Source organism: Paraburkholderia sp. BR10882 (assembly GCF_040948855.1).
In the GTDB taxonomy this organism is placed as follows: Bacteria; Pseudomonadota; Gammaproteobacteria; order Burkholderiales; family Burkholderiaceae; genus Paraburkholderia; species Paraburkholderia nodosa_A.
Genome location: NZ_JBFPKP010000004.1, coordinates 1 through 57,287, shown reverse-complemented (window position 1 = coordinate 57,287; position 57,287 = coordinate 1). Strand labels below are relative to the sequence as shown.

At 65.2% G+C, this 57,287-nt stretch carries 50 protein-coding genes and 2 pseudogenes (1 of these 52 running past the window's edge); 22 read left to right on the top strand and 30 right to left on the bottom strand.

Annotation, left to right across the window (positions count from 1 at the left end):
• The 7 genes in view from AB3X99_RS12500 to AB3X99_RS12470 are tightly spaced (at most 43 nt apart) and all read right to left on the bottom strand, a layout consistent with a single transcriptional unit that may run on beyond the window.
• Positions 1-883, bottom strand: the 5' portion of a protein-coding gene (locus tag AB3X99_RS12500; RefSeq protein ID WP_069266741.1) for a protocatechuate 3,4-dioxygenase. The gene continues 116 nt to the left of window position 1, outside the view; 883 of the gene's 999 nt are visible here — the first part of the coding sequence; its start codon is at positions 881-883; its stop codon lies off the left edge, out of view.
• 43 nt (positions 884-926) lie between these two features.
• On the bottom strand, positions 927-2,165 hold the full coding sequence (locus AB3X99_RS12495; RefSeq protein ID WP_368617082.1) for a CaiB/BaiF CoA transferase family protein: 1,239 nt from the start codon (positions 2,163-2,165) through the stop codon (positions 927-929).
• Positions 2,166-2,177: 12 nt separating this feature from the next.
• Positions 2,178-2,621 carry a Zn-ribbon domain-containing OB-fold protein gene (locus AB3X99_RS12490; RefSeq protein ID WP_368617081.1) on the bottom strand — a complete coding sequence of 148 codons (444 nt, stop codon included), beginning with the start codon at positions 2,619-2,621 and terminating at the stop codon, positions 2,178-2,180.
• A 2-nt stretch (positions 2,622-2,623) separates the two neighbouring features.
• On the bottom strand, positions 2,624-3,787 hold the full coding sequence (locus tag AB3X99_RS12485; RefSeq protein WP_368617080.1) for a thiolase domain-containing protein: 1,164 nt from the start codon (positions 3,785-3,787) through the stop codon (positions 2,624-2,626).
• Positions 3,784-4,929: an acyl-CoA dehydrogenase family protein gene (locus AB3X99_RS12480; RefSeq protein ID WP_368617079.1), complete on the bottom strand. Its 1,146-nt coding sequence runs from the start codon at positions 4,927-4,929 to the stop codon at positions 3,784-3,786. Before AB3X99_RS12480 ends, AB3X99_RS12485 begins: the two co-directional genes overlap by 4 nt.
• 18 nt (positions 4,930-4,947) lie before the next feature.
• Positions 4,948-6,141: an acyl-CoA dehydrogenase family protein gene (locus AB3X99_RS12475; protein ID WP_368617078.1), complete on the bottom strand. Its 1,194-nt coding sequence runs from the start codon at positions 6,139-6,141 to the stop codon at positions 4,948-4,950.
• 16 nt (positions 6,142-6,157) lie between these two features.
• Positions 6,158-8,317, bottom strand: coding sequence for an acetate--CoA ligase family protein (locus tag AB3X99_RS12470; RefSeq protein WP_368617077.1), 2,160 nt, complete (start codon positions 8,315-8,317; stop codon positions 6,158-6,160).
• Positions 8,318-8,627: 310 nt separating this feature from the next.
• Here AB3X99_RS12470 and AB3X99_RS12465 point away from each other — a divergent pair, with 310 nt between their 5' ends.
• The 7 genes from AB3X99_RS12465 (at position 8,628) to AB3X99_RS12435 (ending at position 15,359) form a co-directional block, all read left to right on the top strand.
• Positions 8,628-9,371: a GntR family transcriptional regulator gene (locus tag AB3X99_RS12465; protein WP_256094894.1), complete on the top strand. Its 744-nt coding sequence runs from the start codon at positions 8,628-8,630 to the stop codon at positions 9,369-9,371.
• Between the two features lie 38 nt (positions 9,372-9,409).
• A complete protein-coding gene (locus tag AB3X99_RS12460; RefSeq protein WP_069266747.1) occupies positions 9,410-9,787 on the top strand; it encodes a RidA family protein in 378 nt (125 codons plus the stop codon).
• A gap of 69 nt (positions 9,788-9,856) precedes the next feature.
• On the top strand, positions 9,857-10,861 hold the full coding sequence (locus AB3X99_RS12455) for an amidohydrolase family protein (RefSeq protein WP_368617076.1): 1,005 nt from the start codon (positions 9,857-9,859) through the stop codon (positions 10,859-10,861).
• Between the two features lie 2 nt (positions 10,862-10,863).
• Complete coding sequence (locus AB3X99_RS12450; RefSeq protein WP_368617075.1) at positions 10,864-12,111, top strand: Rieske 2Fe-2S domain-containing protein; 1,248 nt, start codon at positions 10,864-10,866, stop codon at positions 12,109-12,111.
• A 67-nt stretch (positions 12,112-12,178) separates the two neighbouring features.
• Positions 12,179-13,165, top strand: a complete 987-nt coding sequence (locus AB3X99_RS12445; protein WP_368617074.1) for a 2Fe-2S iron-sulfur cluster-binding protein — start codon at positions 12,179-12,181, stop codon at positions 13,163-13,165.
• 31 nt (positions 13,166-13,196) lie between these two features.
• Positions 13,197-14,000 carry a crotonase/enoyl-CoA hydratase family protein gene (locus AB3X99_RS12440; RefSeq protein WP_368617073.1) on the top strand — a complete coding sequence of 268 codons (804 nt, stop codon included), beginning with the start codon at positions 13,197-13,199 and terminating at the stop codon, positions 13,998-14,000.
• 24 nt (positions 14,001-14,024) lie between these two features.
• Positions 14,025-15,359 carry a 3-hydroxyacyl-CoA dehydrogenase NAD-binding domain-containing protein gene (locus tag AB3X99_RS12435; protein WP_368617072.1) on the top strand — a complete coding sequence of 445 codons (1,335 nt, stop codon included), beginning with the start codon at positions 14,025-14,027 and terminating at the stop codon, positions 15,357-15,359.
• A 76-nt stretch (positions 15,360-15,435) separates the two neighbouring features.
• Here AB3X99_RS12435 and AB3X99_RS12430 read toward each other — a convergent pair whose 3' ends face one another.
• The 6 genes from AB3X99_RS12430 to AB3X99_RS12405 form a co-directional block, all read right to left on the bottom strand.
• Positions 15,436-16,182 (bottom strand): GntR family transcriptional regulator, encoded by a 747-nt coding sequence (locus tag AB3X99_RS12430; protein ID WP_368617071.1) that lies wholly within the window; start codon positions 16,180-16,182, stop codon positions 15,436-15,438.
• A gap of 370 nt (positions 16,183-16,552) precedes the next feature.
• Positions 16,553-17,695, bottom strand: coding sequence for a porin (locus tag AB3X99_RS12425; RefSeq protein WP_342947213.1), 1,143 nt, complete (start codon positions 17,693-17,695; stop codon positions 16,553-16,555).
• An 80-nt stretch (positions 17,696-17,775) separates the two neighbouring features.
• A complete protein-coding gene (locus tag AB3X99_RS12420; RefSeq protein ID WP_368617070.1) occupies positions 17,776-19,170 on the bottom strand; it encodes a spinster family MFS transporter in 1,395 nt (464 codons plus the stop codon).
• Positions 19,171-19,614: 444 nt separating this feature from the next.
• Complete coding sequence (gene ubiM / locus AB3X99_RS12415; protein ID WP_368617333.1) at positions 19,615-20,823, bottom strand: 5-demethoxyubiquinol-8 5-hydroxylase UbiM; 1,209 nt, start codon at positions 20,821-20,823, stop codon at positions 19,615-19,617.
• A 20-nt stretch (positions 20,824-20,843) separates the two neighbouring features.
• The gene (locus AB3X99_RS12410; protein WP_368617069.1) at positions 20,844-21,284 is read right to left on the bottom strand and encodes a hemerythrin domain-containing protein; all 441 of its coding nucleotides are present in this window, start codon (positions 21,282-21,284) and stop codon (positions 20,844-20,846) included.
• A gap of 273 nt (positions 21,285-21,557) precedes the next feature.
• A complete protein-coding gene (locus tag AB3X99_RS12405; RefSeq protein WP_069266757.1) occupies positions 21,558-21,767 on the bottom strand; it encodes a hypothetical protein in 210 nt (69 codons plus the stop codon).
• 219 nt (positions 21,768-21,986) lie between these two features.
• Between AB3X99_RS12405 and AB3X99_RS12400 the strand changes: the two genes are divergently transcribed.
• The 3 genes from AB3X99_RS12400 to AB3X99_RS12390 all read left to right on the top strand — a co-directional run bounded on the left by AB3X99_RS12400 (position 21,987) and on the right by AB3X99_RS12390 (position 24,572).
• Positions 21,987-23,030 carry a D-cysteine desulfhydrase family protein gene (locus AB3X99_RS12400; protein WP_069266758.1) on the top strand — a complete coding sequence of 348 codons (1,044 nt, stop codon included), beginning with the start codon at positions 21,987-21,989 and terminating at the stop codon, positions 23,028-23,030.
• Positions 23,031-23,084: 54 nt separating this feature from the next.
• Positions 23,085-23,471 carry an SgcJ/EcaC family oxidoreductase gene (locus AB3X99_RS12395; protein ID WP_069266759.1) on the top strand — a complete coding sequence of 129 codons (387 nt, stop codon included), beginning with the start codon at positions 23,085-23,087 and terminating at the stop codon, positions 23,469-23,471.
• 246 nt (positions 23,472-23,717) lie between these two features.
• A complete protein-coding gene (locus AB3X99_RS12390) occupies positions 23,718-24,572 on the top strand; it encodes an alpha/beta hydrolase (RefSeq protein WP_342947209.1) in 855 nt (284 codons plus the stop codon).
• Between the two features lie 4 nt (positions 24,573-24,576).
• Here AB3X99_RS12390 and AB3X99_RS12385 read toward each other — a convergent pair whose 3' ends face one another.
• The 7 genes from AB3X99_RS12385 to AB3X99_RS12355 all read right to left on the bottom strand — a co-directional run bounded on the left by AB3X99_RS12385 (position 24,577) and on the right by AB3X99_RS12355 (position 33,873).
• Complete coding sequence (locus tag AB3X99_RS12385) at positions 24,577-24,843, bottom strand: hypothetical protein (protein WP_368617068.1); 267 nt, start codon at positions 24,841-24,843, stop codon at positions 24,577-24,579.
• Between the two features lie 22 nt (positions 24,844-24,865).
• Positions 24,866-25,576 carry a YceH family protein gene (locus AB3X99_RS12380; protein WP_342947208.1) on the bottom strand — a complete coding sequence of 237 codons (711 nt, stop codon included), beginning with the start codon at positions 25,574-25,576 and terminating at the stop codon, positions 24,866-24,868.
• A 95-nt stretch (positions 25,577-25,671) separates the two neighbouring features.
• A complete protein-coding gene (locus AB3X99_RS12375) occupies positions 25,672-28,467 on the bottom strand; it encodes an Hsp70 family protein (RefSeq protein WP_368617067.1) in 2,796 nt (931 codons plus the stop codon).
• 5 nt (positions 28,468-28,472) lie between these two features.
• Complete coding sequence (locus AB3X99_RS12370; protein ID WP_368617066.1) at positions 28,473-30,317, bottom strand: Hsp70 family protein; 1,845 nt, start codon at positions 30,315-30,317, stop codon at positions 28,473-28,475.
• A complete protein-coding gene (locus tag AB3X99_RS12365; protein ID WP_321926471.1) occupies positions 30,314-30,904 on the bottom strand; it encodes a DUF2760 domain-containing protein in 591 nt (196 codons plus the stop codon). Before AB3X99_RS12365 ends, AB3X99_RS12370 begins: the two co-directional genes overlap by 4 nt.
• A gap of 389 nt (positions 30,905-31,293) precedes the next feature.
• Positions 31,294-31,803: a DUF1269 domain-containing protein gene (locus tag AB3X99_RS12360; protein ID WP_368617065.1), complete on the bottom strand. Its 510-nt coding sequence runs from the start codon at positions 31,801-31,803 to the stop codon at positions 31,294-31,296.
• 150 nt (positions 31,804-31,953) lie between these two features.
• The gene (locus AB3X99_RS12355) at positions 31,954-33,873 is read right to left on the bottom strand and encodes a potassium transporter Kup (protein WP_368617064.1); all 1,920 of its coding nucleotides are present in this window, start codon (positions 33,871-33,873) and stop codon (positions 31,954-31,956) included.
• Between the two features lie 260 nt (positions 33,874-34,133).
• Between AB3X99_RS12355 and AB3X99_RS12350 the strand changes: the two genes are divergently transcribed.
• From AB3X99_RS12350 to AB3X99_RS12335, 4 genes are all read left to right on the top strand, one after another.
• Positions 34,134-35,243, top strand: a complete 1,110-nt coding sequence (locus tag AB3X99_RS12350; protein ID WP_368617063.1) for a purine nucleoside permease — start codon at positions 34,134-34,136, stop codon at positions 35,241-35,243.
• 376 nt (positions 35,244-35,619) lie between these two features.
• Positions 35,620-36,924 carry an NAD(P)/FAD-dependent oxidoreductase gene (locus AB3X99_RS12345; protein WP_069266885.1) on the top strand — a complete coding sequence of 435 codons (1,305 nt, stop codon included), beginning with the start codon at positions 35,620-35,622 and terminating at the stop codon, positions 36,922-36,924.
• Between the two features lie 314 nt (positions 36,925-37,238).
• Entirely contained in the window at positions 37,239-38,408 is a 1,170-nt protein-coding gene (locus AB3X99_RS12340) for a diguanylate cyclase (protein ID WP_368617332.1), read from the top strand.
• Positions 38,409-38,525: 117 nt separating this feature from the next.
• Positions 38,526-39,557: an SGNH/GDSL hydrolase family protein gene (locus tag AB3X99_RS12335; RefSeq protein ID WP_368617062.1), complete on the top strand. Its 1,032-nt coding sequence runs from the start codon at positions 38,526-38,528 to the stop codon at positions 39,555-39,557.
• A 50-nt stretch (positions 39,558-39,607) separates the two neighbouring features.
• On the opposite strand, the pseudogene AB3X99_RS12330 reads toward AB3X99_RS12335, so the two are convergent.
• A pseudogene (locus AB3X99_RS12330) lies at positions 39,608-39,721 on the bottom strand (GntR family transcriptional regulator); the annotation flags it as partial.
• A 156-nt stretch (positions 39,722-39,877) separates the two neighbouring features.
• Here AB3X99_RS12330 and AB3X99_RS12325 point away from each other — a divergent pair.
• Positions 39,878-40,540 carry a gamma-glutamylcyclotransferase gene (locus AB3X99_RS12325; protein ID WP_368602118.1) on the top strand — a complete coding sequence of 221 codons (663 nt, stop codon included), beginning with the start codon at positions 39,878-39,880 and terminating at the stop codon, positions 40,538-40,540.
• Here the strand turns inward: AB3X99_RS12325 and AB3X99_RS12320 are convergent.
• Positions 40,537-41,187 carry a LysE family translocator gene (locus tag AB3X99_RS12320; RefSeq protein WP_368617061.1) on the bottom strand — a complete coding sequence of 217 codons (651 nt, stop codon included), beginning with the start codon at positions 41,185-41,187 and terminating at the stop codon, positions 40,537-40,539. The two genes, AB3X99_RS12325 and AB3X99_RS12320, sit on opposite strands and share 4 nt — an antisense overlap.
• 115 nt (positions 41,188-41,302) lie before the next feature.
• On the opposite strand from AB3X99_RS12320, the gene AB3X99_RS12315 reads away from it, so the two are divergent.
• Positions 41,303-41,770, top strand: a complete 468-nt coding sequence (locus AB3X99_RS12315) for an Lrp/AsnC family transcriptional regulator (protein WP_368602335.1) — start codon at positions 41,303-41,305, stop codon at positions 41,768-41,770.
• Positions 41,771-41,788: 18 nt separating this feature from the next.
• Here the strand turns inward: AB3X99_RS12315 and AB3X99_RS12310 are convergent, their stop codons facing one another.
• Complete coding sequence (locus AB3X99_RS12310) at positions 41,789-43,090, bottom strand: aspartate aminotransferase family protein (RefSeq protein ID WP_368617060.1); 1,302 nt, start codon at positions 43,088-43,090, stop codon at positions 41,789-41,791.
• A 77-nt stretch (positions 43,091-43,167) separates the two neighbouring features.
• Between AB3X99_RS12310 and AB3X99_RS12305 the strand changes: the two genes are divergently transcribed.
• Both AB3X99_RS12305 and AB3X99_RS12300 read left to right on the top strand, forming a co-directional pair.
• Positions 43,168-44,076 carry a LysR family transcriptional regulator gene (locus AB3X99_RS12305; RefSeq protein ID WP_368617059.1) on the top strand — a complete coding sequence of 303 codons (909 nt, stop codon included), beginning with the start codon at positions 43,168-43,170 and terminating at the stop codon, positions 44,074-44,076.
• Positions 44,077-44,158: 82 nt separating this feature from the next.
• Positions 44,159-44,533 (top strand): hypothetical protein, encoded by a 375-nt coding sequence (locus AB3X99_RS12300; protein WP_256094896.1) that lies wholly within the window; start codon positions 44,159-44,161, stop codon positions 44,531-44,533.
• A 10-nt stretch (positions 44,534-44,543) separates the two neighbouring features.
• Here AB3X99_RS12300 and AB3X99_RS12295 read toward each other — a convergent pair whose 3' ends face one another.
• The 3 genes from AB3X99_RS12295 to AB3X99_RS12285 form a co-directional block, all read right to left on the bottom strand.
• Complete coding sequence (locus AB3X99_RS12295) at positions 44,544-44,888, bottom strand: hypothetical protein (protein WP_069266775.1); 345 nt, start codon at positions 44,886-44,888, stop codon at positions 44,544-44,546.
• A 161-nt stretch (positions 44,889-45,049) separates the two neighbouring features.
• Positions 45,050-46,360, bottom strand: coding sequence for an MFS transporter (locus AB3X99_RS12290; RefSeq protein ID WP_368617058.1), 1,311 nt, complete (start codon positions 46,358-46,360; stop codon positions 45,050-45,052).
• 37 nt (positions 46,361-46,397) lie between these two features.
• The gene (locus AB3X99_RS12285) at positions 46,398-47,444 is read right to left on the bottom strand and encodes an ABC transporter substrate-binding protein (RefSeq protein WP_368617331.1); all 1,047 of its coding nucleotides are present in this window, start codon (positions 47,442-47,444) and stop codon (positions 46,398-46,400) included.
• A gap of 159 nt (positions 47,445-47,603) precedes the next feature.
• Here AB3X99_RS12285 and AB3X99_RS12280 point away from each other — a divergent pair, with 159 nt between their 5' ends.
• The gene (locus AB3X99_RS12280) at positions 47,604-48,269 is read left to right on the top strand and encodes a response regulator transcription factor (RefSeq protein ID WP_069266778.1); all 666 of its coding nucleotides are present in this window, start codon (positions 47,604-47,606) and stop codon (positions 48,267-48,269) included.
• The gene (locus tag AB3X99_RS12275) at positions 48,256-49,683 is read left to right on the top strand and encodes a sensor histidine kinase (protein WP_368617057.1); all 1,428 of its coding nucleotides are present in this window, start codon (positions 48,256-48,258) and stop codon (positions 49,681-49,683) included. Before AB3X99_RS12280 ends, AB3X99_RS12275 begins: the two co-directional genes overlap by 14 nt.
• 49 nt (positions 49,684-49,732) lie before the next feature.
• Here the strand turns inward: AB3X99_RS12275 and AB3X99_RS12270 are convergent.
• Positions 49,733-50,921, bottom strand: a pseudogene (locus AB3X99_RS12270) (sugar transporter).
• 396 nt (positions 50,922-51,317) lie between these two features.
• On the opposite strand from AB3X99_RS12270, the gene AB3X99_RS12265 reads away from it, so the two are divergent.
• Positions 51,318-52,142, top strand: coding sequence for an alpha/beta hydrolase (locus AB3X99_RS12265; RefSeq protein ID WP_342947196.1), 825 nt, complete (start codon positions 51,318-51,320; stop codon positions 52,140-52,142).
• A 24-nt stretch (positions 52,143-52,166) separates the two neighbouring features.
• On the opposite strand, the gene AB3X99_RS12260 is transcribed toward AB3X99_RS12265, so the two are convergent.
• Together AB3X99_RS12260 and AB3X99_RS12255 are read right to left on the bottom strand one after the other, a co-directional pair.
• Positions 52,167-52,415 carry a hypothetical protein gene (locus AB3X99_RS12260; RefSeq protein ID WP_368617056.1) on the bottom strand — a complete coding sequence of 83 codons (249 nt, stop codon included), beginning with the start codon at positions 52,413-52,415 and terminating at the stop codon, positions 52,167-52,169.
• A gap of 61 nt (positions 52,416-52,476) precedes the next feature.
• Complete coding sequence (locus AB3X99_RS12255; RefSeq protein ID WP_069266783.1) at positions 52,477-52,893, bottom strand: MarR family winged helix-turn-helix transcriptional regulator; 417 nt, start codon at positions 52,891-52,893, stop codon at positions 52,477-52,479.
• A 433-nt stretch (positions 52,894-53,326) separates the two neighbouring features.
• Between AB3X99_RS12255 and AB3X99_RS12250 the strand changes: the two genes are divergently transcribed.
• Entirely contained in the window at positions 53,327-55,570 is a 2,244-nt protein-coding gene (locus AB3X99_RS12250) for an NADP-dependent isocitrate dehydrogenase (protein WP_069266784.1), read from the top strand.
• Positions 55,571-55,685: 115 nt separating this feature from the next.
• Here the strand turns inward: AB3X99_RS12250 and AB3X99_RS12245 are convergent, their stop codons facing one another.
• Positions 55,686-56,741, bottom strand: a complete 1,056-nt coding sequence (locus tag AB3X99_RS12245; protein ID WP_368617055.1) for a VirK/YbjX family protein — start codon at positions 56,739-56,741, stop codon at positions 55,686-55,688.
• Positions 56,742-57,287: the final 546 nt, after the last annotated feature.

The following is a 57,287-nucleotide window of genomic DNA, read 5'->3' as shown; positions in this document are numbered from 1 at the left end:
CGATGATCCAGTTGCGGATTTCCGAACTGCCCGCCTGTAGCTGCTTCGGATCGAGCGCGGCAAGCCACGCGCTGTCCTTGCGGTGGATCGCTTCGATAATGCCGTTGTCGAGCGCCTCGTCCACCACGAAGTGCGAGAGGCCGCCCGACGCGAGCACGCCCACCCTCAGGTCTTCGGGGTATGCCTCGATCAGCTCGCGCAGCGCGGCGCCAAGCTGAATGCAGCGGCGCGGCGTGGGCTGGTTCGGCGGATCGAAGGTATTGACGATCACCGGAATGACAGGCAAGTCGAGGCCCTGCAGATAACGGCGGTGAATGAACGAGAACGCGTGGCCCTCGTACTGGCCGCGCTCCAGACCGTCCATCGCCGCCATGTCGAAGTCGCGCTCGCAGAGTTCACGAATCATCCAGCGTGCCATCTCCGACTTGACGGGATAGTGCACGTCGGCATCCGGCTCCTGGCGCATGGTGCGGGCGCGGGCGTACCAACTGTCGTTCGGGCTCGTCTCGCGCTTTGCGTTGCGGATGGTCTCGCCATAGTAGATGGCGAATGCCGGGTTATTCGTGGTACGAAACAACTCGGTCTGATCGTCACCCACCACGATCAGCACATCGAGCCGGGCTGCGCGAATACGCTCACGCAATTCATCCATCGCCGCTTCCGACCGGTCGTAGCGCTCGCCCATGCGCTCGGGCGTGACCATCGCCTCGGCGTCGGCCGGTGCGCGTTCCAGCAGGTCGCCGTACGTAACGTGATTGCCCGCCTTGTCGTAGTAATGCGGATTCTTCGGGTCCACCGCGCGAAAGCCGTGCTGCCAGTCTTCGCGCTGCGACACCAGCATGATGCTGTGCGACGAGCCGAATGCCGCTACCAAACGTGCCATTTCGTCTCCTTCTCCTGTGCGTTATTGCTTTGCCGGCGCGCGCTCAGACCACGAATGCCGCGCGCCATTGTTCGATCTGTTCGTCCGCGTAACCGAGTTCGCGCAAGATGGCCTGCGTATGCTCGCCCTGCTCGGGCGCAAGCCGCGGCGACGCTTCGCGCGGATAGCGCGAGAGCCGGAACGGCTGGCCCACGAAGGCGACCTCGCCTTTGCCCGGCAACTCGACCGGCCACGCCATGCCGAGATGCTTGACCTGCGGGTCCTCGAACACCTCGTCGATGCGGTGAATCGGGCCGCAAGGCACGCCCGATTTAATCAGCACTGCAGTCCATTCTTTCGTCGTCCGAGTCTTGAAGACTTCGCCCACAGCGCGGTTCACGGCGTCGCGGTTGGCCACGCGCGCCGGATCGGAATCGAAGCCCGCGGCGCGCGCCAGATGTTCGAGGCCGAGCGCCTCGCACAACCGTGTCCACATCGTCTGGCCGATGGCAGCGAGATTCAGGTAACCGTCCTTCGTTTCGAACACGCCGGTCGGCACCGTGAGCGGATGCTCGTTGCCTACCTGCTGCGGCACCTTTTTGTCCACGAGCCACTGTGCGGCCTGAAAATCGAGCATTGCGAGCTGTGCCTCCAGCAGCGAGGTTTGCACCCACTGGCCTTCGCCCGACGCGTCACGCTCCAGTAGCGCGGTGAGAATCGCCATCGCGCAGAAGTGGCCCGCGCACAGGTCCGCGATTGGGATGCCCACGCGCATCGGGCCTTCGCCCGGCTTGCCCGTCACGCTCATGAGGCCGCCCATGCCCTGCGCGATCGAATCGAAACCCGGCCAGTTCGCATAGGGACCGTCCTGGCCGAAGCCCGAGATGCTCGCGTAGACGAGGCGCGGATTGATCGCCCGCAGCGCGTCCGGGCCAATGCCGAGGCGGTCCTTCACGTCGGGGCGGAAGTTTTCGATGAACACGTCGGCGCGGCGCACCAGCTCGCGGAGAATCCCGCGGCCCGCGGGGTCCTTCATGTTCAGCGTGAGGCTTTCCTTGTTGCGATGCAGGTTTTCATAATCGGCGCGATTGTGGTCGCGGCCGCCGATCATGTCGTCGCCACCTGGCGCTCCGGGCGGGATTTCGAGCTTGATGACGCGTGCGCCCATGTCCGCGAAAAGACGCATGGCGGTCGGGCCCGCTCGCACCCGCGAGGCGTCGATGATCGTGAAGCGTGACAGCGCGCCTTTACAGGCGGTGGCCGCACCCTGGTCGTGCTGGGTGTCCTTGTTTTCTGCGCTCATGGGCGTTTTTCCTCAGGCCGGAGTGAACATCGGAACCGGATAGCCGCCATCGCTCGGCTCGAACACGACCTGCACGCGCTGGCCGATGGCGAGCGTGGCCGGGTCGCAGTCGACGATATTGCTGAGCATGTGTACGCCTTCGTCGAGCGTCACATAGGCCAGCGTGTAGCGCGCCTCTTCCTTGCCCATCGTGCTGCACGAGTAGATCGCGCCTTTGCCCTTCGACTCGACCCACTCCGTGTTCGCGCTCAGGCAATGCGGGCAGATGTCGCGCGGGTAGTAGTGCGTCTGGCCGCAGTCGGCGCAGCGCTTGACGAGCAGGCGCCCATCCTTCGCCGCTTCCCAGAAAGGCATCGCCTCGGGCAATACGCGCGGCGGCGAAATGCGGCGCCGGCCGGTGGCCGCGGCGGCCTTGGCCGCCTTTTTCGTAGCAGGGTTCTGATTAGTCGTACTCATCGTTAAGCCCGTTCCAAAATGAGCGTTGCGGCCGTATGACGCGAAGCCAGTGCGCCGCCGATTCCGTTCGCCAGTGCGATATCGCAGTTCGGCACCTGCACGGCGGGGTGCGCTTCGCCGCGCAACTGGCGCACGGCCTCGATCACCTTCGTGACACCGCCCCGGTTCGCGGGGTGGTTGTTGCACAGGCCACCGCCATCGGTATTGAAAGGCAGCTTGCCCACGCCCGAAATCAGGCCGCCGTCCTGCACGAACCTGCCGCCCTCGCCCTTCTTGCAGAAGCCGAGGTCTTCGAGCTGCATGAGCACGGTGATCGTGAAGCTGTCGTAGAGCGACGCATACTTGATATCGGCGGGCGTCAAACCTGCTTCGGCGAACGCTGCCGCGCCTGACCACTTCGCCGCCGACCACGTGAGGTCGATCTTGCCGCCGCCAGCGTGCTTGGGCGCTTCGCCCGTACCGCGCACCTTCACGAGCGGGCGCTTCAACTGCTTCGCGATCTCGGGACGCGCCACGATGAGCGCGCCGCCGCCATCGCTCATCACGCAGCAGTCCAGACGATGCAGCGGGTCAGCCACCATCGGCGAGTTCACGACGTCTTCGACGGTCACGACGTTGCGCAGCATCGCGTTGGGGTTGTGCTGCGCGTGGTGGGACGCCGCGACCTTGATCCACGCGAGTTGCTCGCTTGTGGTGCCGTACTCGTACATATGGCGCTTCGCGACCATGCCGTACAGATTCTGTGTGGCCGGGCCGAACGGCAGCTCGAACTGCACTTCGGGCGCGTCCGGGTCCGGCGCCTTGAGCGAAAGCGCTGCGCCCGCCGCACGTGGGCGGCCCGCAAGCGTGATCAGCGCGATATCGCAGCGGCCGGCCGCAATCGCTTGCGCCGCGTGCGCGACGTGCAGGATCGGCGCGGACCCGCCGCATTCGGTCGAATCGACGTGGCGCAGCTTCAGGCCGAGGTATTCGGCAATGGTCGTCGTGCCGAGGCCGGGCGCATCCCCCGCGCAGAAGTAGCCGTCGATGTCGTCTTTCGTCAGGCCCGCGTCTTCCAGCGCGCCCTTCGCGACGTCGGCGTGCAGGCGCGCGACGGAAAGGTCGTCCGCTTTGCGCGTGGGGTGCTCATAGGCGCCGACGATACAGGCTTGTCCGTTCAGACTCATTCGGATTCCTTATCGAGTCGTTGCGCCGTAAAGCGGTTCAGATGCCAGGTGGCGTCACCGTAGGTCATGTTGATCGCGAACATGCGCTTTGCGTAGTGGCCCGCGCGGCACTCTTGCGTCATGCCCATCGCGCCATGCAGCTGAATCGCCCATTCGCCCGCGTTCTTGCACACATCGCCGATAAAGGCCTTGACGGCGGAAACAAAGCGGCCACGGCGCGCCGGGTCGTTTTCATCGACGGCCATGGCCGCCGCGCACGCCATCGACTTGCCCTGTTCGAGCGCGATCAGCATGTCGGCCACGCGGTGTTGCAGCGCCTGAAACTTCGCCAACGGCGCACCGAATTGCGAGCGCGTATTCAGGTGCTCGGCGGTCAGTTCGAGCAGCGCTTCCAGCGCACCGACCGACTCTGCGCACAGCGCCGCGTTCGCGCGGTCGAGCGCGGCTTCGATGAGCGCGTGCGCTTCGCCGGCCTCGCCGATCAGGTCGGCTTTGGTCACGACCACGTTGGCGAAGCTCACGTGGGCCGCTTCGCGTGCGTCGATCGTCGCAAAGCGGCGCAGCGTGATGCCTTGCGCTTTGGCGTCGACGAGGAAAAGCGAGAGGCCATGCATGTCGCCGCGCTCGCCCGAGGTGCGCACGGCTACCACGAATGCGTCGGCGATCGCGCCGTCGAACACGAGTGTCTTGGTGCCGTCGATGCGCCAGCCGTCGCCCGTTTCCTTCGCGCGCACCGCGATGCGCGCAAGCTCGTAGCGCGCATCGGCTTCGCCCACCGCGAGCGCAAGCACCTTCTCGCCGCACGCGGCCGCTTCGAGCCATTGCGAGCGCTGCTGCGCGCTGCCCGCCGCGCCGATCAGCGCAGCCGCCGGCAAGCCGCTCGACAGCCAGCCTGCGCCGCCCAACGCGCGGCCGAGTTGCTGCGCGACGAGCATCGTTTCCACCGCGCCGTAGCCGCTGCCGCCCTGTCCGGCGTCGATGATGAGGCCCGTGATGCCGAGTTCGGCGAAGCCCTGGCGGCGGTGTGCCGCAAGCGCCGCGTCTTCGGTGTCGCCGCGCCGGTGCGCGGGAAACTCGCCGTCGCAGAAGCGGCGTACCGCGTCTTGCAGCGCGACGTGATCTTCAGTCAGAGAAAAGTCCATGTTTATTCGTGTCCCGCTTCAGGCATTGAAGAACGCGCGGCTGATCAGGTTGCGCTGCACTTCGTTCGTGCCGCCGTAGATCGACAGCTTGCGTGCATCGAAGTAGTTGGCCGCGACGGCAACGGTCTCTTCCGGGCTCGGCGGCTCGTGGCCCGCCTGGTCGAGCAGCGCGGCTTCGTCGAACGGAATGCCGTCGGGCCCTGCGACTTCCGCGAGCAGCGCGTAGATCGCCTGGCGCAGCTCGGTGCCGCGCACCTTGAGCATTGACGCCTCTACCGCCGGCACGGGGCTCTGCTGGTTTGCGCTCAGCATGCGCAGGCCCGTGAATTCGAGCGCCATCAACTCGATTTCGAAGCGGCTCACGCGCGCCTCGAATAGCGGATCGCCGGCGAGGCCCTGCTGCTTGCCAAGCTGCTTGACGCGCGCGAGCTGCTGCTTGCAGGAGCCGATGCCCGCAATGCCGGTGCGTTCGTGGCCGAGCAGATACTTGCCGTACGACCAGCCCTTGTTGATCTCGCCGACGAGGTTCTCGACCGGCACGCGCACGTTGTCGAGATAGACCTCGTTGAGGTCGGTGCCGCCTTCGAGCATGCGAATGGGGCGCAGCTCCACGCCCGGCGACTTCATGTCGATCAGCAGGAACGAAATGCCTTCCTGCGGCTTGGCGGTCGGGTCGGTGCGCACCAGCGCGAACATCATCTCGCACCAGTGCGCGTACGAAGTCCAGACCTTGTGGCCATTCACGACGAAGTGATCGCCATCGCAGTCTCTGGAAAGCACGGCGGTGGTGCGCACGCTGGCGAGGTCAGAGCCCGCACCCGGCTCCGAGAAGCCCTGCGCCCACCACGTTTCGCTGCGGCGGATTGCGGGCAGGTAGCGCTCTTTCTGCTCGGGCGTTCCGAACGCATTGAGCACAGGGCCCAGCATGTTGATGCCGCTCGCGATGATGCGCGGCGCGCCGCCAACGAGCGTTTCCTCGTCGAAGATATAGCGTTGCAGCGGCGTCCAGCCAGGGCCACCGGCCTCCTTCGGCCACGACGGCGTGATCCAGCCGCGCTCGTACAGATGCGTGTACCACTCGACATAATCGGCGCGCTCGATGCGCAGGCCCAGTTCGGCCTTGCGCTTGAGTGCGGGCGAAAGGTTCTTCTTGACGAACTCGCGCACCTCGGCGCGAAACGCCTCGTCCTCTGCGGAGAATTCCAGTCTCATTGATTCATTGTCCTTATTAGTGATGTGCGCCGCTGTTTGCGCCCTGCGAACCGCACACGACGAGTGCATCGAGCGCGAGCACACGGTCCGGGTAGGCAACGAGCGGATTCACATCGATCTCGGTGATCTGCGGGTTCGCGCGCATCTGCGCACCGATCGCGTCCACGGCCTTCGCGATGGCGGCCACGTCCACACCTTCGGCGCCGCGCACGCCGTCGAGCAGCGCGGCGGCCTTCAGGCGGCGCAGCTCGACCACGATGTCGGTTTCGGCCATGTCGGCGGGAATCAGGCGCACGTCCTTGAGCGCTTCGATCCAGATGCCGCCCAGGCCGACCAGCACGACGGGGCCCCATTCGGCGTCACGCCTGGCGCCCACCACGAGTTCGAGACCGCGCGGGCCCATCGCTTCGACAAGCGCACCGTCGAGCCGCAGCTCGGGGCGATGCGAAGCCACGCTCGCGTGCAGCTTGTCCCAGCCGGCGCGCAGCGAGGCCGCATCGGCGAGACCGACCACCACGCCGCCCACGTCGCTCTTGTGCGGCAGTTCGCTCGCCTGCGCCTTGAGCACGACCGGATAGCCGATTTCATCCGCAATCTTCTGCGCTTCGTCGATCGTCTTCGCGAGTCGCCCCGGCGGCACCGGCAGACCCGCTGCGGCAAGCCATTGCTTGCCCTGATATTCGGCGTAAATACCGTTCGCCGGCACGGCGCCCGGCAGCGCGATCGCGGCTGGCTGCGCCGTTTGCGCGCGCTGCGCTCGCTGCAGCGATTCGCCGTAGGCCGCCACGCGTGCGCAGGCGCGCAGCGCGCGGTCCGGCGAACGGAAGAACGGCACGCCGCTCGCGGCAATCGCTTCGATGAAGAACGGCTCCAGCACGTTGTTGTCGCCCATTACCGCAAGCACCGCGGGCTTGGTGGCGCGCGCGAGCGCGGGCACGAGGTGGTCGGCCTTGTCGCGCTGCGCGATGGGAGGGCCGCCCATGATCGAGAGGACGAGGCTGCCGATGTTCGGGTCGGCGAGCACCGTGTCGATCAGTTCGCCGATCAGGCCGGGGTTGCGCACGCCGATCGTCGTGTAGTCGAGCGGGTTGTCGGCCACGGCGAAGTCCGGCAGCAGTTCGGTGAGCTTCCCGAGCGTCGGCTCGGTGAGCGGCGGCAGGTTCAGACCGATGTCGTCGGCGAAGTCGAGCGTAATGTTCTTCACCGCGCCCGATGCCGTCATGACCGCCGTACCCGCTGCGGGCGGCACCGGGAAGCGCGCGAGGACCGTCGTGGTGTCGAACAGTTCATCGAGCGAATCGACCACCACCACGCCTTCGCGCGCGAGTAGCACGCTCGCCGTGGCATGGTCGCCTGCGAGCGCGCCGGTGTGCGACTGTGCCGCTTCCCGCGCTCGCGCGCTCTTGCCCGGCATCAGCATCACGATCGGCTTGCCTGCCGCACGCGCTTCGCGCGCCAGCGCGAGGAAAGTCTGCGGGCGGCGCACCTGCTCCGCATACACGGCGATCGCAGTCGTCTGCGGGTCGGCGATGAACCACGCGAGATAGTCCTCGATGCCAAGCACGGCTTCGTTGCCGGTCGAAACGGCCGCCGTGATCGGCTGGCCGCGGCCCATGAAGGCGTCGCGCAGGTTCGCGGCCATCGCGCCGCTTTGCGCAACCACGCCAACGCCCTTGCGACCCGCGCACGGATATGGCGCAAGCGCCTCGAAAGTGACCGGCACGCCGGCCTGGAAATTGGTGAAGCCCATGCAGTTCGGGCCGATCAGCGCGATGCCCGCGGCGTTCGCGGCCTCAGTGAGCGCCTGCTGTTTCGCACGGCCTTCCTCGCCTGCTTCGGCGTAGCCCGAAGCGAAGATCACCGCCGCGCCCGCGCCGCGCGCGCCCAGCGTGCAGACGGCGTCGAGCACACCGGCTTCCGGAATGCACAGCACCGCGAGGTCGATGCCTTCGGGCAGCGCGTCCACGCTCTTCACGCACGGGCGGCCGTTGATTTCCTCGCTGCTGCGCGACACGAGATGGATCGCGCCCGCAAAGCCGAAACGCTCCAGGTTCTGCAGCACGAAGTTGCCGAACGAGCGGGGATCGGCGGAAGCACCGACGATCGCGATCGAGCGCGGCTTGAGCACGCGTTCGACGGACAACACGCCGCCTGCTTCGGAGAGTGACTTACTCATCAGTCATGCCTCTTCTTGATTGCGATCCCGGCACTGGCAAACCAGGATCAGTTCGATTGAGAGTCATTCTGGCATACCACAACCTCTTTCTCAATACACCAGAGGCACATTTACCAGGTTAGTGTTTTCCCCTAACAGCACCCACCCGGGCCACCTATCAAACGGCATCTAATTGATTTTAATGCCTTTTAATTGTCGCTCGACGTACATCCAGCAAACGGCGCGACCGTATAAGAAAAACGCCGCCTTGAATGCCACAACATCATGTTGGTATATTTAAGCCATCCGAACCCCAACGACCGTCCTTTCCATGAAACCTGTAGCCGACCTGACCGCCGAACGCGACGGCGCAGCGCCCGCCCATCCGGCAGCCGCGCCCCGTATGCGAGCGAGTCTCGCGAACGACATTCGCGAGACGCTTCAGGCCGAGATCGAAACTGGCCAGCTCGCGCCGGGCATGCCGATCGACGAGCGTGCGCTCGCTGCGCGCTTCAACGTGTCGCGCACGCCGGTGCGCGAAGCGCTTCAGCATCTCGCGGCGCGCGAGCTCGTGGTGATCTCGCCGCGCCAGGGCATGACCGTGGCGCGGCTGTCGATCGCCAAGGTGCGCTCGATGCTGGAGTACATCGGGGAACTGGAGGCGCTGTGCGCACGCTTTTGCGCAAGGCGCGCGAGCGACACCCTGCGCGAGGCGCTCGACCGCGCGCTGATGGCGTGCCAGCAGGCCGCAGTGGAAGGCGACGCCGGCGAGTACGCACGCGCCAATGCGCTTTTTCACGACACGATCTACGAAGGCAGCCGCAACGAGTGCCTCGCCGACCAGATTCGCGCCGCGCGCCGCCAGTCGGCGCGCTACCGCGTGGCCGACCTGCGCAACCGCAGCCAGATCAGCCGCTCGCTCCAGGAGCACTTCGAGATCGCGCGCGCCATCCAGGCCGGCGACGAAGCGAAAGCCGCCGAGGTGATGCGGCGTCACGTTCCCGCGGGCACGACCGGCTTTTCCGAATTCCTCGCCGCCGTGCCACGCCACTTCTTCGACTTCGGCACCGACTGAGATATCCAGTCATCCTGAATAATCCATACGGAGACACCATGCCCCGCTCCATCGACGTCCCAGGCCTCTCGCATAACGCCCCGATTCCGGTGGGCGCCCGCGTGGCCAACGTGCTGTGCTCGTCGGCGATCGCCGGCAAGGACCCGGCCACCGGCAAGCTCGCCGCCGGCCCCGCCGACCAGGCCCGCCTCGCGTTCGACAACCTCGAGCGCTTTCTCGACGCAGGCGGTGCGACGCTCGCGGACGTCGTGAAACTCACCGTCTATGTGAAAGACGATAGCGTGCGCGAACACATCAACGCGCACTGGCTCGCCTTCTGGCCCGACCCGGCGCAGCGGCCCGCACGCCATATCGTCGTGCACGACCTGCAGCACGGCATGGCTCTTCAGCTCGAAGCAATGGCCGTCGCGCCCTGAACGCGCGGCCTCCACCACCAACGTCAAGCAACGCAGCGCATCCCTCCATTTATTGAAAAAGGTTCCAACGTGATCATCGACTCCCACGCCCACGTCGTCATGCCACCGCAAAGCTTCCGCTACATGGCGGAGCTCGTTGGCGGCCGCGCCAACCCGTCGACCAACCCGAACATCCCGGATGAAGCGGTGCGCAAGCAGGCCGAGGAACTCGTGCGCAGCATGGACGCCGTCGGCACCGACGTTCAGTTCATCTCGCCGCGCCCCTACCTGCAAATGCATTCGGTGAAGCCGGCGCGCGTGACCGAGCTGTGGACGCGTCACTGCAACGACCTGATCAAGCGCTTCGTCGACATGTTCCCGGACCGCTTCCGTGGCGTGGCCGGCCTGCCGCAGTTCATGAACGAATCGCCCGCCGAAAAATGCGTGGCCGAACTGAAGCGCTGCGTGAATGAACTGGGCTTCGTCGGCACGCTGCTGAACCCCGATCCGACCGAAGGCGAGGGCCCCGCGCCGGCCGGCCTCGGCGATCCGTTCTGGTATCCGCTCTATGAAACGATGACGGCGCTCGACGTGCCCGCACTGATCCACTCGGCCGGCAGTTGCAGCCCGCGCGAGTCGTACACGCTGAAGTTCATCAACGAAGAAAACATCGCGGTCATTTCGCTGCTCGAATCGGACGTGTTCCAGAAGTTCCCGAACCTGAAGATCGTGGTGGGCCACGGCGGCGGCGCGATTCCCTACCAGATGGGCCGCTTCCGTTCGTGGGCCGTGCGCCGCAATCATCCACAGACTTTCGACGAACAACTGCGCAAGCTCTACTTCGACACCTGCAACTACTCGAAAGATTCGATCGAGCTGCTGCTCAAGGTGGCCGGCACCGACAACGTGCTGTTCGGAACCGAAAAGCCGGGCACGGGCAGCGCGCGCGACCCGATCTCGGGCTGCGACTACGACGACATGAAGCCGGTGATCGAAAGCATCGAGTGGCTCACCGAGGAACAACGCAGGAACGTGTTCGAGTGCAATTGCCAGCGCGTCTATCCGCGTGCGTTCCGCCACTATCAGGAGGCCTGAACATGGCCATGACCGCTGAAGAAAACGATCTGCTCACGCGCGTCGAAAACGGCGCGCCGATGGGCGAGATGATCCGCCAGCATTACTGGATCCCTGCCGTGCCGTCGGCGAAGCTCGAAGCGGATGGCGCGCCCGTGCTGGTTCGCCTGCTTGGCTCGAACTACGTGGCGTTTCGCGGCACCGACGGCAAGGCCGGCGTGATCGACGAGCTTTGCCCGCACCGCAAGACCTCGATGATGATGGCGCGCAACGAGAATAACGGCTTGCGCTGCATTTTCCACGGCTGGAAGGTGAACGTGGAAGGCCAGGTGGTCGAAGCGCCGAACCAGGTCGGCGACCAGGCGCAGTTCTGCAAGCGCGTGAAGACGAGTCAGTACGGCGTGGAGGAGCGCGGCGGCATCGTCTGGATATGGCTCGGCAAGGGCGGCGAGAACGCCGGGCCGCCGCGCTTCCCCGACCTGCCGTTCACTCAGCTGCCCGCCGGGCAGCGCTCGGTCACCTGCGTCGAAGTGCCGACCAACTGGGTGCAGGGCGTCGAGGCGTCGATGGATTCGTCGCACGTGGGCGTGCTGCACGAATCGACCACGCAGATCACGGCTGGTGGCGGCAACGAACGCATGCACATGACGAAAGCGCTCGCGCCGCGTCTCGAGTTCGAGGACCGGCCATACGGCTATCGCTACGCCGCGCTACGCGATTTGCCCGACGAAAAGGTCTATGCACGCGTCAACAATTTCGTGATGCCGTGGTACGGCATCATCTGCGCGCCGGACTCGAACGGGCCGAGCACGGTGTTCTTCTCCACGCCCGTGGATGACGTCACGCACCGCGCCTGGTTCGTGCACTTCAACCCTACGCGCAAGCTCGGCATGACGGTGATGTCGGCTACGCCGGATGTGTGGAACTTCCCGCCGCTGCCGCCGGGAACGCGCGAAACCGGCTTCGGTCAGAACCGCGACCTCATGAAGCGCGGCCACGCCACCGGCTTTCACCAGCACCTGGGGACCGAAGACTTCGCGATGTTCCTCGGCCAGGGCCCGATTGCGGACCGCACCACCGAGCAACTCTGCTCCGCCGACGGCGCCGTGCTGCGCGTGCGCGGGCTGCTGCTCAAGTCGGCACGCGAGTTCATGGCCGGCAAGACGCCCACGCTCGCCGACAACCCCGAACTCGACTACTCGCGCGCGATCTCGATCGGCGGCGTGCTGCCGGTCGGTTCGGACTGGCGTTCGTTGACCGATGCCACGTAATCGTATGCAATCCTACGTACGCGACCGAATTACACCCGCATAACACCGTATCTCCGGAATGACTTCGATGCTTGCTCCCCTGCTGCTCACGCTGCGCGTCGCGGCGATCGACACCCCGACTTCGCTCATCAAGTCGTATACGCTCGAAGCGGCCGACGGCGCGTTGCTGCCCGGCTTCGAGCCTGGCGCGCACCTTCAGGTCGAGATCCCGTCCCCGACGGGCGGCGTACCGCAGTGGCGTTCGTATTCGCTGATCCATCTCGATCCGTCCGTCGATCCTCGCGGTGGCGTTCCGGCCTACCGGCTCGGCATCCGCCGCGAGGACGAAGGCCGCGGCGGCTCGCGCCACATGCATGCGCTGGAAGTGGGCGCCACGCTCAACGTGCGCGCGCCGGTCAACCACTTCCGGCTCGCCGCGCCGCCGCGCGTGCTGCTCGTCGCGGGCGGCATCGGCATCACGCCGATCGTCTCGATGGCCAGCGCCCTCGCCGCACAGCAACGCGAATTCGAGCTGCATTTCAGCGGCCGCACGCTCGAGGCGCTGCCCTTCGTCGATGAACTCCGCGCGCTCGCGGGCAAAAGGCTCGTGCTGCACGCCGACGACGATCCGGCTACGCGCCTCTCGGTCGACGCGTTGCTCGACGGCGCTCAGGTGAACCAGCCGATCTACGTGTGCGGACCGGCGGGCATGATCGAAGCGGTGCTTTCAGCGGCGCGCCAGCGCGGCTGGCATGAATGTGATCTGCACTACGAGCTGTTTGCCGAGGCCGTGGCGCACGAAGGCGACGCCGCATTCGAAGTCGAACTGAAGTCATCGGGCAAATGCTTCACGGTGCCCGCCGACAACTCTCTGCTCGATACGCTGATCGAAAACGGCGCCGACGTGATGTATGACTGCCGCGCCGGCTACTGCGGACTGTGCACGACCAAAGTGAGCAGCGGCGAGATCGAGCATCGCGACGTCTATCTCTCCGAGGCGGACAAGGCCAGCGGCAAGGTCATGCAGGTTTGCGTGTCGCGTTGCAAGAGCGGCCGCCTCGTGCTCGACCTCTAACACTTTCCACGCAATTCAAGCGGAATCCAGAATGAGCAAAATCCTGGTTACTTATGAACTCGACGGCCCGGTCGCCCTGATCGGCCTGAACCGCCCTGACAAGCGCAACGCGATCAACGAAGACGTGATCGCCCAACTGCGCGCCGCCGTCATGCGCGCGGGCGAAGAAGCCGACGTTGGCGTGCTGTTCGGGCACGGCGGCAATTTCAGCGCGGGTCTTGACCTGCGCGAAGCGCTTGCGCGCGCAACCGGTGAGACCGCGGCCCCGCGCAAGCGCCGCCGCCACTCATGGCACGAAGTGTTCGACATCATTGCGCGCGGACCGATTCCTTTCGTCGCGGCGCTGCACGGCGCCGTGGTGGGTGGCGGCCTCGAGCTCGCGACGGCGGCCCACGTGCGCGTGGGCGACTCGACAGCGTTCTTCGGCCTGCCCGAAGGCCAGCGCGGCATCTTCGTGGGCGGCGGCGGCACGGTGCGCATTCAGCGCGTGATCGGCTACACGGTCATGGCCGACCTCATGCTCACGGGGCGCCTGCTCTCGGCCGAAGAAGGCTTACTCGAGCACGTCATCACGTATCTCACGCCGCCGGGCGAAGCGCTCGCCAAGGCGAAGGAGCTGGCCGCGAAAATCGCCCAGAACGCGCCCGATACGAACTGGCGCATCACCAACCTGCTGCCGCGCGTGAACGATCTTTCGCACGAGGACGGCCTCTTCCTTGAATACATGAGCTCGAATATGGCGCGCTCCCCCGAAACCGCGAAGCGCCTGCAGGCGTTCGTGGATGGCAAGGCGAAGCCGCTCGAGCGCCCCGACACCCGCAAGACCACGGCATAACGACAGCGTGAGGCGCAACGAATCATGAATGCATCAAACGAACTGAATCCGCAGGAAGCGATCGCGCGCGAAGCGGCGCTCGCGCACGTGAAGGCTGCCGAGAAGACAGCCGCGCAAATCCCGGTCGGCGACGCTGCGCCGCGCCCGGTCGCGCAGGCCGCCGTGATCGGCGCAGGCACGATGGGTGGTGGCATTGCGATGGCGCTGGCCGCCGCGGGCATCCCCGTGACGCTGATCGACGCGAACGAGGAAAGCCTCGCGCGCGGCCTCGCCCGCATTCGCGACAACTACGAAAACAGCGTGAAGCGCGGCAAGCTCGACGCCGCCGTGCGCGACGAGCGTCTCGCGCGCATCACGGGCTCCCTCTCGATCGCCGACGTGAAGAACGCCGACATCGTGATCGAGGCCGTATTCGAAGACCTCGCGCTCAAGCAGGGCATCTTCCGCGAGCTGGACGTGCACGCGAAGCCGGGCGCCGTCCTCGCCACCAACACCTCGGGCCTCGACATCGACGAGATCGCCGCCGTTACCAAGCGCCCCGCCGACGTGGTGGGCGCGCACTTCTTCAGCCCCGCGCACGTCATGCGCCTGCTCGAAGTCGTGCGCGCCGCGCAAACCGCCGACGACGTGATCGCCACGCTCATGGATCTGGGCCGCCGCATGGGCAAAGTGTCGGTGCTCTCGCGCATCTATCCGGGCTTTATCGGCAATGCGCTCTTTCGCAACTACAACCGCGAAGCGCACTTTCTTGTCGAAGACGGCGCGCTGCCACACGAAGTGGATGCGGCGCTCAAGGCGTTCGGCTACGCGATGGGCATCTTCGCCGTGCACGACATGGCCGGCAACGACGTGGGCTACCAGACGCGCAAGGCGCAGATGGCGACACGTCCCACCGACCGCCGCTGGAACGATCTCATCATGAAGCTCGTGGAAATGGGCCGGCTCGGCCAGAAAAGCGGCAAGGGCTGGTATCGCTACGAGGCGGGCAGCCGCGAGCCGCAGCGCGACGAAGAACTGGAGCGCTTCATCGTAGAAGAATCGGAACGCATGGGCATTACCCGCCGCCCGATATCCGCCGGGGAAGTCGTCAAGCGCTGCGTGTACGGCATGATCAACGAAGGCGCGAGGCTGCTGGAACAGGGTATCGCGCTGCGTGCGAGCGACATCGACGTAGTTTACGTGACGGGCTACGGCTTTCCCGCGCACCGCGGCGGCCCGATGTACTACGCAGACCAGATCGGCCTGGCGAACGTCTATCGCGACATCCAGCGGCTCCATGAGGAGTATGGCTACTGGTGGAAGCCCGCACCGCTCCTGGAAAAGCTCGCGGCGGAGAACGGCCGCTTCGGCGATCTGTGACGCAACCGCGGTCCCGCAGCCGCCGCGCGTACGCGCACGGCGGCCGTTACGGCGCCCGGCCGAACGGGCGACGCTTTCACTCTTCGCCCTGCTCGGCGTCGAGCGACCCGGCCTCGGCCGAAGCCGTTTCGCGCGCGTGGCTCATCGGCGCGTCGTTGAAGAACTCGGCCGGCAAGGTGGCGAGGAACTCCGAGAAGCCCGCGTCGCCGCCCGGCGAATGCTGCGCCATGACTTCCTCGGCGGTCGCCTCGTCGCCCGAAAGCAGCGCTTGCGCGAGGCGCTGGTGGTCGGCGATCACCTTCTCCCGGCGGCTCGGCGCCAGAAACAGCTTGGGGCGATAGCGTGAAATCAGGCGTCGGATCGCCCGGATCTGCTCGGCCAGGTAGTCGTTGTGGCAGGCCTGACAGATCACCTCATGGAATTCGGCATTGCTGCGCGCAAAACGGCGGGCGTCGCTCTGGTTCAGCGCTTCCACGCCTTCGTCGATCGTGCGCTGCAGTTCCACGCGCTGCTCGTCGTTCATGCGGCGGGCGGCCAGGCGCGCCGAAACGGCTTCCAGCTCGTGCAGCAGTTCAAGCATGTTCCGCAGCTGCGGGACCGTCATCTTTGTCACGAACACGCCCTGGCGCGGCACGATCTGCACATACTGCTGCGCGGCAAGCTGCTGCAGCGCCTCGCGAATGGGCGTGCGCGACACATTGAAGCGCGCGGCGAGCGCGCGCTCGTCGAGCGCGGCGCCCGGCACGAGTTCGCCTCGCTCGATTTCCGATTCCAGGAGCGCCTTGATTTCGGCGGACCGGCTCAGTTTGGGTGGCAGACTCATTGAATGGCTGACAGTGGGTTCGAAGGGCCATATCGGCGGCTTGCAACTGCCGATGGCGTTTAAAATCCATATGATACCGTCAGGTATACCAAACGCCCAACTGTGTGTTACCCCAATGAAAAGGGAATGATCGAGTCGCCGGCGGGCATCCGTGCGCGCGGACAGCAACTCAACCCGCGCAAGAGAGTGGCATTCTCCTTACCCCGGCTTGGCGCCCCCAGGGCTTCGCGCGCGAATGCCCGCCAGGTCCATGAGGTCCTGGCGGGCATGTAGACAAACGGTTTGAACCGGCCGACCTGTCGAGTAGGATTCCTTAAAAAAGCGCCGGCACCCAGAAACTCAATCCAGCTACCGGCGCGTCGCGAAACGATTAGAAAGTGTGTCGAATACCGATCTGCATAGCCAGCTGGTTGGCCGTGGTCGATGCGAGGTTACCGTACAGCGAGCCGCCAGCTCCCGGAACCGAGTACGGCGTCGAAACGAGGAAGCTGTCCGCGAACTTCTGCCCTGCGAACGCATGCTGGAATACGCCGAACATGTAGACGTCGGTGCGTTTCGAAAGGTGATAGTCCACGCCGGCGCTGTAGAGGTCGTACTTGCCAAGGCGGTGCTGGTCTACATAAGTGAACCCGCCGCCCACCGTGAGCATCGGCGAGATCCTGTAGCTCGTGCCGACCTCGTAGGCGTTCACCGTGACGACACCACGCGGGCTCTTCGACGCATTCGTGTACGTGTACAACCCATTGACCGACCACGCATCGTTCAGGTTCACCATGCCGCCAACGGCAACCGTGTAGATCGACTCCGCGTCGAGCGCAACCTGCGCCATCGTGCCGACGCCGCGCGTTGCGTTGCCGCCGTCCGTCTTTGTGATCACGGCAGCCATCGAGTACGGTGCGTTGAACGTGCCGGTCGGGCTGTACTTGATGCCGCCGCTAATCACGCGCGGGTTACCGGTCGGCGTGCCGCCGAAAGCGCCTGCGATATTGCTGAAGCCGTACATCACGCCCGCGCCGAAGCCATGCCAGTTAGGCGTTTCGTAGCGCACCATGTTGCTCACCGGCTCGCCCGCGAGGCGGTCAATGTCGTAGGCGCCGTGGAACGCATACGAAGGCGCGAACTGCGCGACGTTCGTGTAATAGGAGATGTAGTCGTAAATGAAGTCGTAATCGTAGCCCGCGATCAGCGTACCGAACCTGTCGCTCGACAGTCCCACGAAGGCGCGGCGGCCGAACAACGCGCCGCCGTGGCCCGCGGCGCCGGTGTTCAGCGAAAAGCCGTTCTCCAGCGTGAAGATCGCCTTCAGTCCGCCCCCCAGATCCTCCACGCCTTTCAAGCCCCAGCGCGACGCCTGGTTGATGCCGTCATCCATTTTCCAGAGCGAATGACCGCCCGCGTTGCTCACATAGGTGAGGCCATTGTCGATAATCCCGTACAGCGTCACGCTGCTTTGCGCGTGCGCGCCACCCGCCATCACGGCCGCTATCGCGCCCGCCAAAACCTTCTTCTTCACTTGACGATCTCCTGAAATTGCGGGCTTTTGCACCCGCTTTTATTGCTGGTGTATTCCCATCGGCTGGCGCCGGCTTCGAACTACTTGCTGCGAGAGAGGTGGCGCGAGGCCAGGAAGTAATGGACAGCCGACCATCCGAGCGCCACGCTGACCGCCAGCATCGCGTAACGAATGCCGTGAGCCGAAGCATCGTGACAGGCCGACGCGAAGACTCCCTGACCTGCGGCAACTGCGCCATGCAGGCCGTGTGCGCCGCCAGCCGCGCAAACCAGCTTGAACTGGCCTTGCGTGAACAGGCGTGCCGCAAGGTGATCGCTCAGGAATCCTACAGTGGTCGGACCCAAACCCTGACCCACCAGATTCATGAGCAGGAACACACAGGCCGACGCGGTGGCGCGCATGCGCGGTTCGACGATGCCGTGCACGACGGCGAAGGTCGGGCCATTCCACATGCTCAGCATGATCGTGGCGCAGAAGATCAGTGCCACCGCGGCGGGCCATTGCCCGAGGGTGAGGCCGAATGCCACGAGCGGAAAGCCGATCGCCGTGCCGAGCGCGGGCACCCAGGCATACCAGCGCCGATTCTTCACGCCCAGCGAGTCGGCGAGCAGGCCGCCCAGCGGGTTGCCGAGCAAACCGCCCACACCGATCATGAGACCGAAGATCAGCCCGGCCTGCGCGAAGCTCAGGCCGTACACGCGGTTCAGATAGACGGGGATGAACAGGTTGACGCCGTACTGCGCGAACCCGCCGATCACGGTGCCGAGCAGCATGTGCACGAAGGCGCGACTCTTGAACAGAACGGCGAGCACATCGCGCAGCGGCGGCACGGGGGCCGCAGCGTGCGCACCGCCCTCCTCCGCCCCGCCGCGCTTCGGTTCGCGCAGCGTGATCCAGGCAAGCAGACCGAAGATGAGTCCCGGGAGGCCGACCACGAAGAACACCGGGCGCCAGCCCATGTGCTGCACCATCAAGCCGCCGCCTAGCGCGCCGGCAAGCACGCCGATGGGCGGCCCGAACGCATAGATGGAGAGCGCGCTCGCGCGGCGGCGCGGGCCAAACTGGTCGGAAATCAGCGAGTGCGCGGTGGGTGTGCTGCCGGCCTCGCCAATGCCCACCCCAAGTCGGTAGAGCAGCAATTGCCAGTACGCGCCGGCAGTGCCGCACAGCGCCGTCATGACCGACCAGGCACCAATAGAAAGCGCGATCAGCACGACACGGTTGAAACGCTCGGCGAGACGCGCGATCGGCAGACCCAACAGCGAATAGAAGATCGAGAACGCGAGCCCGTTCAGCAGCCCGAGTTGCAGGTCGCTCAGGTTCATCTCGATCTTCATCGACTGGCCGACGACCGCGATGATGATCCGGTCGACAAAACTCGACGCGTAGATCAGAACGAGGAGTAGCAGAAACCAGCTGCGGTACCAGCCGGTTTCGGACCTCGCTCCGATGTTCGGGGCCGTCAGTTCCTTCATTTGGTGTCTCCGAGGTGAACCTTACGTCATGTTTGGCTCGCCGTTTGTATGCCACAAAGCGTCTGTGGGATTTTTTGAGGATTCTGTAGCATAATTTTTAGGTGCGCAAGGCTAACTCGCGTCAAAGGCATCCTCGTTTTCACTAGGACGAATCGTCTAATCAATGCAGTCCCCGGCGACCGGATAAGTCCTGGCAACCCGCAAATGCGCGCTGACCAAGGCGCAGACGGGCGCGAGTCGGCAAACGGCTAACGGATGGAGAGGGTGAGACGCGACAATCAGCGATTTGTTGCGCACGCAACGAACATGATCGAACAGCTTGTCACTAATCCGGCGCCATTTACTGTTTGATGTTTGGCGCCAAAGGTGCTACGAGTGGTGTGGCGAACGCGGTGCCCGCCCTCGAACGCATCGTTGCGGTCGATGGCGCGAGGGGGCGTGAAGTCAGCCGGTCAGAGAAGCCGCGATGGCCTTCCTGAACGGCATCAGTTTCGAAGCCGCGCGCAGCATGAACTCGCGCGCCAGTTTCGCGGGCGCGGTGTTGTTCGTATAGACGTCAGTGATGAACCGGGTCGCGAGATAGAGCGGCTTCGTCGCGCGGCGGTGCTGGGTTTCATAGCGCTGCAAAACCGAGGGAGCCCAGATATCGAAGCCGCTTTTGTGCGCCTCGATGATTCGGTTACCTAATGTTTCCACGCCGAGCAGACCGAAATTGAATCCATGCGCGGTCACCGGATGCATGCCCACCGCGGCGTCGCCCACGGCCGCGAAGCGTCTGCCGACGAAGCGCTCCGGATAAACGGCCACGAGCGGATACACATGCCGCGTGCTCGCCAGCCTCATCGCGCCCAACCTGTGCATGAAGCGATCTTCGATATGCCGCGCGAACGCGACGGGCGCAAGCGCGGCGGTCTCGTTGACCTGTCCCATGGGTAGCGTGAGCACGACCGACGACTGATGCGCGTTCGTCGAGCGCTCCGCGTTCATGGGCAGCAACGCGAGCGTCTGATCGTAGCCGAACCATTCCCACGCGGCGTGCTCGTGAGGCGCTTCGTGCGTCATGCGGCAAACCAGCATAGCCTTGCCGAAATCGTGCATGTTGGCAGCAATGCCCATCATCTTGCGCGTAGGCGAGAAGCGGCTGTCCGCCGCGACGATCAACTTCGCCGAGAGCGTTTCACCGCTCTCCAGTGTCACGTTCGCCAGAGCGTCATCGGCTTTCACAGCGCTGACCTTTTGCGCCGCGAGCAGCGTCACGTCGCCATGCTCCGGCGCGCTTTGCCGCAGCGCCTCGTAGGCGGCCCGGCGAATCAGGTGATTGGAGACCAGCCAGCCCAGTTCCGTGTGGCCGCTCAGGTCGTGCCCGATCTCGAGCGCCCCCGGCGAGGGACCATTGAATACCCTCGCGCTGCGAAGCGGCGCACGCGCGTGCGGGTCGATGAGATCCCAAAGCCCGAACCTGCGCATCGCGCGCACCGACTTCTGGGTCAGCGCGATCTCGCGTCCGTCGAACTGCGGCTCGCTGATGTCGGCGAGGCACTGCTGCTCGACGATGACGATCTTGAGGCCAACACCACTGAGCGAGCGCGCGAGACACAGCCCTACCGGCCCGGCGCCCACGATTACGATATCTGCTTGCATGAGCCGAACGATTGGAATGTGATTCAGACGGGTTAATCGGTTTGATCGGCCTGATCGGCCGTTGCGATGCCGCGTTCGCGCAGGGCTTCGACCATGAGCGCGTCCATCGACTTCACGTGCCAGGCGAACCATTCGCGTAGTTCGCTCACCAGTTGCCGCCCGCTGTCGAAGCGTCCCTCGTCGGCGACTTGCCTGCGCACCTCGCGGGCCACGTTCAGGACGTGCCGATGCTGGCTCCCATGGCAATGGCGCGGACCAAAGTTCATCTCCTCCATCCATGCCTCTTCCTGCGCGAAATGCTGCTTCGTATGCGCCGCCCACGCGTCGAACGCGCCGAGCCAGGTTTCGTCGCTCGCGCACGCGAGCGCGTCGACCAGCGCGACGAATTCGGCATGCATCGTATCGGTCATGGGTTCGCCCAGTTGCAGATCGGGCGCAAGTGTCGGCAAGGTGCGCGGCGCGGGTGAATTCATCAAGGGGGTGACTGCGCTCAGCAACGGTCCGAAAGCCCACTCGGGCAATTTTTCAAGATACCGGGGCGCATGAGATTGCGCGCTGATTTTTAGCAAACGTCGCACGATCGGTCGGTGAGGCCGATGGACGCGGCCCGCCCACATGCAGGCAAAGCGATCAGACGAAAAGAAACATCGATTCCGGCGCAGCGCGGGGAGCGCGGGCCGCAAACGTGGAAGGATGCGAGGAAAGGTGCCGCAGACGTAAAAACACGAAGCCGCGCGGCGCGCGGCTCAAACCAGTTCGGCGAGATTGACGAGGGCGCGGTCGCCGTCGGACTGCGCTTCGTCTTCGGCGCGGAAAGTCTTCTCGCTGTACGCGATGACCTTGAACCCGCCGCCTGCCGAACGCTCTATGGTGATACCCCAGTGCCAGCCGCCTTCCTGTTCAAATACGTGCAGCTTCGGACTCGATGGTTGGCTCGGCGATTGAAAAATATTCATTGAAGCCTCCCGTGGTGGGAATATCGTCTCCGACGATTGCCTGGATAAGAATCAGTCTAAAAACCTCCTTGCTGCGACGCAATACGGAATTACGTGGACGTGAGAACCCTGAGGCGTTGCGCATTATTCGAGAAGTACCCCGGTTACTATTCGACGCCTGGCAAACGCAAATGCCGCCAGCCACGCTCCCATTCCTGAGTGCGAAACAGCGAGAGCCCGATGACTACCGTAACGAATGCCACGACGCATGCCGCGTCCCCCTATCAGCTCGATCTTTCGCGGCATGCTCGCCGCGCACTGCTGGAAGGACCCACGCCGATCCAGCCCTTGCCGCGGCTAAGCCACGAACTGGGGGGCGTCAATGTCTATGTCAAGCGGGACGATCTGACTGGCCTCGGCGGCGGCGGCAACAAGCTGCGCAAGCTGGAGTTCCTGATGGGCGAAGCGCTGGCTGCGGGCGCGGACACCATCATCACTGTGGGCGCGCGCCAGTCGAACCATGCGCGCTTGACGGCGGCTGCGGCGGCGCAAGCGGGCCTGCAGTGCGAACTCGTGCTCACGCGGGCCGTGCCGCGCGCGGATTTCGAGTATCTGGAGAACGGCAACATCCTGCTCGACGACCTGCTCGGCGCACGCGTGCACGACCTGCCCGGCACGGCCAACGCACTGGAGTTCGCCCAGGCCCGCGCCGACGAGCTGCGCGCCCAGGGCCGCAAGGTCTACGTGTGCCCGCTGGGCGGATCGAGCCCGGTCGGATGTCTGGGGTACGCGGCGTGCGCCGCGGAAATCATGACGCAGGCCCATGCACAGGGTTTGAGCTTCGCACGCGTCGTCGTGCCGAACGGCAGCGGCGGCATGCACGCAGGGCTCGCCGCCGGCTTCGCGGCCTTGGGCATCGACCCGAGCCTCGTGCTTGCGTACACCGTGCTGGCGAAGGCCGGGCAGGCCCACGCCGCAACGTTCGAAAAGGCCGGCAAGACGCTCGAGCTGATCGATCAGGCGCGGCGCATCGAGGGCCGCTCGATCGTGATCGACGAAGCCCAGCTCGGCGAAGGCTACGGCATTCCAACCGACGCGATGCGCGAGGCCGTGCGTCTCGTCGCTTCGAAAGAAGGCCTGCTGATCGACCCCGTGTACGGCGGCAAGGCGTTCGCGGGTCTCGTGCACGCCGCGCGATCGGGGCGCCTTGCACGCGGCGAGAACGTCCTCTTCGTCATGACTGGCGGCTTGCCGGGCCTGTTTGCTTATCGCAGTGCATTCTGATGCGTCGCGCGCCGCATTCTAGAATCGTCGAACTGAACGACGAGGGAGTCCACGATGACCGATGACGAACGTGCCATTCGAGAGCTGGTGCAAACCTGGATGGAGGCCAGCCGCGCCGGCGACACGGCCAAAGTCCTGAGCCTGATGACCGACGACGTGGTGTTCACGGTGCCCGGCCAGGAGCCGTTCGGCAAGGCCGAGTTCGCGGCGGCCTCGCAAGCGCAGCAAGACATGCGCATAGAGGGCACGGCTGAGATCGTGGAACTGCAGGTGCTGGGCGATTGGGCCTTTCTGCGCAATCGCATCGACATCGCCATTACGCCGCCGGGCGCGCCCCAGCCCATACGCCGTGCAGGCTACACGCTCACGCTGGTGCGCAAGGACGCGAGCGGACGCTGGCTGCTCGCGCGTGACGCCAATCTCGTGGCGCCGAAGGCGTAAATTCCCCGCCGCGAACGCGGTCGGCGCCGCTACAAACCACGATCCTGCTGCCGCGCTCCAGGCCGCCGGCGGGGCGGGCGCACCCGCTTGCTTTCACCGCTGAAAGAGAACTGCCCCGCGCGACGGGCCTCGCAGCGTTACGTCCCTTTTTCGAATCAGAAAAGCTTATCGATTCCTTCAGTTTATTGAGTTTCCCTTAATCGTTCGGTTGCGGCAAAGTGACGCTCATACGCTCGGAGCCACTCCTTGAACCAACGCATCGATCCCTCCCTACTTGCTGTGCCCGACCTGTCGTACGCGACGTTGCACTCGGGCATTGCCCTGCCGTTCCTGGAGCGCGGCGATGGCGAGCCGCTGCTGTTCGTCCACGGATCGCTCTGCGATTACCGCTACTGGATGCCGCAGCTCAACGGCCTGTCCGAGCATTTTCGCTGCATCGCGCCGAGCCTGAGCCATTACTGGCCCGCGGCCGACGCCTGTATCCAGGGCGATTTCGGCTGGGAGAGCCACGTCACCGAGTTGGCCGATTTCATCGCCGCGCTGGGTCTCGAATCGGTGCACCTCGTGGGACATTCGCGTGGCGGCTGTGTGGCGTGGCATCTGGCGCGCCGCTATCCGCGCCTCGTGCGCACGCTGGTGCTGGCCGACCCGGGCGGCCCGCTCTCGCGCGTGGACGACGACGACGCCGCGCTGCCCCCTGCCACCAATGCACTGCGCACGCGCGCGGCCGACCTCATCCATGCCGGCGAAGTCGAAGCGGGGCTCGAGTTGTTCGTCGACTCCGTGAGCGTGCCGGGCGCGTGGAAGAAAGGCTCGGCGGCGTTTCGCCAGATGGCCATCGCCAACGCCACGACACTGCCCAAGCAGTTGCAGGACCCGCTGCCGCCGTATGCGCCGCGCGCCGCGGGCGAGATCAAGTGCCGCACACTGCTAATCGACGGCCAGCGCAGCCCGCTCATGTTCCGCAACAACGTCGAAGCGCTGGACGAGTGGATCGAGTTCGCGCGCCGCGTCACGATCAAGGGCGCCACGCACGGCATGAACGGCACGCACCCCGACCTCTTCAACACCCACGTCCATACCTTCATCACGCAGGGTTGAGACTTCAGTCACGGCCCGGTTGATAGGTCGCCTGTGGTCGAGGCGACTCAACCGTTGGCCGCAATTCCAGCCGCACCGGCATGCGGTTCGGCACCTTCGCGAACGCCGTGATTTCCTCGATCGTCGAAGGTTCCTCCGCCCACTGTTCGAGCACGCGATGCAGTTTGGGCGCATTCAGCTGATGCAGATTGCCGATGAGCGGCAAGCCGCGCGGGCATGGCAGGTCGCGCACCTGGCGCAGGCGCTGGGCGGAGGATGCGGCGGCGTCCATGGCGCGACGGAGGCGAAGGCGCTCAGTCGAGCGACATGCCCAGCTCGGCGGCCATGCGAGCGACGAGCGTTTGCAGGCGCGCGACTTCATCGGCGAGACGCTGCTGTTCGGCGCGTACTGCTTCGAAGTCCGCGAGCGAAACGCTCTCGCCGGCTTCTTCGCGCGCCCCGGGAGCGATGGTCCCCGCGGCGACGAAATTTGCCGTGTTGACCTCGCCGCACATCAGATGCATCCAGCGGCTTTCGCGCTCGCCCGGCGCGCGCGGCAGCTTCACGACGAGCGGCGGCTCGCGTTCGGCCAATTCTTCGAGGAAGCCTTCGACCGAAGAGACGTCGGCGAACCCGTGCAGGCGCGACGAGTTCAGGCGCAATTCCGCGGCCGTCTGTGCGCCGCGCAGCAGCAGTACTGTCAGGAGCGCAACGGCCTGGCTCGGCACGCCGAGCACGCGGTTCAGGTTGTGCTCGAAGCGCGGCACGCGGCTGCTGCTGCCTTCGAACACCAGGCTCAACAGCTTGAGGTCTTCGATGGCGGCCAGCACTTCGGCTTCGCTCACGTTCATAACCGGCGTGCGCGCGGTCTTCTGGTTGCAGCCGAGCGTGAGTGCGTTGAGCGAGAGCGGATAGGTGTCGGGCACCGTGTGCTGCTTTTCGACCAGCACGCCGACGATACGCGCCTCGATCGGCGAGAGCGCGCGCAATGCGCGCGGCGAGGAAGCATCGGCAGGAGAATTCATGGGCAGATCAGTCCGCTGTGTTTCTGTTGGAATCAGGCGTTCGATCATACGCGCGCCGGGCTTCCTGCAGAAGTCACGCATCGCTCAGTCCGCGCTCAGCCCGCGATCAGCTTCAGCCCCGCCGGCAGCGCCTCGCCGAACACCCGGCCCGTGTCGGCCGTATCGAGCGCGACGACTTCGCGCACCATCGTGACCCACGTGGGCGGCGCGTTCGCCGACTCCATCCGACGCACCACGGTCTCGCGCAGCTCGGGGGGCAGGTCGCGCGAACGGTCGCCCGTCATGCGCGCGATTTGCGCGGCGGCGAACATCGCCGGTTCGATCTTCTTCCAGTCGAGCGCGAGAATCGCATCGAGCCAAAGCGCTGCGGTTGGCGGCGGCACCACGCCGTGCGCGCTGCCGTAGAACGGCTGGCGCGCGCCGATGCGGCCCACGGCCCACCACGTCTGATGATTCTCGGTAGGCTTCTGGAGCCGCTGCAACAGCCGCTCGCCGATCTCGATCTTGCGCTCGGCCGCAATCTGCTCGAGCGAGGCATAGAGCCGGATCATGTCCGGCACGCCCAGCTTCGCGGCGTCGAAGGGCAGCTTGTGGCGCTTCGCGCCGGCCGCCTCTTCGAGGTACGTCATCGCCGCCAGCACCTCGTCCTGCTGCGCCTCGTTCAGGCCGCCCGCCGCGCGCCGCCAGAGCGTCCACCACTCCGACCACACCTGGCCTTCGCCCACGAACTGGATGCCGTCGTCGAAGAGCGACCAGAGTTGCTCGACGCGCCATTCGTCCAGCGGATAGCCGAAACCCGGACGCAGACAGAAGCCGGCGAGATTGAGCCACAGGCGCTCGTGATCGGCGGAGCGCCGCCGCTTGCCCGCGCGTTCCCAGAGCGCGCCGAACAGCTCGCGCAACAGCGGTCCGTCCCAGTTCTGGCGCGGCCCGAGCCGCTCTTCGAGATGCGCGCGCAAGCGCTTCACTTCCTTCGCGTCGACCTTGGCGGAACGCGCGCCGAACACGCGCTCGATCGCCTCGATCGCTTCGTCGAGGCCCGCATGGCGCGACTCGCCGCTTGCCGCGCCTGCACCGCCCTCGTGCTCCGCGCGGCGCAGCGCAAATTCGAGCAGCCAGCGCTGCGAAGCGTCGTCGGTGGCGATGCAGTGCATCTCCAGGGTGCCGACTTCGGTGAGCGCGGTCGTGAGCTTGACGGGGCGCTCGCGCGCCGTCTTCGCATTGCCGCCCGCGGGCACCACGGTTGCGAGCGGCGGCAGGCGCACGAAGTCGGCTGCCGCGAGGTCGGCCAGCTCGCCGGGTTGCCACGCGGTGTCGGCCACCGTCGATGCGAGGTGGAACTGCACCGGCTGGCCCAGTTGCAATGCGAACGTGCGGTCGTCCAGATGCAGCTCGTGGCCTTCCTCCGTGCCGCGTGGCAGGACGCACACGCCACGCGGAGCGGCATCGGCTCCCGCGCCTTCATCGAGAACGAGAAAGTAACTGCGCGGCGAGCCGCCGCCGATACGAGGCGCGTTGCCTGCCCTCGCAAGCGCATAGGCGACCGCGCCGCGCGCAACGGCCACGTCGGGCTGATCGTTCTGCAGCACGTTGAGTGGCTCGCCGCGCCACGTGCCGAGCGTATCGGCCAGGCGCTGCGCAAGCGAGCGGGCGCGGAACACGCCGCCGTTGAGCAGCAGCGCGTCGGGCATGGGCAGCGCGGCTTCCGGTTCACCGGCAGCGCCAGACAAACCCAGCGCCTCGCGCGACTGCGCCGCGAAGCGCTGCAAGAACGCAGCGATATGACGCGTGATGCCGGGATCGGCGGCATAGGGCAAGCCGAACTCGACGATCGCCGCGCGCGAGCGGCGCGGCAGGTCGCCGGCAGTGCCCATGGGGAAGAAGCCGTCCACCACGATCTGCGCGACCTCCTCGCGGCCGAGCTGCGTGGTGCGCGCGCCGCCCACGAGACGCGCGCCGGCACCGAGCAGCGTGATCGGCACGGACTCGGGCGCGCTCGTGTCGAGCAACTGCTCCTTCGCGACGCGGCAGCGTTCCACAAGCTGCGAAAGGCTCGCCGCGCTCAACCGCGTTTGCGCGTTCGCGAGCCGGCTTTCGGCCAGATGCGCGAGCGCGAGATCCATGTTGTCGCCGCCGAGCATCAGATGATTGCCCACGCCAATGCGTGTGAGCTGCGGCTCGCCGGCGTCGAACTGCACCTTGATGAGTGTGAGGTCGGTCGTGCCGCCGCCCACGTCGCACACGAGCACGAGGCGCGACGCGCCCAGCTCCGCATCGAGCGTCGCGCGATGGTGATACAGCCAGTCGTAGAACGCGGCCTGCGGTTCTTCGAGCAGACGCAGCGCGGGCAATTGCGCCATGCGCGCCGCTTCGAGCGTGAGCGCACGCGCGCCGTCGTCGAACGAGGCGGGCACGGTGAGCACCACGTCCTGATCTTCGAGCGGCGCATGCGGGAAACGATGGTTCCACGCGGCGCGCACGTGCGCGAGATAGCTCGCGCTCGCGGTCACCGGCGAAACCTTGGCGACGTCGTCGGGCGCGCCCCACGGCAGGATCGGCGCGAGGCGATCCACCGCTGCATGCGAGAGCCAGCTTTTCGCACTCGCCACGAGCCGGCCCGGCACCTGCGCGCCGAGCGTGCGCGCGAGGCGGCCGATGACGGCGTCGTCGCCGGGCGTCGGTGCGCGCCACGGCAAACGCAGATCGCCTGCCGCAAGCTCGCCTGCCGCCGGGTGATAGCGCGCGGAAGGCAGCATCTTTTCCGCGCCCACTTCCCCGAGGCCGGTGAGCTGCTCGACGTCGAACACGCGGATGGCGTCGCCGCCCGCCTCCACGTACGCCACGACGGTATTGCTCGTCCCCAGGTCGATGCCGACGACGTATTGCTTCATCGTGCTCAGTCGCCCGCTCCGCCACGCACGTCGAACTCGACCTTCCAGCGCTCGTTCGTGCCGCTCGGCATGGCTTCGAGCTCCAGCGTGCCCGCCTCCGTCACGCGCGCGTGCAGCTTCACGGGCACGACTTCGCCGGGCGTGCGGCCTTCGGTCGGCAGCGTGGCCTGGATTTCCTCCAGCTCCTGCAATTCTTCGGGCGACCAGTAGTCGAGCATCGTACCGACCTGATCCAGGCGCCGCACCGACGAGCCGAAGAAACGGAAGTGCACCGGCTCGCCCACGACGAGGCCGAACTCCTGCGGCGGCAGCGCGGCCTCGGTGCCCTCTTCCATGCCGAACGGCGCGACGCAGAGCGCCGACACCGGCGGCTCGAGCCCCGGCACCGCCGGCATGGCCGATTCGACGGCGACGTAGTACGCGCGCGCCGTGCCGCCGCGAATGCGCACGCCCTTGCCACGCTTCACGTAGCCGTAATAGGCCGCGCCGCGCGCCACCGCGAGGTCGAGATCGGCACCGCCGAGCAGACGCGCGGGGGCAGCCCCCTCGGCCGCGAGCCAGCCGTTGAGGATATCGAGCACGCGTTGCGAGAGCAGCGCCGACTTGAACACGCCGCCATTGAACAGGACCGCCGTGGGATGCAGGAAGGTCGCGCCTGTGGGCGGCGCGCCAAAGCCGTCGAGTTCCGCGAGCGCCTGCACCTGGCGGCCGAGGAAGGCCGCGAGATGGCGCGTGACGCCCGCGTCCTGCGCATACGGCAGGCCAAGCTGCGTGAGACCCACGCGCGTGCGCACGGCGGGACGCGCGGCGGCGTCCACCTGCGGGAAGAAGCCTTCGAGAATGATCTGCGTGAGTTCGGTGCGCGTGAGTTCCGTGCGGATCGAACCGCCGATCAGCTTCGAACCGCGGCTCGGCACGACGATCGGTACCGTATCGACGGAGGCGTCGCTCAGCAGCGTTTCCTTGGCCGAGCGGCACGCATAGGTCAGCGCGCGCAGTTGCCACGGATCGGCCTGCGTGCCCTGGGTCGCGAGCTTGCGCGCGACGACGTGCGCGAGTGCGAGGTCCATGTTGTCGCCGCCGAGCAGAATGTGCTCGCCCACGGCCACGCGGTGCAGTTCGAGATTGCCTTCGCGCTCGACCACGGCGATCAGCGAAAGGTCGGTCGTGCCGCCGCCCACGTCCACGACGAGGATGATGTCGCCGACCTTCACCTCCTTGCGCCACGCGCCGCCGCTTTTCTGGATCCAGCTATAGAGCGCCGCCTGGGGCTCTTCCAGCAGCGTCATGTTGGCGTAGCCCGCCGCTTGCGCCGCCTCGGCCGTCAGCTCGCGCGCGGCAGGGTCGAACGAGGCGGGAATCGTGACAGTGATCTCCTGCTCGCCGAACGGCGCCTCCGGATGTGCGTGATCCCAGGCCTCGCGCAGGTGCGTGAGATAGCGCACCGAGCTTTCGAGCGGCGACACGCGCGTGACTTCGGGCGGCGCGTCGTTGGGCAGAATGGCCGCGCGGCGATCCACGCCGGGGTGGCACAACCAGCTCTTCGCGCTCGACACGAGGCGGATCGGCGTGCCCGCGCCACGGCTGCGCGCGAGCTCGCCCACGGCGTACTCGCGCGTAGTGGTCCACGGCAGCGTGAGGTCGCCCGGCGTCAGCTCGCCCGCATGCGGCAAGTAGAGAAACGAAGGCAGCAGGTCGGGCGATTCCAGCGTGCCCGGCGCCGTCAGCTGGGTCACGTTCAGCACGCCCTGCTGGGTCTTTTCGCCATCGCTGGCGCTGAGGTCGACGTAGGACAGCGCGCAATGCGTTGTGCCCAGGTCGACGCCAATCGAATAACGCGGATCGCTCACAGCTCCACCTCCGCCGGCGCGATGATGCGCGCGTCATGCGTCTTGACGAGTTGCGGCAGCTTGACCTCCTCGACGCGCCAGCCGCGATGCGTGAGGCTGCCGCTGAACGGCGCCTCCCCCACCACGTTACCGGTGAGCCGCACGGCGGCGGCGTCGAAGCCGGCCGGCAGCGTCACTCGCGAGCCTTCGGACTCGCTGCGCACCGGGCGGATCGAAAAGTGGTCGCGCAGCGTGGCGCGGCAGCCTTCGTGGACGATGCGGGCGGCGGCGCCGATATCCGCATCGGCATAACCGGCAATGTCTTCCTCGACGAAATCGACGAAGCGTGCGTTGCGCTGGAGCAGGCCGAGCAACTGGAGCGCGGCGTCGGGCGTAGCTTCCTTGATGACGGTGGGTGCAGGTGCGGGCGCGGGGGCCGGCTTCGCGACCGGAGCCGCGGCAGGCGCAGGCGCAGCGGCGGCGGGCGCGAACCCGCCTTCGCGCAGACGGCGCACGTTGGCGGCGAGCTCACCATCGCCAAGGATCGCGAAGAACGATCCCAGCGCGACCGAAAGGCGGCCGAAGAAAGACAGATTCGATTCGGGCATGTAGACGACTCCAATATCGCTTGAGGGCTCGCAGACAAGGCGAGCCGACCTGCCGGGCTCGCAACGAGGCCCGATCGATGCCTTGGAAGGAGGCGGCCGGCAGGGGAAACTCGAGCCCGGCGCGGGCTCAAAACCCGTATTTTGCCTTGTCGCGGGCGTAAGCCGGTCAAAATGCGGATTTGGCGAGGGAATGGCGGGCCCGGCGGCGGGCGCCGGGCGTGGGCGTCGCGCGGGCGGCGCGGCTCAACCTGGGCGGTCAGCGGTTCAGCGCTACGGCCCTAAAAAGGCACGACTAGGCAGATGGAATGGGGCGCGATTGGACGACAAGCGGCGGGGCAAACGCTCACGCCTGCCCCGTTGCCGTGATTCGCACTCAAGCCCCGGCGCTTTCAGGGGAAGATGGGCGTCGTCGCTTCCGCGCCTTCCACATCGGCGCGCGGAACGTGCTGCGCGATGTTCGCCTCGATCTCCGCTTCGCGCGAGCCGGGCACATCGGCCATGACCAGCAGTTGGCCGTCCTCGATCGGCCTATTAAAACGCGCGAGCCGGGTATTCGGTTCGTCCACGCCGATCATGCCGGCCACCCACGCGCCGAATATCATTCCCGCGAGGGTCAGCGCGACGACGACCCCGCCCGTGATATCGAAATTCGCGGGCGGAAACATCAGCGCGACGAGACCGACGACGGCGCCGGTCGCCGCGCCGAACATCACGCCGCGCTCCAGCGCATGCACGACGTCGCTGCGCTGCAGCAGCGAGGCCTCGGGCAAGCGCTCGAGCCCCACACTATGATTGGCGAGCACATGGATATGACGCCACGTGATGCGCGCGCGCAGCAGATCGTCGACGATCGCCTGCGCCGTGGTGGTGTCGGGAGCGAGGAAATAGAGGCGTCTCATGATGGCCCTCCTTCGGTCATGCGGCGAGCCGCTTGCAACCGGCTCGCTGCCACATGACCACGATGCGATTCCGATCATCCTACGCCTGAGTTTCCGTCAGCGCGACAGCCTGCCACGCGTTTGCGCCACAACCCAGGCGCGTCGAGCCGCCTAGATCTCGACGCGTGCACCGACCTCGATCACACGATTGGCTGGAAGCTTGAAGAACGCGGCGATATTCCCGACGTTGTGCAGCATCACCGCGAAAAGGCGCTCACGCCAGAGCGACATGCCATGGCCGCGCTTCGGCACCACCACGGCGCGGCTGAGGAACCACGACGTCTCGTCGAGATCGAACGTCAAATCCGCGGACTTGTAGGCGGCGAGCGTGCATGGCAAGTCCACCTCGTCCTTGAATCCGTAATTGATGACGACGCAGTAGCAGCCCGGACATAGCAGTTCGACCATCACGCGCTCGCTCTCGGCCACCCATGGCACGTCCTTCGTTTTCACGCTCAGGAATACTACGCGTTCGTGCAACACCCGGTTGTGCCGCAAGTTGTTGACGAGCGCGTGCGGTACCGCGTCGGCGTTCGGCGTGAGGAAGATCGCCGTGCCGCCCACGCGCACCGGGGAGCTCTCGAGCAGCGTCGCGAGATAAGGCTTGAGGGGCTTCTTGCCGGCGCGCACGCGCGCCTCGGCCGCCATCATTTCCCAGCCCTTGCCCCAGGTCGCCATGACCGTGAACATCAGTGCGCCGATCACGAGCGGGAACCAGCCGCCGTCCACGATCTTGAGCAGGTTGGCCGAGAAGAACATGGCGTCGATCACGAAGAAGAACGCCGTGGCGAACACGCACAGCAGCCAGTTGTAGTGCCACGCGTAACGCACGACGAAGAACGTGAGGAATGTCGTGATAAGCATGGTGCCTGTCACGGCGATGCCGTAAGCGGAGCCAAGCGCCGTCGACGAACGGAAGCCCACCACCGCCGCGACCACGGCGACGAGCAGGATCCAGTTGATGCCGGGCACGTAGATCTGCCCGATTTCGCGCTCCGAGGTGTGCACGATATTCATGCGCGGCAGGAAGGAGAGTTGCATGGCCTGCATCGCCATGGAATACGTGCCCGAAATCACGGCCTGCGAAGCGATGACGGTGGCGACGGTCGCAAGCACGATCATCGGCACGATCGACCATTGCGGGAAAAGCCGGTAGAACGGGTTTTGCACGGCGCCTGGGTTGGCCAGCAGCAGCGCACCCTGCCCGAGGTAATTGAGCGCGAGCGCGGGAAACACCAGGCCGAACCACGTGAGGCGAATAGGCTGCTTGCCGAAGTGGCCCATGTCGGCATAGAGCGCTTCGGCGCCCGTAAGCGAGAGCACGACCGCGCCTAGCGCGACGAAGGCGAGCCAGCGGTGATGCAGGCAAAACGCGATGCCCTCGCGCGGATCGAGCGCGAACAGCACGGCCGGCGCGGAGGCGATGTTAGCCACACCCGCCGCAGCGATCACGATGAACCACAGCACCATCACCGGACCGAACACGGCGCCGATGCCACCCGTGCCGTGCTTTTGCGTGACGAACAGGACGATGATCGCCGTAAGCGTCACCGGAATCACGTAGGTCTTGAGCCCGGGCTCGGCCACTTCGAGGCCTTCTACGGCGCTCAGCACCGAGATGGCCGGCGTGATCACGCTGTCACCGAAGAAGAGCGCCGCGCCCATCACGCCGATCACGAGCAGCGTGGCATGCAGATGCGGCCGTGACGCCACCGAGGAAGCCGCGAGTGCGAGCAGCGCCATGATGCCGCCCTCGCCGTGATTGTTCGCGCGCAGGATGAGCGCGACGTACTTGAGCGAAACGACGATCATGAGCGACCAGAAAATCAGCGAGACGATACCTACGATGTTGAAAGCATTGACGGCAAGGCCGTTGCCGGGATCGAACACGGTGGCGAGCGTGTAGAGCGGGCTCGTGCCGATGTCGCCGTAGACCACGCCGAGCGCGGCCAGCGCGAGCGCGGGAAGCGCCGGACGATGCGGGCCGGAGTCGCCAAGGTGCCCGTGCGCCGCGGATGCGGATTGTCCCATGTCTCCCTCCTGATGCTGCCGCATGCGGGCCGGGGGCCGCGCGGCCTTGTCGCTTCGTGTTGGCGAGGCTGCCTCGTTGGGCGCGTTAGTCGAAGTATAGGAACTTGGCGCGAAAATGCGCTTTGCGTGGCGCACAAGGGCAACAGCGCCGTGCGAGGCGCCGCGTCTTCGCAAAACTGTCATAGTCGAGCGTATTTTCCTGAACATTCGCCCGATCAATCGTGCCGCCTGTTACGCGTATAAGGAAAAGGAGTTGCGCAATGCGAACCCGCCTCACGTTCCTCTGCGCCGCGCTGGCGCTCGCTGCCTGTGCATCGCAGCCACGTCCAGGGCAACAGAACACCGGAACGCTTTCTGCGCAACCCGCGGCCTTCGCACAAGCGGGCGCCGCCGCACACGGACGCCCGGTGAAAGTCATGATCGTGACGATGTCCGCACCCGAAGCGAAGACTTGGCTCGAGCGCCTCGGTCCCTGGGAGTCCGTGACAATCGCGGGCCTCTCGCCCGACTATCCCGCTGTGCAATGCAATGCCGACGATGTCTGCGTGATGACGACCGGCATGGGCCATGCGAATGCCGCCGCTTCGATGATGGCCCTCGCCTTCGCGCCGCAGTTCGACCTGCGCAAGACCTACTTCCTCATCGCGGGCATTGCGGGTGTGAACCCCGGGCACGGCACGATCGGCTCGGCGGCCTGGTCGGACTGGCTCGTCGATTTCGGCCTGCAGTGGGAGATCGACGGCGACGGCCGCCCGCGCGGCTGGCGCACCGGCTATCTCGGCATCAATACGAAAGGCCCTGACGACAAGCCCGCACTCGATTACCGCACCGAAGTGTTCCACTTGAATCCGCGGCTCACCTCGGCCGCCTGGGCGATCTCGCGCAACGTGACGCTCGCCGATAGCGCGCAGGCCCAGGCCGCGCGCGCGAAATATGCTTACGCTCCCGCGAACCGGCCGCCTACGGTGATCCGCTGCGATTCGGTCGCCGACGATACCTGGTGGTCAGGCAAGGCGCTCGGCGCGAGGGCGAGCGAATTCACGCGCCAGTTGACGGGCGGCCAAGGCGTTTACTGCATGACGCAGCAGGAGGACAACGCCACGTTCGAAGCACTGAGCCGCGCTGCGCATGCGCAACGCGTGGACCTCGATCGTGTGGCCGTGCTGCGCGCGGGCTCGGACTTCGATCGTCCGTATGCAGGAGAATCGAACGCGGCGAATCTGCTTAACTATGCGAGCCAGGGCGGCTTCGCCATCGCGTTGGAAAATCTCTATCGCGCGGGACATCCTCTCGTTCAGACCATCGTCGCGCACTGGAGCGCATGGCAGGATGGCATTCCTGCAAATACGTCCGCAGCGCCGCCGCGCTAGCCACAACCACGCGCTGCCCCGCTTTGCCTCGTTACGCCGAAGCATCCTTGTGAGGAATACAGACGATCAATGCGTGTCGCTATCCGGCATGCATCGCCAATTCGCAAAGCAATTACAGCGCACGATCGTTCATACGCATTGCGCATCGGAATGCGGGATTTCCGCTACTGAAATCCTCCTTTGACCGGATAGCTTTATCGCGGCATCTATGCCAGATTAGGTTTCACTCCTTTCGAGCGCAGCGCAGGGGTCGCAAAGCGATGCGCCATGATTCCACGGGGGACAGCATGCACGGTTACCTCCCTCACCTTCATGCCGCCACGCACATCATGTTTGCGAGCGTACACGCGTGTGTGCCTTCGCGAGCGCGCGCGTCATGAATGCCGCCAGCATCGTCGTGCTTGGCGCGGGGCCAGCGGGCGCAGCCGTTGCGCGTGCGCTCGCGGGGCTCGATTATCGCGTGGAGGTGGTAAGCGACTGGCGCCGCTTCGACGCGGCCGAAGCCTTGTCGGCACGTGCAATCGAAGCGCTGCGCCGTGCGGGCCTGCATCGCGCAGCCAGTTGCGGCGAAGGACCGTGCGTGCGCACCACGCTCTGGAACGGCGCGTTGCAAACGCTCGACGCAGAATTTCTCGTGGACCGGCGCGTATTCGATGCGGCCCTGCGCGAGGACCTGTGCAGCGCGGGCGTGGACGTGATCGAGGCGAATGTGCGCTCGCTGCATTCCTCATCGGCGGGTCACGATCTCATGATCGAAACCGCCGACGGACCGCTCACGCTACGCGCGGACTTTCTGGTCGAAGCGCGCGGGCGCCTCGCGCCGCTATTGCGCGACGCCACGCGCGGCCCGCAAACCGTGAGCCTGCTGAACGTATGGAAGGGCCGCGGGGGCGCATCAGCCACTGCGGTGGAAAGCCTGCCTGGCGGATGGGCATGGATGGCGCGCCTGGGCGACGGCCGCTGCTACTGGCAATTGACGCTGGACGTCACGAACCCCGAACTGCCGCAGCGCGATGAACTGCTCACGTTTTGCGAGCGCATGCGGCATTCGCCGCTTGCCAGCGACTTCTTCGCGGGCGACGCCGCGACCGACGCGCGCCTCTACGCGCGCAGCAGCACTGCCACGCTGTGCGGCCGTACTGGCGGGCACAACTGGCTGCGCGTGGGCGATGCAGCCATGGCCGTCGATCCACTCGCGGGCAACGGCGTGTTCCAGTCGCTGACCTCCGCGTTGCAGGCGCCCGCGGTGATCCATACGCTACTCGCACGGCCCGAGCGTGCGCCGCTCGCGCTGCGCTTTCATCAGCAGCGCATCGAGCAGTTGTTCATGCGCTTCGCGCGCACCGGGCGCGATGTCTACGCGCTCGAACAGCGGTGGACTACGCAGCCATTCTGGCAAACGCGTGGGGCATGGCCTGACGACCGTCCCGCGCATGTGAGCGCGGATTTCAACGAGTTGAATGTGGGGCGTGCGCCCGTGATTGATGGCGGCATGATTGCCGAAGCGGATGTGGTCGCTAGTCCGGACCAGCCGCTTGGAATATGGCATCTTTGCGATGCTGCGCTGGCGCCGGTGGTTGAGGCGTTGCGGCGGGAGCCCGCTGAGCAGGTGCTCAAGTCGCTCGATGCCGATCAGGCAAGGATGATTCGGCATTGGCTTGCCATGCAGGATTATCCTTAGCCTTTTTGGTTTTTTCGCCTTTTTCTGTTTTGGCCTTTCCTTGTTTTCACGTCGGTATGCCGCGAACACAAGAAAAGGCCAAAGCACTCACAGCACAACAAAAAACTCGATCGCACTCCTGCGCAAGTCACACGCGCGCTCGACCCGTTCGGGCTCGATACAGAACGCATCGAGGCGTGGCGCGACGCGTGAAGCCGCTGGGGCACCGCCAGGGGCACGTAACGGACAATCAGGGACCGGGCATCGCACTATTAAGTTTCGGCGTAAAATGCGCGTTCGCCGCGATGTACCGGTGTAGAAGCCTCACGCCAGCGATGCACGTCGATCTACTTACCATCTACTTCCTCCTGATCGGGACCCTGCTAGCCAGTTCCCTGATGACGCTCTGGGAGCATCGTACGCATCCCGCGCGCAGCAAGGCATTGCGGGTCCTGGCCGGGGGCTACGCGACCCTCGCAGCCGGCTGCGCCGCGGTGCTCGTGCGCGCCGATCTGCCAGGGGTTTGGGGCGCCGCTCTGAGCAACCTCGTCATGATGGCCGGCTATCTGCTGGTCCTGCATGGCGTCGCGACGCTGAACGGGCGGCACTACCGGGCGGCCTCGTTCGCCCTGCTCGCGTTGATCGCACTGACATGGGCCACATGGGGCGCACGGCATCCGCAGGCCATGTGGTACTACGCGAGCGCGTTTCCTATTGCACTGGTGAGCGCCATGACCTCGCGCGAGCTGCTGCGCGGCGACGGCATGAAAGGGGGCCAATCGCGCCACGTCGCGACGTTCGTCACCGGAGTCCACGCACTCTTTTACGTGTTCAGGACGTTTGTCCTGCCGTTGCTGGGCAGCCGCTATGGGGGCGGCTTCGTCGCGCTCGTCAGCAAGATCACGATGTATGAAGGCGTGCTGTATTCGATCATTCTGCCCATGGCCCTGATCAAGCTGGTACGCGAAGAAACGCATGGGCAGTTGTTGCGCGAGTCTCAAACGGACTACCTGACCCGCCTTGGCAACCGCCGCTGCTTCTTCGAAGAAGGCGAGCGCGTGATGAACGAGATCGGGACGCGTCAGCCCGGGGCGCGTCAGCCGGTTTCGCTGCTTGCCTTCGATCTCGACCACTTCAAGACCATCAACGATCGCTACGGCCACAAGACCGGCGACGAAGTCCTCAAGACGTTCGCGGACATTGCCCGCAGCGCCGTGGGACCCGAGGCGATCCTCGCGCGCATAGGCGGTGAAGAGTTCGCCGCCCTGCTGCCAGGCCATGACCGCGTGCGCGCCAAAGCGGTGGGCGAAGCGATCGCCAGGCGTTTCGCTCAAACACCCATGAACAAGGTCGATGGCATCGCCATACGCGCCACGGTGAGCATCGGCCTGGCGCAACATGGTCAGGAAGCGTCCACGCTCTCCGAGCTGCTGGCTGCCGCCGACGCCGCGCTCTACAGCGCGAAGGCGCTGGGCGGCAACCGGCTCGAAATGCTGGCTCTGTAACGCCTCACGCGCCTTCCAGTCAGCTATTTGTAGGCTGCGCGCATTGTTTTTGCTAGCCCACTTAGGCCCGCCCTATCCGGTCGCGGGTGCAATCGCGTCAAGCGGTAAGGGGGCACAATGGCAACGATCGATACCCGGATCCGGGTGGCAATTTCCGCCGGACTGATTTTCCTGCTCGCGGCTTGCGGCGGCGGCGGTGGCGGAGGAGGCGGTGGCGGCTCGAACCCCGGCACGAGCACGCCGGCTGGCGGCGTCAAGCTGCAAGTCGTCTCGTTCGGCGACAGTCTTTCCGACGTCGGGACCTACGCGCCGCTTGCGAGCGCCGCAGGCGGCGGGCGGTTCACGACCAACCCCGGTCAGGTCTGGTCCCAGGACGTCGCGCAATATTATGGGGACACCCTGAACGCCGCATACACGGTCGGCCTCGATCACAAGCTGAGCGCGCAAGGCGGCTTCGGCTACGCAGAGGGCGGCTCGACGGTCGCCACGCCCGCGAACCAGTACGACTTCCTCTCGGACGTGATCGGCAACATCGAAATGCCGGTCAATCAGCAGGTGTCGAGCTATATCTCCGCTCACGGCACCTTCAACTCCGGTCAGCTCGTGCTGGTCTGGGCAGGCGCGAACGACGTGCTGCGCGCCGGCAACCCGCCGACAGCCAATACCGTCGTGCAGACTGCCGCCACGACGCTCGCACAAGTCGTCGGGCAGATCGTGCAGGCCGGCGCCACACATGTCGTGGTGATCAACGTGCCGAACGTCGGCCTCTCGCCCAAGGGCATCTCCTCGGCCGACGGCGGCGCGAACCTGACCCAGCTATCGCAGCTCTTCAACTCGACATTGAACAGCGCGTTGCAGACGGATGGCCTGCAAGGCAAGGTCATCGAAATCGATTCCTACACCTGGATCACGCAGCTCGTCGCGAACTTCCAGACGAACGGGTTTACCGTGTCCAACACGGCCCAGGCGTGCGACCCTTCGAAAACGCCGGACAACACCTCGCTGCTCTGCTCGCCCGTCACCTACGTCTCGGCCCATGCGGACCAAACCTATATGTTCGCCGACGACCTTCACCCGACCACGCACACGCATTCGCTGTTCGCGCAGTACGTCGAGCAGCAGATCGCGGCGAGCGGTCTGGGGCATTGAGCGCTGGATTCAAGCGACCGCGCCGGGCATGAGCGCGGCCGCTTGCGTAGTCCCGTTAGCAGCACGCCTTCGGGGCGGCGGCTCAATACCGTATCGAGCAGGCGCTCTTCGTTCGACGCGCTATAGTCGCTCAACGCGAGCAGCACTTCATAACCCGCACGCGCCTGGCGGCGCGATCCTGGGGGAAGTGCGGAGGGGACAAGAGCGCCCCGCCCCGATTGTCGCCCTCAGTTGAACGCAGCATCGCGCTCCAGCCACTTTATCCCCACCCGCGCCGACCGCATACTTGGTCACGTAGCCTCCACCGACCCGTCAACGCCATGCTAAACAGGGACGCCATTCGCTCCGGCGCGTTTCTCGAGAGTTTCAGCCATCTCCCGCCGGAAATTCTCTGGACGCAAGCCCAGATCGCCCAGTCGCTCGCCGAAACGATGGCGAAGCGCCCCGCCGGCGAAGAGGTCTGGGTGTTCGGCTACGGTTCGCTCATGTGGAATCCGCTCTCGCACTTCGACCGGCGCGCGCACGCCACGCTGCACGGCTGGCGCAGGAGCTTTTGCATCCGCCTGTTCGGCGGGCGCGGCACGCCGCAGTGCCCCGGCCGCATGCTCGCGCTGGAGCGCGGCGGCCATACCCAAGGCGTGGTGCTGCGGCTCGATGCGGCCACGCTCGACGAAGAGTTGCACATCCTCTGGACCCGCGAGATGCTGACGGGCGCCTACACGCCTGCCTGGACCTCGGTGACGCTCACGACGGGCGAGACGCGGCACGCCCTCGCCTTCGTGGCGAACACCTGCCCGCGACAATACGAGGCTGATTCGAGCCCCGCGACTGCCGCGCGTGCGATAGCCCAAGCGCATGGGCCGCTCGGCAGCAACGCGGAATATGTGTTCCAGCTCAGGCGGGCGCTCGCGGACTGCGCAATGACGGACGCCTACATCGAGGAAGTGGCGCAAGCCCTCGAACGTTTCGAAACGACGTCTTAAGCGAGCCGCACGAGACCGGTCACCATCTGAACCACGCCAAACGCGGCAATCGCCACGGCGGAAAAAAGGGAGATGCCCCGCGTGAACGCGAGTGGCAGCTTCGTACGCAACGCGGACGTCACGCCGCTCAGGAACAGCCACCACACGGCCGAGCCCGCGAACACGCCCGTCACCATAGTCGCCATCAGCGCCATCGAAAACCCTCCCGGCGCCCCCTGCTCGCCTGGCATGGGCGGTAATGGCCCGAGCGAGGCAAACGCGGCAATGAACGAAAAAATGGTCAGAGGGTTCGAGAGCGTCAGTGCAAACGTCGTGAGGAAATCCCGCGCGACAGGGCTGCGCTGCGTCTCCTGTACGGCGGCCGGCGCGGTCGACGACGCGCGTGCGATGGTCCACGCCATCCACACCAGAAATGCCCCGCCCGCCGCCTTCAACACCACCGTCAGCATCGGCAGCGCCGTGACGATACCGGCCACGCCGAGCGCGCCGAGCAAGCCATAAAACGCATCGGCGCACGCAGCGCCAATGCCGGTTGCGAAGCCGGAGTAAAAACCGCGGCTCAGGCTGCGCTGGATGCACAGCATGCCGATGGCCCCGACCGGTGCGGCGATGCAAAACCCCATCGCCACGGCTTTGACGAACAACATGTCTCCTCTCTCCGCAATGCGTGTTCTATAGGGGACTATCGTAGACCGCGAAGAGTATCCGCAGAAGCCGGGATTTAAGGGAAAATCGGCCTTTCACCTTAAACATTTCGCCATGATGGACGATCTGGACTGGAAAGTACTGGCGCTGCTGCAGGAAAACGGCCGCATGACCTACACCGAGCTTGCGCGCCAGGTGCATCTCTCGGTGCCTGCGGTCACGGAGCGCGTGAGACGTCTCGAAGAGGCCGGCGTGATCGAAGGCTACACGGCGCGCGTGAATCCGGCCGCCGCCGGCTATCCGATCTCGGCCCTGATCGGCATCACGGTGCCCCAATCCGCGAAAGCGAAGTTTCTCAAGCTGCTCGGCACGATTGCCGAGGTGCTCGAATGCCATCACGTGACCGGTGCGGACTCCTATGTCATTCGCCTCGTCGCGACGAGCGTGGCCGACCTGGAGCGCCTGATCCAGCGCATCAATCTCTACGGCGAGACGCGCACGTCCATCGTCATGTCCACGCCGCTCGCCGCACGTGCGCTCGCGAAGCCTCAAGTGAGCACGGCCGGGTCGCGCGGCAAGGCCTAGCCGCGACGACCCTGGTCCTCAGAGGGAGCGCTCGATCGCCTGCCCCAGCAACTCCACGCCGAGATCGATCTCCTGCTCGCTCACGGTCAGCGGCGGTGCAATGCGAAACACGCCGCCCATGCCCGGCAACTGCACGATGTTCATGCTGAGCCCGAGCTTCATGCACTCGCGCGTGATTTTCGCGCCAAGGCCGTCGGCGGGCTCCTTCGTGCGGCGGTCCTTGACGATCTCGAGGCCGAGCAGCAGCCCGCGCCCCCGAATGTCGCCGATGCATTCGAAGCGCTCCATCAGATCCAGCAGCCCGCGCCTCAAACGCCCGCCCATGATATTTGCGCGCGCAACGAGTCCGTCGCGCGCCACGACGTCCAGCACCCGCAGGCCGACCGCAGCAGGAAGCGGATCGGACACATGCGTCGTGTAGAACAGGAAGCCCCGTTCGTGCGCGGCTTCCTCGATCTGCGCGGACGTGACCACGGCCGCGAGCGGCAATCCGGCGCCGAGTGTTTTCGATAGCGTGAGAATGTCGGGCGTCACGCCGTCGTGCTCGCACGCGAACATCGTGCCGGTGCGCCCGACGCCCGTTTGCGCCTCGTCCAGAATCAGCAGCATGCCGCGCTCTTCGCATTTGCGCTTGAGCGCGGCCATATAGCCGGGCGGCAGTTCGATGATGCCGCCCGAACTCAGGATCGGCTCCGCGATGAAGGCCGCGAGATTGCCGCTCGACTGGCGGTCGATGAGATCGAACGCGTAGTCGAGTTCCGCGAGGTAATCGTATTGCCCGTTGCGCTCGAAGCGCGGCCGGTACGTGAACGGCGCGGGAATCGCATAGGAGCCCACCGCTGCGGGGCCGACGCCCTTGCGCCCTGCGCTATAGGTGGCCGAAGCCGCGCCGCCCGTCATGCCGTGCCACGACTGCGCAAAGCCCACGATTTCGAATTTGCCCGTGACGAGCTTCGCCATGCGGATGGCGGCCTCGTTCGACTCCGCGCCGGTGCTCAGCAGCAGCGCCCGGTCGAGCCCGTCGGGCGTGACGTCGGCGAGACGCGTGGCCAGTTCGACCACGGGCCGCGAGAGCATGCCGCTGAACAGGTGGTCCAGCCTGCTCGCGTATTCGTTGATGACCGAGACGATTTCCGGGTGGCTGTGACCGAGCACCGCGCTCATCTGTCCCGAAGTGAAGTCGAGAATCGGCCGGTCGTCCGCGTCGTAGACGAAGCTGCCCTGGGCGCGCTCGATGATCATCGGCTCGAACGTGCCGCCATAGCGGATCAGATGCTGTCTCGCGTTGCGCCAAAACTGTTCGTCGTCGTTCCTGGACACGGGCTTCTCCTCGTCGGGTAGCGGGTTTTCCTTGCAGTCTAGGCGGCGCTCTGGTTTTATAGAATCGAATAGTTCTTATGCAAGCTAGAAGAGAGGCTAATATCGTGAGCCGACCGCTGGAAATCGATCTGCTGCGTTCGTTCGCGGTTATCGCCGAGGTGCGCTCGATAAGCCGCGCGGCCGAACGCGTGGGCCGCACCCAGTCGGCGCTGAGTCAGCAGATCAAGCGGCTCGAGGAGATCGTCGATCAGCCGTTGTTTCAGCGCACCGGCCGCGGCGTTGCGCTGACGAGCCCCGGCGAGCGCCTGCTGGTGCACGCCCAGCGCATTCTGCGCCTGCACGACGAGGCCATGGCCGACCTGTGCGGCACGGGCTTGTCGGGCACCCTGCGCTTCGGCTGCCCGGACGACTATGCGGCCGTATTTCTGCCCTCCTTGCTGCGCCGGTTTTCGGGCCAGCATCCGAATGCGCTCGTGGAAGTCGTATGCGTTCCCACGCCGCGCCTTCTCGAACAGCTCGACAAGCGTGCGGTCGATCTCGCCCTGGTATCGCTGCATTTGACCGCCATCGGGTCCGCCAACGCAAGCGGCCCGCACGACGAGATCATTCGCCGCGAGCAGCTGGTCTGGATCGGCTCGCCCGGACTCGATTCCGCCCATGTCGATCCGCTGCCGCTCGCACTCTCCGATCCGGACACCCTCGATCACATCGCAGCCTGTGAAGCGTTGGAGAGGATGGGCCGCGCCTACCGCGTCGCGTATGCGAGCAGCAGCCTCGCCGGTCTCACCGCGCTCGTGCGTTCGGGCCAGGCCTTCGCCGTCATGACGCAAACGGCCGTTCCGGCGGATCTGGCGATACTCAATGGCGATCCCGCGCTGCCGCCCTTGCCGGCCGTGGGCATTACGATCAAGTACGGACGCAAGCGGCCGTCGCTCCTCACGGCGGCGTTCGCCGAGCACATTCGGCTCACGCTGCCGCTGTTGTGAGCGCACCGCCGCGAGGCACCGCCGCCCCACGCCGCCCCTTCGTTATGCGAACATCGCAGCTTCGCTCGCGGACGCCATCCCCATGTCGAAAATCCGGAAAACACTCGCCACGCTGCTGGGCATCGCACTCGCCGCGGGGAGCGCCGCCGCACAACCGGCGCAGAAGCCGCCGGGGCCGGCCATGATGGTCCATTTCGACTACTACCCGAAAGACCGCCCGCAGATTCATGCGCTCGAACAGCGGCTGGCTGGCGCCATCAAGCGCGCCGATGCCGGCGAACTCGGCGAAACCGAAATTCACATCGACGGCAACGACGGCTATCTCTACATGTATGGGCCCGACCCGGACCGGCTGTATCGCGTCACGAGCCCGATTCTGAAGTCATCCAGATTGACCGCGCACTCCGAAGTCACGAAGTGGTACGGGGCTCGCAGGGAAACGTTCGTGATTCGCTGAGGCGCGGGCCTCAAAGCTTGGGATGACATTCGAAGCGGATGACGGAGGCCTGCTGCTGCAGCGCCTCGATGCCTTCGGTGTGCTCCATGCCGAGACTCGTCTGCATGCCGCGGCTCTCGCAGTAGTCGTTCGCTTCGCTCACCGCGCGCTTGTGGGCGCGGGCCCACGCGAGTCGGCCGCCCGTTGCGGACGCCGAAACGACGAACGTGCCCGACTTGTCCGCCGTGGTGACGTCGCTGGCCGACGCGCAACCCGCCAGCACCGTGCACGCGGCGACCAGCGATACGGCGACCCTGGGCCAGGACCGGCTTGCCACGTCCGCAAGTCTGGCCGTCCCCTTGAAAATCTGCTGCATGAATCCCTCTCATGATCGAGCGTCGCAATACGCTCACATATGACAGTGGATTTTAGGGTTGCCCTATCGAAAGTCTATGCTCATAGATTGAATTCACTGTTACGGCGAGAAATACAATCGCGATCCCTTTCCGGCCCGATGAACGCGACGAGCGGCCCGGGTCAAGCCGGCACGCCCTCGATGGCGCGCCCGGAACGTCCCCACGCCACCACGACGCCCAGACCGAGCACGGCGAGGCACACGATCGGCACGATCATCGGCCCGAACGCGGTACCGGTGAGCTTGCCCGCGAGCGGCATGAGGTTCTGGCCGAAGAAGCCGCCGAGATTGCCGATCGAGTTGATCGCCGCCACGCTCGCCGCAGCCCGCGCGCCGGTGAAGTAGCGCGGCGGCATCGACCAGAAGCACGGATACAGCAGCGGAATGCACGCGCCGCCGAACACGAGCGCGATGAAGCGCAGCGGTGTGGAAGGCAGCAGGAGACTCAGCAGGAAACCCAGCGTGCCTAGCGCCGCGACGATCGCCATCGCGCGCAGAATGCTTTTCGCGCGGCGCAGCTTCGACGGCAGCCACAGCAGCAGCAGCACTGCCAGCGCCCACGGCAGCATGCTCAACAGCCCGTTCACGCTGCTCGACACGCCAAACGACTTCACGAGCGTGGGCAGCCAGTAGGTCACGCCGTAGAGCGACGTCGACATCAGCATATAGGTTGCCGCGAACAGCATCACGCGCGGATCGAGCAGCGCCTTCCAGGGCTGCGAGTGTTCGGCGTGCTCGGGCTTCTCCCGCTCGTGCGCGGCCGCCACGATCTGCTTTTCGCGATCGTGCAGAAAGCGCGCTTCCTGGTACGACGCCGGCAGCAGCCTGAACACGGCGATGCCGACCAGCACGGCGGGCAGGCCCGTGGCGATGAACACCCACTGCCAGCCGGCGAGGCCCCATACGCCATTGAGACTCAGCAGCCAGCCGCCCACGAGCGAGCCCAGCATATTGGCGAGCGCGCTGCCCAGCGTGAAGATGCCGAGCACACGCGCACGATAGCTTTGCGGAAACCACAGCGTGAGGTAGTAGATCACGCCGGGATAGAAGCCGGCTTCGGCGACGCCCAGCGCGAGGCGCAGGCCGCAGAACACCTGCATCGAGGTGGTGAAGCCCATCAGCACCGTGATCACGCCCCAGGTGAGCATGATGCGCGCGAGCCACACGCGCGCGCCGAAGCGGTGCAGCGCGAGCGTGCTGGGCACTTCGAACAGCAGGTAACCGATGAAGAACAGCGACGACGCAAGGCCGAACGCCGTTTCGGTCATGTTGAGGCTGTGCACCATCTGCAGCTTCGCGAAGCCGACGTTTTGGCGGTCGATGAACGAAATCAGAAACATCACGACGAGGATCGGCATGAGGCGGCGCGCGATCTTCGACATGACATACCGCTCTTCGACGGATGGTTGATCGACGGTTGAGTCTGTATTCACTCTGTTCTCCTACGTTTATTTGTGTCTATGCGTATGTCTAGGACGGACGGAAATCCCCGAGCATCGCCACGAACATGTCGTTCCATGTGCGCGGCTTCGCCTTGATCGTGCCCACCATGTACAGAAAATCGACGTACTCCATCAACTGCTCCGGCCAGACCGAAAAGCGCGACTCCGGCGCGCAGAGCGTCTGCACCACGTGCTCGCGCGACGCGCCGAAGCCCGACGAATCGACATAGATCTGCGCCGCGGCCGCCTTGTCCTGCGCAATCATCCGGTTCGCCTCGTCGAGCGCGTGAAGGAACGCCTTTGCCAGCGCAGGCTCGGTATCGACGAGGCGCTTGGGCGCGAACACCACGTCGAGCGTGAGCGGCCCGAGCACGTCGACCGAATTGACCACGCGGTGGATGCCAGGCTGCTGCAATTCGAGCGTCGAAAATGGCGGCGACGCGAAATGCGCGGTGATGCCGCCCTCGCGCCGGATCAGCGACTGCATGGCCTGCGGATGCGGCAAGCCGACGGTGATCGAATCGAGCTGCGCGAAGTGCTGAGGCCCCAGCAGCTTGCTCGCCACCATTTGCAGCACCACGGCCGAAAGCGAGGTGCGAATACCGGGCACCGCAATGCGGTCGGCGGCCGTGAAGTCGCGCAGCGTCGCAATTTGCGGCCGGTTCGTGTTGAGCGAGAGCGCCGTGGCCGAAAGGCCGCTGATGCCGATCACCTCGACGTTCGGTATGCCGCGCGCCCGCGCCCACAGTTCGATGAAGCCGGGCGCGCCCACGGCGGCGAAGTCGAGCGTGCCGGCCATCATGGCGTCGTCGACCGAATTGCCGCCGTCGAGCCTCACCCACTCCACGCTCACGTCCGCGAGCCCCTGGCGGCCCGCATGGCGCTCGAACAGGCGCGCCTTTTCCATCACGAGCAGCGGCAGATACAGCAGGCCATAGCCCTTGGAAATGCGCACCGTGCGCGGTGTGGCCCGGACCCAGGCAGGCGCGAGCCCCGCGGCAACGGCAGCCGCGCCAAGCCCGGCCGCAACGAGCGCGCGCCGACGCGGTGAAGGCCGCGGCGACTTCACGCGCATCTTGCCGTCTCCGTTGGTTCGTGTCGTAATCACGTCGCGCTATCTTCCATGGTTCGCGAGATTACCGGGCGAGTCTGAGAAAATGCTGAGAAACACACAGAGTAGACCTCGGGGAAAACCCGCAATCGCACCCATGAAGATTTCGGCAGGAACGGCATCATGCGCATTCTGGTGGTAGAGGACGACGCGGAAATCGGCGCGGCGGTCCGCAGCCGCCTCACGCGCCTCGGTCACGCGGTGGACCTCGAAGCGAACGGCGCGACGGCGAACAGCCTGCTCGGCGTCGAGCGTTTCGATCTGGTCGTGCTCGACGTAATGCTTCCCGCCATGGACGGCTTCGAGATTCTGCGCCATCTGCGTGCGTCGGGCTCGACCACGCCGGTGCTGCTGCTCACCGCACGCTCGGCCATCGACGACCGCGTGAGCGGCCTCGGCCTCGGCGCCGACGACTACCTCGTCAAACCGTTCGACTACCGCGAACTCGAAGCGCGCGTGCAGGCGCTCCTGCGCCGCAACAGCGGGCACGCGAACGATGTGGTGAAGCTGGGCGGTCTCGCCATCGACCGCAGCAGCCGGCTTGCCGAACTCGACGGCAAACCGCTTTCGCTTTCGCGCCAGGAGTTCGCGCTGCTCGAAATCCTCGCCAGCCGTCCGCAACGCATCTTCCCGAAAGAAGAACTGCTGAATCAGTTGTTCAGCTACGGCAACGAGCCGAGCGCGAACGCCGTCGAACAATACGTCACGCGCGTGCGCAAGAAGCTGCAGGGCAGTTCGGTCGAAATCCGCACGGCGCGCGGCATGGGATATCAAATTGCCGCGCTTTGACTGGTTCCCGAAAACGCTGCTCGGGCGCACGCTGCTCTTCATCGCGCTCGTCGTGGCGTCGGGCGCTGCGGCGCTCGCGGGCATCGCGCGCTATTACGCGGGCGTCGCATCCGAGCGCGCCTACGATCAGCTGCTTGCAGGCGCAACCATCCAGGTCGCCGAAAACCTCTACGTGCAGGGCGGCGTGCTCGCGCTCAATCCGCCGGTGGCCGCGCTCTCCACGCTCTCGCGCTATGACGTCGTCTACTACAAAGTGGTCGACGCGCGCGGCCTCGTCGTCGCGGGCTATGGCGATCTTCCCGGTCCGGCCGATACGAAGAGCGCGATGAACGCGCACCAGGGTCCGACATTCGCGAACGCCCGCTACCAGGGAGAGCGCGTGCGCACGGCGACCATCGGGCGCTACATGCCGGACGCGCGGCCGCCCGGCTGGGCCCTCGTCACGGTCGCGCAGACCACCCATGCCCGCCAGCAACTCACGAACGACATGAGCCTCAAGGTCTGGACGCTCATTTTGCTGATGAGCGTGCTCGCCATCGGCGCGAGCGGCCTTGCGATCCGGCGCGGCTTGCGTCCGCTTGCGCAGATCGAGCAGATCATCGCCGCGCGCGACCCGGCCGACCTGCGGCCCGTGGCGCACGACACGCCGAGCGAAATCAACGCGCTGATCGGCGCCATCAACGGGCTGATCGGCCGGCTCGCCGAACGCATGACAGCCATGCAGCGCTTTATCGCCGACGCCGCGCACCAGATGCGCACGCCGATCGCGCGGCTCGACGCGCAGATCGAATTGCTCAGCACCGAGTCCGATCCCGCGCGCCATGCCGCGCGGCTCGAAGCATTGCGCGCCACCTGCTCGGACGTGGGCCGGCTCACCGGCCAGTTGCTCAATCACGCGATGGTGATTCATCGCACGGAAGTGGTCCCGTTGCAGCGCGTGGACCTCGCGAAGCTTGCCAGAGAAGTGTTGGGCCGCACCATTCCGCTCGCCGACGAACGCGACGTGAAAGTGGCATTCGAAAGCAGCGCGCCGCAGGTTTGGATCGCGGGCGACCCCGTGAGCCTGCAGGAAGCGCTGTCGAACGTGCTGCACAACGCGCTGCTGCACGGCAAGGCGGACGATATCGTCGTCACCGTGAGCACCTCGCCGGAGGCCGTCACGCTAACCGTGACCGACAACGGTCAAGGCATCGCACGCGAACACTGGGACGCCGCGTTGCGTCCGTTCGAGCGCATCGGCCAGGAAGGCGCGGAGCGCACGACGGGCTCGGGCCTCGGGCTCGCCATCGTGCAGGCGGTGATGAAGGCACACGGCGGGCGCGTGAACTTTGCGTTTCCCGCCGGCGGCGGCTTTGCCGTGGAGCTGACGTTTCCTCCCGTAGAAGGCGAGACGCCGTCCGTGACGCCACTGTGAACGCCTCGCGAAAGCGTTGGCGCGCGAGTTCGTCGCCGCACGCGGTGTATCAGTGCGCGGATGGATGCGCCCGCGCATACATGCGCAATGCGAACCAGCATACTCCAGCCCCAAGACCACCCACCACGCCGCCGAAACTGCCGAGCCACGACACGCCGAAGCCATTGGCAATATGGTTGCCGAGCAGCGCGCCCGCGCCGATTCCCACGTTATAGAGGCCGGAATAGATCGAGACCGCGAGGTCCGCGGCCTCGGGCGCGAGCTTGAGCACCCATGCCTGCATGGCAAGGCCGAAGGAAACGATCGCGCCGCCCCACACCAGCGTGTGAACGGACAACGTGATGATGCTCAGCACGGCGGGAAACTGCACGAGCAGGCACGCACACACGGCGATCACAGCCACCTGGAGGAACTGAGCCGGATCGCGCGGATAAAGCCGGTTAAAGAAAATGGCCGCGGGAATACCGGCACTGCCGAACAGAATCAGGATATAGGTGATGCGTTGACTGCTTTCGTGGCCCACGGAGTGAATGAACGGCTCGATATACGTGTACGACGTGAAGTGCGCGGTCACGACGAGTATCGTGAGCAGATAGCGAGGCCAGCATCGGCTTTCTGAACAGCACGGGCACGCTGCTGAACGAGCCCGTTTGCTGGCTCGGCAGCAAGGGCAGCATCACGCGCAGCATGAGTAGCGCAAACGCCGCCGCGCCCGCAATGACGAAGAAGGTCTGCCGCCAGCCGAGCGTCTCGCCGATCACGCGCCCAAGCGGAATGCCCGCCACCATGGCGATCGAGGTTCCCATGCCGAGCATGGCGAGCGCCCGGCTCTTGTTGCCGGGCGGCGCGAGCCTCACCACCAGCGAGACGGAAATCGACCAGAAGATGGCGTGTGCAAAGGCAATGCCGATTCGGCCCACCATCAGCACCGTGAAGTTCCACGCCACGCCGGTCACGATGTGGCTGACGACGAAGAGCGCGAATATCCAGGTCAGCAGCTTGCGGCGTTCGACGTTGCGTGTCAGCAGCATCAAGGGCAGCGACGCCACGGCCACCGTCCACGCGTAGATCGTCAGCATGAGGCCGACGTCGGTCGGCTTCATGTGCAGGCTGTCGCCAATGGCGCTGAGCAACGCAACCGGCACGAATTCGGTCGTGTTGAAAATGAAGGCCGAAAGCGCCAGGACGAGCACGCCCCACCAGGATTGGCCGGAAGCGACCGGTTCAGGCGTCGACATACGAGTCAGGCGGGAGTCGATAAAGAGCGATTATCGCGTATCGCCGTTCGACGCAGTTTCAAACGGTGCAGCGCGTCGGTGCGGTGGACGACGGAAGAAGACTAGACCAGACTGGCCAACCCGCCAGGAAGCCCGATTGCCGCGCCAACGACACGCATGTGATCGTTGCCGGCACGAGCGAGGCGCGCGCAACTTCACGTCATCGCGCATAGGTTCTCTCTATACTGGCCCACGTGTCCTCCCTGCCTCGTTGCGTGATGCGCAGGCACCGGCACGTTCCACCCGCATTGCCCATCCCTGGACGCCGCCACGAACCGCCGCGCGAAGCGCGACCGCGCGCCAATGCGTCGGCGTCTGCCTGCTTTGTGATGCTGTAAAAGAAACTGGAGAGTTTCCATGAGCACCTTCACCACCCGCGATGGCACGTCGATCTATTACAAGGACTGGGGCAGCGGCAAGCCCGTCGTGTTCTCCCACGGCTGGCCGCTTACCGCCGACGCCTGGGACGCTCAAATGCTCTTTCTGGTGCAAAACGGCTTTCGCACGATCGCGCATGACCGCCGCGGCCACGGCCGCTCCGATCAGCCCGCCAAGGGCAACGACATGGACACCTGGGCCGACGATCTGGCCGACCTGCTCGACAAGCTCGATGTGCAGGACGCCACGCTCGTTGGCCATTCCACGGGCGGCGGCGAAGTCGCGCGCTACATCGGCCGCCACGGCACGAAGCGCGTCTCGGGCGCGGTGCTGATCGGCGCGGTGCCGCCCATCATGATCAAGAGCGAGAAGAATCCGGGCGGTCTGCCCAAGGATGTGTTCGACGGCATCCGCAAGGGCGTGATCGACGACCGCTCACAGTTCTTCAAGGACCTGGCCGTGCCGTTCTACGGCTACAACCGCAGCGGCGCGAAGGTCTCGCAGGGCGTGATCGACTCGTTCTGGCAGCAGGGCATGTGGGGCGGCATCCTCGCGCTGCATGACTGCGTGCATGAGTTCTCCGAGGTCGACTACACGGAAGATCTCAAGAAGATCGATGTGCCCACGCTGATCCTGCACGGCGACGACGACCAGATCGTGCCGATAGACGACGCGGGCAAGCTCTCCGCGAAGATCGTCAAGGACGCGACGCTCAAGATTTACCCGGGCGGCCCGCACGGCATGTGTACGACGATGGCCGGGCAGGTCAACGCCGACCTGCTCGCGTTCCTGAACCGCAAGTAACGTCGCGGCGCGCGGCGTGCCCGTTCAACGCGAGCACGCCGTGATTGCCTCGACGTATTGCGCCTGCCACGCCGGGTCTTGCGCGAACGCCGCGAGATCCGCGTGCAGATCGTTGGCGTAGGCCGTTATGCACGCGCGGTTGTTCGCCTCCACGGCGCACGGCATCACGAGAATCGCCGCCACCACGCCACCCACTGCCAGCGCGGCGATCGTCACGCCGATTGCCCAACGCCAGGCTTCTTCCCCTGTCCCTTTTAGCGCCGCTTCGCTCATTGCCCTTCTCCTTATTAATTAGCAAGACAATTATTCGAGGTTTAAAAAAGGCGCGAACGCCTTATGCAAGGCCCTTGCGTATCTTGCGCATGCCGGCGACCGTGGACTCGAAGAGGTCCGGGCCGACTTGCGCACGCAGGCGCCGCGCCACGTCGGCGCTCGCGCCGTTGATCGGGCCGTCGAGCGCCGTGCCGCCCGCCGTGGGAAAGAGTCCCCATTCGCGGCCATCGGCCTCGCCCTGGCGGCGCTCGAGCAAGTCCTTCTCGCACAGGTTGTCGACGAGGCGAGTCGCAGTGGGCCGCGCGATGCCGAGCGTTTGTGCGACATCGCTCGCGAGGCACCCGGGCTTCGCCAGCACGACGCGCAGCACGAAGCCTTGCGCGGGCGTGAGGCCGAACGGCGCATAAGCGGCACTCCACTCGCGCTCGACCAACCGCGCGAGCGCCGACGAATTGAAGTAAAGGCAGTGATCGAACATGGCAGCAATGAAACCACGAATTGATTAGCAAGGCAACCGTTTTCAGAGACTTCGGCGAGGCCCGCAGGACAAAATTCTTATATAAGACTCCCCGATTCACTTCTCTTTTCACAAGGGTCTTTACCAGCTTGACAGTCAATCAAGGGTACGATCCACAAAACCGGAGAGCCATCTCCGAATCGTCGGTCTCACCTTGCAAAGCCTTATAGAACGGGGCTCCGGCGCGGAAACGTTTTCGGCGCAGGGCCGGCCGATCAAGGCAAACGCGCCGACTTTCTGGTCAATTAACATTGCGCAAGTGCTTTCCACGATATGAAATATAGGCACGCCAGGTCCCCAGCCCGCTGCAAATTGAGGCAAAATCCAGGTGTTTCGCCGACTGCGCGCAGCCGGTGGTGTTATCACCCCGTTTTTGAACCCCGCCAAGAAGCCGATGAGTACCCAGCAACCCACCATCATCTATACCCTGACCGATGAAGCGCCGCTGCTCGCCACCAGCGCGTTTCTGCCGATCATCCGCACCTTCGCTGCGCCGGCCGGCGTGAACGTCGAGACCAGCGATATCTCCGTTGCGGGCCGTATCCTCGGCGAGTTCCCGGAATTCCTCACGGAAGAACAGCGCGTGCCGGACAATCTGGCCGAATTGGGCCGTCTCACGCAGTTGCCGGAAACGAACATCATCAAGCTGCCGAACATCAGCGCATCGGTGCCGCAGCTCGTCGCCGCGATCAAGGAACTCCAGGGCAAGGGCTACAAGGTCCCCGACTTCCCCGAAGATCCGAAGACCGACGAAGAAAAGGCTATCCAGAAGCGCTATTCGAAGTGCCTCGGCTCGGCTGTGAACCCGGTGCTGCGCGAAGGCAACTCGGACCGCCGCGCACCGCTCGCGGTCAAGAACTACGCGAAGAAGCACCCGCACAGCATGGGCGAGTGGAGCATGGCTTCGCGCACCCACGTCGCGCACATGAAGCACGGCGACTTCTACCACGGCGAAAAGTCGATCACGAACGACAAGGACCGCGAAGTCCGCATGGAGCTCGTGACGAAGGCCGGCGAAACCATCGTGCTCAAGCCGAAGGTCAAGCTGCAAGCCGGCGAAATCGTCGACAGCATGTTCATGAGCAAGAAGCACCTGCTGGCCTTCTACGAAGACCAGATGGAAGACGCGCGCAAGACCGGCGTCATGCTCTCGCTGCACGTGAAGGCGACCATGATGAAGGTTTCGCACCCCATCGTGTTCGGCCACGCCGTGCGCGTGTTCTACAAGGACGCGTTCGCCAAGCACGCCAAGCTCTTCGAAGAACTCGGCGTGAACGTGAACAACGGCCTCGTCGATCTCTACACGAAGATCGAAAAGCTGCCGGAATCGCAGCGCGAAGAAGTCATCCGCGACATGCACGCATGCCACGAGCACCGTCCGGCGCTCGCCATGGTCGACTCGGCCAAGGGCATCTCGAACCTGCACGCACCGAACGACGTGATCGTCGACGCTTCGATGCCCGCGATGATCCGCGCAGGCGGCAAGATGTGGGGCGCCGACGGCCGCCCGGCCGACACGAAGTGTCTGATTCCGGAAAGCACGTTCGCGCGCATCTACCAGGAAATCATCAACTTCTGCAAGACCAACGGCGCATTCGACCCGCGCACGATGGGCACGGTGCCGAACGTCGGCCTGATGGCGCAGAAGGCTGAAGAGTACGGTTCGCACGACAAGACGTTCGAAATCCCGCAGGATGGCACGGCGCGCATCGTCGACAACGCCACGGGCGAAGTGCTCGAAGCGCTCACGCAGCCCGTCGAGCAAGGCGACATCTGGCGTATGTGCCTCGTGAAGGACGAGCCGATCCGCGACTGGGTCAAGCTTGCCGTCACGCGCGCAAAGAACTCGAACACGCCGGCCGTGTTCTGGCTCGACCCGTACCGTCCGCACGAAAACGAAGTGATCAAGAAGGTCGAAACGTACCTGAAGGATTACGATCTGACCGGCCTCGACATCCAGATCATGTCGCAAGTCCGCGCGATGCGTTACACGCTCGAGCGCGTGATCCGCGGCCTGGACACGATCTCGGTCACGGGCAACATCCTGCGCGACTACCTCACCGACCTGTTCCCGATCATGGAACTGGGCACCTCGGCGAAGATGCTCTCGATCGTTCCGCTGATGGCGGGCGGCGGCATGTACGAAACGGGCGCCGGCGGCTCGGCTCCGAAGCACGTGCAGCAGCTGGTTCAGGAAGACCACCTGCGCTGGGACTCGCTCGGCGAATTCCTTGCGCTGGCCGTTTCGCTGGAAGACCTCGGCATCAAGACGAACAACGCGCGTGCCAAGCTGCTCGCGAAGACGCTCGACGCCGCCACCGGCAAGCTGCTCGACAACAACAAGGGCCCGTCGCCGAAGACCGGCGAGCTGGACAACCGCGGCAGCCAGTTCTATCTCTCGATGTACTGGGCGCAAGAGCTGGCCGCACAGAAGGATGACGCGGAACTCGCGGCACACTTCGCGCCGCTGGCGAAGGCATTGGCCGAGAACGAGCAGAAGATCGTGGGCGAGCTGGCCGCGGTTCAGGGCAAGCCGGTCGATATCGGCGGCTACTACAAGCCTGACTTCGCGAAGCTCGCTGAAGTCATGCGCCCGAGCGCGACGTTCAACGCCGTACTCGCAGCCGCTGCGAAGTAAGGGATGGACCCCGCCCCGTGCATTGCGCGGGGGACGTGCCACCAAACGAATCGAGCCTCCCACACTACTGTGGGAGGCTCGATTTTTTTTGCCCGGTTGATTGTGACGGCCGATATCAGGCGGCGAGTTTCTGCTCGACTGGCCGATCGTCCCGCGTCGGATCGCTCTCTCCGAGAGCAGGGCCCGGCTCCAGGTCGCAACGATCGGTTGCCAGAGCCACAGCAAGATCCAGCAGTTGCTTGTTCGAATCTGGTTGACCCAGATGCGGCGGCATGACCTCTTCAATCAGGCCAGCATCCATCGCCCGAGGGATCTGCGCGAGTAAATCTGCAATCAGCGTCTGTCGCCTGCGGAATGCAGCACGCCGGTTCGACGGAACCTCGCTGACGTCGCGGTGATGCAGGCGAAGCGGCAGTACATATCGCCCATTGCGTTCGACGCCACCCAATTCCTGCCAGAAGCCATCATAGTCCGCGTGTATCTGAGCCCGCCTGGAGTCGGTAACGTGCGTCTTCTTCGTCACGCCAGTCAGCACGTCCACCCCTGCCATCCTGGACAATTCGCAGACAGCCTCCATGACAGCAGCCTTGGGCCGCAATCCATGGCATTCGCGCGTGGCCTCACGCACCCGCTCCCTGGCCGCGCCGGAAGGTCCTTGCAGGCCGCCGATAAGCGCCCCGATTTTCCCCGCTTCGGCGTGCCACTCGAAACTGATTGTCGCCCACGCAAGATCGACGCGATCGACCACGTCGCGCCAGGCGACGCTCAGCAACCCTTCGCGCCAACAACGTACCGGCTCGCTCACGACGATGGCGTACCTTCCGCTCGACGCCAAGGTCACGTCTTCCGAATTCAGGTAGAGGCTGCGCACCAGATGGTCGCCGAAGCGTTCCCGTACGACCCGAAAATGTCCGCACAGTAGCTCGGCACGCGCGCAGGCACGCATGTCCGCCTGGACGAAGCGGCGAAAGGGGCGTTCAAGATAGCGACGATTACGGACGACAATCTCGGCAAGCAGGGAGTTTGCCGCCAGCGCACTCAACCAGACGCGAGCTGCAAACGGATGAAGCAGTGCGTACATGAGCACGCGCCCCTTCCGGAACAGGGCATCGGGACGCCTCCCAGGAATAGCCCTGGACAAGAGTTGGAAAAACTCGGGAATCGGTGTCATTGACCGCGATCCGTTTTCGTGAATGGCTCAAACGCGGAGGCAACCGATGCAGCCGTGACGGCGTTGCGATTTGCGCCCGATGATGATCCGAATGCTGGAGGGTGGAATGTGCTGCGCAGATACATCGCAGTCCTTAAAAAAAATTGCCTCACTCACCGATCTTCGATACACGGGACGTCACGGAACAGTAACAGTCATTCGACGACCGGTACGAACGCTCTTGCGAGGATTCGGCCAGCCGTCGAGGTCATGAAACATATCACAGTATTACGAAGCGTTACAGAATTTTTCAAACGAGGGCACGATCGGTAAGTTTTCCGTAAACGTTATGAAAACTTCAGACAAACGTACGGTCCAGTCCCGGGCTTGACCGAACCTCGGCGCCCTGGCCCTTTCCCGCGAATCCGTGATGCGCCAGCCAAAAAAAATCTATGGTCACCCCCGTTTTTGCAACCTTGATCGTTGACGTTGTGGTTGGCTTGCCTAAATCTATCCGGCGTCGTTGTGGGGATCACTCCCCGCGCCACGATGAGAGTCGCGCCTGAT

Coding starts and splice junctions, on each gene's coding strand:
- AB3X99_RS12495 (WP_368617082.1), bottom strand. CDS start 2,165: ATGAGCGCAGAAAACAAGGACACCCAGCACGACCAGGGTGCGGCCACC.
- AB3X99_RS12490 (WP_368617081.1), bottom strand. CDS start 2,621: ATGAGTACGACTAATCAGAACCCTGCTACGAAAAAGGCGGCCAAGGCC.
- AB3X99_RS12485 (WP_368617080.1), bottom strand. CDS start 3,787: ATGAGTCTGAACGGACAAGCCTGTATCGTCGGCGCCTATGAGCACCCC.
- AB3X99_RS12480 (WP_368617079.1), bottom strand. CDS start 4,929: ATGGACTTTTCTCTGACTGAAGATCACGTCGCGCTGCAAGACGCGGTA.
- AB3X99_RS12475 (WP_368617078.1), bottom strand. CDS start 6,141: ATGAGACTGGAATTCTCCGCAGAGGACGAGGCGTTTCGCGCCGAGGTG.
- AB3X99_RS12470 (WP_368617077.1), bottom strand. CDS start 8,317: ATGAGTAAGTCACTCTCCGAAGCAGGCGGCGTGTTGTCCGTCGAACGC.
- AB3X99_RS12465 (WP_256094894.1), top strand. CDS start 8,628: ATGAAACCTGTAGCCGACCTGACCGCCGAACGCGACGGCGCAGCGCCC.
- AB3X99_RS12460 (WP_069266747.1), top strand. CDS start 9,410: ATGCCCCGCTCCATCGACGTCCCAGGCCTCTCGCATAACGCCCCGATT.
- AB3X99_RS12450 (WP_368617075.1), top strand. CDS start 10,864: ATGGCCATGACCGCTGAAGAAAACGATCTGCTCACGCGCGTCGAAAAC.
- AB3X99_RS12445 (WP_368617074.1), top strand. CDS start 12,179: ATGCTTGCTCCCCTGCTGCTCACGCTGCGCGTCGCGGCGATCGACACC.
- AB3X99_RS12440 (WP_368617073.1), top strand. CDS start 13,197: ATGAGCAAAATCCTGGTTACTTATGAACTCGACGGCCCGGTCGCCCTG.
- AB3X99_RS12435 (WP_368617072.1), top strand. CDS start 14,025: ATGAATGCATCAAACGAACTGAATCCGCAGGAAGCGATCGCGCGCGAA.
- AB3X99_RS12430 (WP_368617071.1), bottom strand. CDS start 16,182: ATGAGTCTGCCACCCAAACTGAGCCGGTCCGCCGAAATCAAGGCGCTC.
- AB3X99_RS12420 (WP_368617070.1), bottom strand. CDS start 19,170: ATGAAGGAACTGACGGCCCCGAACATCGGAGCGAGGTCCGAAACCGGC.
- AB3X99_RS12410 (WP_368617069.1), bottom strand. CDS start 21,284: ATGAATTCACCCGCGCCGCGCACCTTGCCGACACTTGCGCCCGATCTG.
- AB3X99_RS12405 (WP_069266757.1), bottom strand. CDS start 21,767: ATGAATATTTTTCAATCGCCGAGCCAACCATCGAGTCCGAAGCTGCAC.
- AB3X99_RS12400 (WP_069266758.1), top strand. CDS start 21,987: ATGACTACCGTAACGAATGCCACGACGCATGCCGCGTCCCCCTATCAG.
- AB3X99_RS12395 (WP_069266759.1), top strand. CDS start 23,085: ATGACCGATGACGAACGTGCCATTCGAGAGCTGGTGCAAACCTGGATG.
- AB3X99_RS12385 (WP_368617068.1), bottom strand. CDS start 24,843: ATGGACGCCGCCGCATCCTCCGCCCAGCGCCTGCGCCAGGTGCGCGAC.
- AB3X99_RS12380 (WP_342947208.1), bottom strand. CDS start 25,576: ATGAATTCTCCTGCCGATGCTTCCTCGCCGCGCGCATTGCGCGCGCTC.
- AB3X99_RS12375 (WP_368617067.1), bottom strand. CDS start 28,467: ATGAAGCAATACGTCGTCGGCATCGACCTGGGGACGAGCAATACCGTC.
- AB3X99_RS12365 (WP_321926471.1), bottom strand. CDS start 30,904: ATGCCCGAATCGAATCTGTCTTTCTTCGGCCGCCTTTCGGTCGCGCTG.
- AB3X99_RS12360 (WP_368617065.1), bottom strand. CDS start 31,803: ATGAGACGCCTCTATTTCCTCGCTCCCGACACCACCACGGCGCAGGCG.
- AB3X99_RS12355 (WP_368617064.1), bottom strand. CDS start 33,873: ATGGGACAATCCGCATCCGCGGCGCACGGGCACCTTGGCGACTCCGGC.
- AB3X99_RS12350 (WP_368617063.1), top strand. CDS start 34,134: ATGCGAACCCGCCTCACGTTCCTCTGCGCCGCGCTGGCGCTCGCTGCC.
- AB3X99_RS12345 (WP_069266885.1), top strand. CDS start 35,620: ATGAATGCCGCCAGCATCGTCGTGCTTGGCGCGGGGCCAGCGGGCGCA.
- AB3X99_RS12340 (WP_368617332.1), top strand. CDS start 37,239: ATGCACGTCGATCTACTTACCATCTACTTCCTCCTGATCGGGACCCTG.
- AB3X99_RS12335 (WP_368617062.1), top strand. CDS start 38,526: ATGGCAACGATCGATACCCGGATCCGGGTGGCAATTTCCGCCGGACTG.
- AB3X99_RS12325 (WP_368602118.1), top strand. CDS start 39,878: ATGCTAAACAGGGACGCCATTCGCTCCGGCGCGTTTCTCGAGAGTTTC.
- AB3X99_RS12320 (WP_368617061.1), bottom strand. CDS start 41,187: ATGTTGTTCGTCAAAGCCGTGGCGATGGGGTTTTGCATCGCCGCACCG.
- AB3X99_RS12315 (WP_368602335.1), top strand. CDS start 41,303: ATGGACGATCTGGACTGGAAAGTACTGGCGCTGCTGCAGGAAAACGGC.
- AB3X99_RS12305 (WP_368617059.1), top strand. CDS start 43,168: ATGCAAGCTAGAAGAGAGGCTAATATCGTGAGCCGACCGCTGGAAATC.
- AB3X99_RS12300 (WP_256094896.1), top strand. CDS start 44,159: ATGTCGAAAATCCGGAAAACACTCGCCACGCTGCTGGGCATCGCACTC.
- AB3X99_RS12295 (WP_069266775.1), bottom strand. CDS start 44,888: ATGCAGCAGATTTTCAAGGGGACGGCCAGACTTGCGGACGTGGCAAGC.
- AB3X99_RS12285 (WP_368617331.1), bottom strand. CDS start 47,444: ATGCGCGTGAAGTCGCCGCGGCCTTCACCGCGTCGGCGCGCGCTCGTT.
- AB3X99_RS12280 (WP_069266778.1), top strand. CDS start 47,604: ATGCGCATTCTGGTGGTAGAGGACGACGCGGAAATCGGCGCGGCGGTC.
- AB3X99_RS12265 (WP_342947196.1), top strand. CDS start 51,318: ATGAGCACCTTCACCACCCGCGATGGCACGTCGATCTATTACAAGGAC.
- AB3X99_RS12260 (WP_368617056.1), bottom strand. CDS start 52,415: ATGAGCGAAGCGGCGCTAAAAGGGACAGGGGAAGAAGCCTGGCGTTGG.
- AB3X99_RS12255 (WP_069266783.1), bottom strand. CDS start 52,893: ATGTTCGATCACTGCCTTTACTTCAATTCGTCGGCGCTCGCGCGGTTG.
- AB3X99_RS12250 (WP_069266784.1), top strand. CDS start 53,327: ATGAGTACCCAGCAACCCACCATCATCTATACCCTGACCGATGAAGCG.
- AB3X99_RS12245 (WP_368617055.1), bottom strand. CDS start 56,741: ATGACACCGATTCCCGAGTTTTTCCAACTCTTGTCCAGGGCTATTCCT.